Below are 48488 nucleotides of genomic sequence, written 5' to 3' on the forward strand. Positions count from 1 at the left end.
AGCAAGCTCCCAAAGATCCGCTCGACTTGCATGTATTAGGCACGCCGCCAGCGTTCGTCCTGAGCCAGGATCAAACTCTCCAATAAAGAGTAAGATTAGCTCTTAAAGTTAAAACGTTGGCTAGTGTGTTTTTCAACACTAATCATTTTTGTTGACGTATGATTTGTTTAGTTTTCAAAGAACAATCACTGTCGCATCGAGGCGACTTTAATAATATATCATGTTTACCAACTCATTTCAACTACTTTTTAAAAAAATTTAATAACTATTTAAAGTACTTGTTGAGCTGACTTTTCATAGTATAACAAGTCATCATTCTTTATTCAACAACTAATAAATGGAAATATTCAAGAGCCAGATAGTAATAGTCCCTATTTGGCTCTACCATGCTAAGGAATCTTTACTTCATCAATAAAAAGCATTCGGTTTTTCTGCAAATGAATAATTTCATCAGTAGATAATCCTTTTACAAGTGGCCTTGTTGGCGCATTCTCATCGATAAATAGAATTTCGGCTTCTTGTCCATTTGAAAGTTTTACTATACTTCCTATAGAAATATTTAGAATTCCAGATTGAAGCGCACGAATGGAGGCAATATCAAACTGTCCGAATAAATCTTGTAGCATCATCTCCAACACTTTAAAAGGAGACTGTTTTTTTCGATACAATCGTTGTGATGTCATTGCGTGGAATGTGTCAGCTACTCCAATAATTTTTGCATACTGGTGGATTTTCTGTCCCTTTTCTCCTAACGGATACCCACTTCCATCCAAACGCTCATGATGCTGGAAGATAGCGATTTTGCCAGCCTCTCTAATGAAAGGTGTACTTTGAATAAGTCTATAGCTATTCGTCGGGTGGTTCTTCACTTCTTGATACTCCTCTTGAGTAAGAGGTGTTTTTTTATTCAAGATACCTTCAGAAAGCTTTGCCATTCCACAATCGCTTAAAGCTCCAGCCAAAGCAACCTGAACAATTTCACCTTTATTAAAACCTAGCTTCTTAGAGATAAAACTGCTAATTAACCCAACCGCAACCGCATGCTGGTATAAATAGTCTTCCTCAGTTGAAAAGTGGTGAAGTTGAAAAAGGTCTACTTGATTGTGATCTATTTTTTCAATTAACGGAAATATAATGCTACGTACCTTTGTAACATCTACGGGTAAGCCTGCTTGCCAGCTTCGAAACTCTTTTTTAAAGCTTCTTGATGCTTGGAGAAAGAGTTCTGTGAATGTAAGTTCCCTTTGCTCTTCATTTTCCTCACGACTAACTTCTTCATCATCCAAAAGAATCTCATTTGGAATAAAAGGGTGACCGCTAGAAAGAGTCTTTTCAACCTCTAGTTCCGGTACTAAGAAGGCTTTTAATACCCCAAGCAATTCGGAAGTTAACACTGTTTTCTTTTGGACAATTGACCGGCCTGAAGACCCAACAACATCTTCAGAAAGAATGCACCCTTCTTGAACTTCTTTTATAAGAACTCGCACTAATTACACCCTCTAGTAATAATATTCTTAGTCTATTTTACCTAATTCATAAAAAAAGAGGAACATAATAATGTCCCTCTCTTTCAAATTATTCTTCATCCGCTGGTTCAACGTCATTTAACTCTTCATCTTCACCAACGATGATTTCTTCTTTTTCTTCTTCTTTTTCAACCATCGCTACAGTTGCTACGAATTCTTCTTCTGATTCATTCAACCTGATCAATCTCACACCTTGAGTATTTCGTCCCATTGTTGAGATATCACTTACCGCCATACGTATTAAGACTCCACCTGTAGTAATTAACATGACATCTTCTTCACCTGTTACAGCCTTCATCGCAACTAGGCTTCCGTTTTTATCTGTAATGTTACATGTTTTGATTCCTTTACCACCACGGCCCTGGATTCTATACTCTTCGGCAGGTGTACGTTTACCATATCCATTCTTAGTAACAATTAATATCTCTGTGTTTTCTTCAAGTACTTCCATTCCAACAACTTCATCTGTTTCATCAATGTTAATTCCTTTAACACCAGTTGCTGTACGGCCCATAGAACGAACATCCGTTTCAGGGAAACGAATGAGTAACCCATTCTTCGTTCCAATAATGATTTCTTTGCTGCCATCTGTAAGACGAACAGAGATTAATTCATCTTCCTCACGTAGGTTCAAGGCAATTAAACCATTGTTACGAATATTAGCAAAGGAAGTGAGTGGAGAACGTTTCGATATTCCTTCCTTGGTAGTAAAGAACAGGAACCAGTCATCTACAAACTCTGAAACAGGGATAATGGCATTCACCCATTCTCCTTTATCGACTTCAAGAAGATTGATGATAGGAATTCCTTTTGCTGTTCTTGAGAACTCAGGAATTTCATATCCTTTTGAGCGATACACTTTCCCTTTGTTTGTAAAGAAAAGAATGGTATCATGTGTAGACGTTGTAACAAGATGTTCAACGAAATCATCCTCATTCGTTCCCATTCCTTGTATTCCGCGACCTCCACGCTTCTGCGCACGATAGGTTGAAACCGGAAGACGTTTGATATATCCATTATGAGTTAACGAAATAACGATATTCTCAACTGGAATTAAATCCTCATCTTCAATATTTTCCACTCCACCCGTTACAATTTCTGTACGACGGTTATCATTGAAGCGTTCTTTAATTTCTGTTAGCTCTTCTCTAATGATTTCAAGAACCTTTTCTTCATTTGCTAAAATTTCCTTTAGCTCAGCAATTAGCTTCACAAGGTTTTGATACTCTTCCTCGATTTTTTCGCGTTCTAATCCTGTTAAACGCTGTAATCGCATATCTAAGATCGCCTGTGCTTGCTTTTCTGAAAGCTGGAAGGTAGTCATTAAGCCTTCACGAGCAATATCCGTTGTTTGAGAGGAACGAATTAAGCTAATAACCGCATCTAGGTGATCTAACGCAATTCGTAAACCGTCCAAAATATGTGCTCGTGCTTCCGCTTTTCGTAATTCAAATTCTGTTCTTCTACGAATGACTACTTTTTGGTGATCCAAATAATAGACTAAACACTGCTTTAGGTTTAAGACCTTAGGTTGTCCATCAACTAAAGCTAATGTGTTGATTCCAAAACTAGTTTGTAGAGCTGTTTGCTTATAGAGATTATTCAATAACACATTGGCATTTGCATCTTTACGAACCTCAATAACAATACGCATACCTTTTCTATCTGATTCATCACGTAGATCTGTTATACCATCAATTTTTTTCTCACGAGCAAGCTCAGCAATTTTTTCGATAAGTTTTGCCTTGTTTACTTGGTATGGAATTTCATTAACAATAATAACTTCCTTGCCATTTGCTTTTTGTTCAATGACAACCTTTGCTCGTAATGTAATAGAACCTCTGCCTGTTTCGTAAGCCTTTCGGATTCCACTTCGGCCGAGTATTAGTCCTCCAGTTGGAAAATCGGGGCCAGGAATGATCTCCATGAGCTCCGCCGTTGTAATTTCAGGATCTTTACTTACAGCTAATACACCATCAATGACTTCACCTAATTGGTGCGGGGGAATATTAGTTGCCATTCCAACTGCAATTCCTGTGGTTCCATTGACAAGAAGATTCGGGAATCGAGCAGGTAGAACAACTGGCTCCTTTTCTTCTCCATCATAGTTGTCTTGATAATCAATCGTGTCTTTATTTATATCTCGCAACAGTTCCATTGAGATTTTTGACATTCTTGATTCTGTATAACGCATCGCTGCCGCTGAATCTCCATCAACAGATCCAAAGTTTCCATGGCCATCAACAAGCATGTACCGGTAGTTAAAATCCTGAGCCATACGTACCATTGTTTCATAGACCGCTGAGTCTCCGTGTGGATGGTATTTACCTATTACATCCCCAACGATACGAGCAGACTTTTTATATGGCTTGTCAGAATGCATTCCAAGGTCATGCATGGCATATAGAATACGACGGTGAACAGGCTTTAATCCATCTCTAACATCTGGCAAAGCACGGGAGACGATTACGCTCATCGCATAGTCTAGGAATGAAGTCTTCATTTCTTGGCTTATATTAATTTCTTTAATTTGTGAATTTGGTGTTTCAGCCAACGTGTGTACCTCCTTTAAAGCTAATGATGATCCTTTGTAAGCCTTCTATGAAAAGAAAAGGAGGATAGTGGTTACCCTCTACCCTTTTTTAAATATCTAAGTTTTTCACGTATTGTGCGTTTGCTTCGATAAAGTTACGACGTGGCTCTACTTTATCTCCCATTAGCATTTCGAATGTTTCATCGGCTTCAATGGCATCTTGAAGACTAACCTGCAACATGGTTCTAGTGTCAGGGTTCATAGTTGTTTCCCAAAGCTGATCAGGGTTCATTTCACCTAAACCTTTGTAACGTTGAATATTAGGTTTCGGTTGACTCGGAAGCTCTGCGAAAATACGGTCTAATTCCTTATCGTTATAAGCATATTCAATGCGTTTCCCTTGTTGAACCTTGTATAACGGTGGCTGAGCGATATAAATATAGCCTGCCTCTAAGATTTGTCTCATATATCGATAGAAGAATGTTAGAATCAGTGTTCGAATATGCGCACCGTCAACATCTGCATCCGTCATAATGACAACTTTATGGTAGCGAGCTTTCGAAAGATCAAAGTCTTCGCCAATCCCTGTTCCGATGGCTGTAATCATGGCACGAACTTCATTATTTGAAAGGATTTTATCCAATCTTGCTTTTTCTACGTTAAGGATTTTCCCTCTAAGTGGAAGAATCGCTTGGAAATGACGGTCACGTCCTTGTTTTGCTGACCCACCCGCAGAGTCTCCCTCAACGATATATATCTCACTGATTTCAGGATCTTTAGAAGAGCAGTCAGCAAGCTTACCAGGTAAGCTAGATACCTCTAGGGCACTCTTTCGACGTGTTAACTCTCTCGCCTTTTTGGCAGCTAAACGGGCTCTTGCCGCCATTAAGCCTTTTTCTACTATTTTCCTAGCAACTGTAGGGTTTTCAAGAAGAAACTTATCCAGTGCCTCGGCAAAAATCGTATCTGTTGCTGCTCTTACCTCTGAGTTACCAAGTTTCGTTTTGGTTTGGCCTTCAAACTGTGGATCTGGATGTTTGATTGATACGATAGCTGTTAAACCTTCTCGTACATCATCACCAGACAGATTCGAATCGTTTTCTTTTATCTGACCATATTTTCTCGCATAGTCGTTTATGATTCTTGTAAGAGCTGTTTTAAAACCAGATTCATGTGTCCCACCTTCATGGGTATGAATATTGTTCGCAAACGAGTAAATATTACTTGTATAACTATCATTGTACTGAATGGCGACTTCGATGGTAATTCCCTCTTTTTCGCCTTCGATAAAGATTGGTTCTTCATGTAGAACTTCCTTTGATCGATTTAAGTGCTCTACATAAGACTTTATTCCACCTTCATAGTAATACTGGTTAGCTTTATTTTCTTCACGCTTATCTTCAATCGTTATTTTTAACCCTTTGTTTAAAAAGGCAAGCTCACGGATACGATTGGCAAGGGTCTCATAATCATACTCAAGAGTCTCTGTGAAAATTTCTCCATCTGGGACAAAATGAATCGTCGTACCTGTATGGTCTGTTTCTCCGATCACTTCTAAGTCAGCAGCAGGCACTCCACGCTCAAATTTCTGGTAGTGGATTTTCCCTTCACGATGAACATACACTTCTAATAATGTAGATAGCGCATTAACTACAGACGCACCAACTCCGTGAAGTCCTCCAGAAACTTTATAACCTCCGCCACCAAACTTTCCGCCTGCATGAAGGACAGTCATAATGACTTCAACAGCCGGTCTTCCCATCTTTTCATGGATCCCGACAGGTATTCCTCGGCCATTATCAATAACTGTAATACTATTATCCTTTTCAATCACAACATTTATCTCTGTACAGAAGCCAGCTAGAGCTTCGTCAATACTATTGTCAACGATTTCCCAAACTAAATGGTGGAGTCCTTTGACACTTGTGGAACCAATATACATCCCCGGTCTTTTTCTAACGGCTTCAAGACCTTCCAGAACCTGTATCTGATTTTCATCATATGATTGTTCTTGGACTTCTTTTTGTTCCATTGCCATAAACGGTTCACCTACTCTTTCTTTCACAATTAAACGAAAACCAACTGATTTTCGCATACCAAATATATATTTTCACTTAGCAAGAGAACTAAGATTATTCTAATACTGAACTGCTTATTTTTAAGAGCGTTTTTTTAATGTTCCAGATGATAATGGAGAATAATAGATTTTATCCTTCGTGATCACGATAGACTTATATCCACCTTTCGAAAGATCCACAACCACTAAACGATCATTCGTTAATAACTCATTCATCTGTGATGATGAGACGACACTTTCTTTACTTATGATGGCAACGATATCTATTGCTCGTACCAATGTCTCTTCTCCAATATGAACATACATATGACCACCTCATAAGATTTGTTTAATTGTCCCACTATCAACGGTAAAGGTTGACGCTTCTTTAAGCGTTTGATGGTCAATTCCATCCACATTTGTTGTTGTTACAAATGTTTGTACTTTACCCTGAATGGTGTTTAACAAGTGAGATTGGCGATAATCATCAAGCTCAGAAAGAACATCATCTAAGAGTAAAATAGGATATTCCCCAATCTCCGAATGAATAAGTTCAATTTCTGCTAGCTTAACGGATAAGGCAGTTGTCCGTTGCTGACCTTGAGATCCAAACGTTTGTACATCACGTCCATTGACAAAAAAGAGCATATCATCGCGATGAGGGCCAAACAGTGTTGTTCCACGTTCGATCTCTCTTGTTTTTATTTTATCAAATTTATGAGTGAATACTTCTACCATTTTCGACAAATCTTGATCTTCTGATACATCAACAGAAGGTTTATACTCAATCTTTAACGTTTCTAGTCCTCTAGAAATTCCACTATGAATAGGAATGGCCCACTTTTGAAGCATTCGGAGGAATTCATAACGTTTGGCCACGATACGAACAGCCTTATCAATAAATTGCTCCGTTAAAATATCCAACATCGTTTCGTCTGATTGCTTTTTAATCTGCAACATTTTTAAATAATGGTTTCTTTGCTGAAGAATTTTTTGATATTGTCCCATTTCATGAAGATAAATAGGGGATACTTGTCCAATCTCCATATCAATAAATCGCCTTCTAACCTGCGGACTCCCTTTAACGAGTGTAAGATCCTCAGGCGCAAACATAACCACATTCATATTCCCTACATACTGACTTAATTTTTGCTGCTCAAGATGATTGCATTTTGCTTTTTTTCCTTTTTTAGAAATAATCAGCTGCATCGGGAGAGGACCGTGACTTTTTTTTACCCGTCCCTCTATTGTAGCATATTCTTCATCCCAACGAATAAGTTCTTTATCATTAGAGGTTCGATGAGACTTAGCCATGGCTAATACGTAGATAGATTCCATGACATTTGTTTTCCCTTGAGCATTTTCACCTAAGATGACATTAACCTTGTTTTCGAAATTAATAGTCAATTCTTCGTAATTCCGATAATTTTTCAACCCTAAATGCTCAATATACATATTCATAACATCCTTTATCCCTATACAGTAAGCGAGACTTCAACACATTTGTCGAAGCCTGCTTCCTTTTACATGACAATGTATGAACCGATGGTAGGAATTTCAACAACATCTCCAGCTCTAAGCTTTCGACCTCTCCTTTGATCTTGCTCATTATTGACAAATATTTCATGTTCACTTAGGAACCACTTTGCCATTCCTCCGGTATCTATCACACCTGCTAACTTTAAAAATTGACCTAATGTAATATATTCCGTGTCAATTTTCACTTCTTCTCTCAAATAACCTCACTCATTTCTCGTAATTTTTCATGACGAGCGTATTTCGTGTCTACTCTTTATTTTACTAAATATTCGGTTGGTATACAAAGGGTTAAACGAAAAGCCACCAGAAGACTGGCAGCTTATTCTTAATACGTTCTTACAGGTAGAATCAATTGCAGAATAGAATCGTCATTCAAAGGTTGAATAATAAACGGCCTCATTGCCCCTGTAAAGCTAATTTTTATTTCTTGTCCTTCTACAGCTTTTAATGCGTCCATTACATATTTTGCACTAAAAGATATTTTCAACTCTTCACCAGTAATCGCTTGCGCTTGGAGCTCTTCAACTACTTTTCCGATTTCTGGTGTATTTGAGGAAACCTCTATCACTTTTTCTTCAATGGTTGAAAATTTAACTACGTTGTTTCTTCCTTCTCTTGCTAACAAGGAAGCACGATCAATGGATTGTAAGAACTCTTTTGTATTAACGGTTACTTCGGTCTTACTTTCTGAAGGAATCAATCGAGTGGTATCAGGGTAGTTTCCTTCAAGCAATCTTGAGAAAAACAATAGATGCTTAGCTTTAAATAACACTTGATTCTCTGTTATGACAATATCCACTAGGTCATTTGTATCATCTAGTATTTTACTCAATTCATTTAAGCTTTTCCCTGGAATAACGACATTGTAATTGATGTCGTTCTCAATATCGACCTTTGCTTTTCTTAAAGCTAATCTGTGACTATCTGTTGCAATACAGATCAACTCTCCGTTTTCTACCTTCCAGTTTACACCTGTCAACACCGGGCGTGTTTCTGAGGTGGACACGGCAAATACTGTTTGACGAACAAGAACTTTTAAGAGGTCTGTACGAATCTTAAATGCATTTTGTTCTTCAATTTGTGGTAAGTGCGGATACTCTTCAGCATCGAGGCCATTCAAATTAAACTCAGACTTACCTGAACGAATGACGGTTTGAAAGTGATTTTGAACATCTATTTCTACTGTATCTGTAGGTAATTTCTTTACGATTTCACTGAAAAACTTCGCTTGAAGGACGATGGAACCTGTTTGTTTGATTTCGACAAGTTCATCACCAGCTTCTTCTCTAGGTATAAAGGATTCAATGGAAATGTCTGAATCACTACCAGTTAATGTAACACCATCTTCTGTAACGACCATTTTTATACCAGTTAAGATTGGAATAGTTGTTCTGCTAGTTACTGCCTTCATAACATCCTGGACACTTTGAACTAAGCGGTCCCTTTGGATAATAAAACGCATAAAATAAGTCCCCCCGTATGAATGAAATATCAGGTTTATTTATATATTTTTATTATAAAAAAATAGTAGAAGTAATAGTAGGGCCTGTGAGTATGTGGATAACCCTCTTGAACGAAAGGAAACACAGCCTATCCACATGTGGACAGACTGTGAGCAAACGAGTGAAAGTTATACACAGTATTAAATTTTCAAAAGTTCATTAATCTCATTCAATTGTTTTTGGAACTGAGCATCTGCCTGAATAAGCTTTGAAATCTTTTCGTGAGCATGAATAACGGTCGTATGATCTCGACCTCCGAACTCTTCCCCGATTTTCGGAAGGGAGAAGTCGGTTAATTCCCGTGATAAATACATTGCAATTTGCCTAGGAAAAGCAACAGATTTCGTACGCTTCTTTGCTTTAAAATCCTCAAGTTTCACATTAAAATGCTCACCAACGACTCGTTGAATCTCATGAATGGTAATGACTCGTGGTTTCGAACTTGGAATAATATCTTTTAAAGCTTCCGCAGCTAAATCAGCATTAATGTCTTTATTTATTAGAGACGAGTATGCAACGACTCGAATCAATGCACCTTCTAGCTCTCTAATATTGGAATCAATTTGATTGGCTATATATAGCATGACTTCGTTAGGGATATCTAATCCCTCAGCTTTTGCTTTTTTACGAAGGATGGCAATTCTTGTTTCTAAATCTGGTGGTGTGATGTCTGTGATTAACCCCCACTCAAAGCGTGAACGAAGTCGATCTTCAAGAGTCGGAATCTCCTTCGGCGGTCGGTCACTGGATATAACGATTTGCTTACTTTCCTCATGAAGCGTATTAAATGTATGGAAAAACTCCTCTTGAGTTTGTTCTTTTCCAGCAAGAAACTGAATATCATCAATAAGAAGAACATCTACATTGCGATATTTATTTCTAAAATCAACGGCTTTATTGTCTCGAATAGAGTTAATGAACTCATTCGTAAATTTTTCAGAAGATAGGTAAACAACTTTTGCGGATGGGTTATGATCCTGAACATAATGACCAATTGCATGCATTAGGTGAGTTTTTCCTAATCCCACGCCCCCATAAATAAAAAGGGGATTATACGCTTTAGCTGGAGCCTCAGCGACTGCTAGTGAAGCAGCATGTGCAAATCGATTTCCAGAACCAATAACAAATGTATCAAAAGTATATTTCGGATTGAGCATATTTAACGGTAGCTCTTGATGATCGTCATCTTTTATATTGCGTTTTTGTGGAATAGGAATGTCATCTTCCACTTCATTTTGATTTTGAGGAATGATGAATTTAACCCCTAGTTCTTCTCCTGTAATATCGTAGAGAATTCCAGCAATTAATTGCGAATAGCGTTCTTCTAGCCAGTCACGAGCAAATTCATTTGGAGCCGTTACGGTTAATGTATCACCTTGCAAAGAATGGGCTTTAGTAGATTTTAGCCACGTTTCAAAGCTGGGCTTGCTGATTTTTTTCTCTATATTGGCTAACGCGTTATTCCAAAGATCCGAAATATTTTCCAAACTGATCCCTCCTTTATAGGAATATAAATGCCATCTTTGAAGTGGCTAAACCGTCTACTAATTTCTTCTATGTTTCCCGTTAGGATCACAAAAAAACATAGGTTATACAAGCTGTACAACCTATGAATTTATAAATATACAAATCTGTTAATGTGGGTAAGTATATATATAAGAAGTAATAAGGGATTTCGACAATATCCACGACTTGTGGACAACGTTCTACATAGGGTCTGAATAACCTATCCACAAGATATCCACAATCTGTGGATAGGTTATTTATCCACATGAATTTATCCAGAGTGAAAACACAATAATAATATCAAATAAATTAAGTAGACGCAATGGTTTTTTAAGTTTATCCACAACAAGTACAAGCTGTGAGTATAAATTGTCCACAGCGAAAGAATCTGTGAAAAAGCTGTCAATAAGCGTTGTGGATAATGGAGAAACGTGTCGAAAGTTATTAACAGTTGCTGGAAAATATGTTTTTGAGGCAATTGGCCAAATTATTTTTAAATAGTGAAGATCGTTTCTGTTATTCTGTCTGTCAAAAGGAGTCGAAGATAGGCTATTGACTTTTTTTATAGGTCGCCTCTATAATTAGAAGGACTGTCTTTAAAGTTATTCCTCAGGGAGGTGTCATATAATGAAAAGAACGTACCAACCAAATAAGCGTAAACACAGCAAAGTTCACGGTTTCCGTAGTCGTATGAGCTCTGCAAACGGACGTAAAGTATTAGCACGTCGTCGTCGTAAAGGAAGAAAAGTATTATCTGCTTAGGCCACTGAAACGTCAGTGGTCTTTTTTCTCATTCAGGTGAAAGAAGAGTTCGATTTATGTATAGATGTTCACACAGAAGAAAATAATGGGAAGGGCAGTGTGCGCCTCCAGAAGCTAGAGCACTTGCTTTAATCTTGATCGTAGGTGTATTGAATGAAAAAGGAATTTCGTATTAAAAAGAATAAAGAATTTCAAGAAGTATATAAAAAGGGGAATTCTGTAGCCAATCGTCAATTTGTTGTTTATTTACGAAGTGCTCCAGAACAAACCCATTTTCGTGTTGGTTTGTCTGTAAGCAAGAAGATTGGAAATGCTGTAACACGTAATCAAGTAAAAAGATATATTAGACAAGCCCTGCTAGAATTACAAGAACATATGAAAAATGACTATGATTTAATTATTATTGCGAGAAAACCAGCTTCTGATATGTCATTTCATGAAGTAAAAGGAAGTTTAACTCATGTTTTAAAACTTGCAAAGGTTTTAAATGCTAGAGTAGAAAGAAGGAAATAAAATCGAAGTGATTGCATTTTTTTAAAGCATTGTACTTATAAAAAATGATACAATACACTTGGATTATTAATAGACGAACAAGTAGTGTGTTTCTTTTTTCATCTAAAGATTGAAGTGTACATACTTGGAGGATATTAGATATTAAGGAGGAAAAAACGGTTGAAAAAGAAACTTCTTCTTTTAATCGGCCTCATATTTCTGATGGCACTACTTACGGGCTGTACAGAGTATAATAAGCCGATTACAGCAGAAAGCGAAGGTTTTTGGAACGAGTATATTGTATACCCATTATCGTTATTAATTGTCAAAACAGCGGAGTTTGCTGGTGGGAACTTTGGATTAGGTATTATTTTAGTAACACTTTTGATTCGTTTGGTGATTTTACCATTAATGATCAAGCAAACAAAGAGTTCTAAGGCCATGCAAGCTATTCAGCCAGAGATGCAAAAGTTAAGAGAAAAATATAGTTCAAAAGATCAAAAAACACAACAAAAGCTTCAACAGGAAACAATGGCGCTATTTCAGCAGCATGGAGTAAATCCACTTGCAGGTTGTTTTCCATTAATCATTCAAATGCCAATTTTAATTGGATTTTATCATGCGATATCTCGTACGAGAGAGATTGCAGAGCATAACTTCTTATGGTTTGACCTTGGGTCTCCGGATCCATTCTATATTTTACCGATTGTAGCCGGGATCACCACCTTCATCCAACAGAAAATTATGATGGCGGGTGTAGAGAATAATCCTCAAATGCAAATGATGCTTTACATTATGCCGGTTATGATTGTTGTGTTTGCATTTACCTTCCCAGCAGCTTTATCACTGTATTGGGTAGTAGGGAACATCTTTATGATTGTTCAAACATATTTTATTAAAGGTCCAGATTTAAAAAAGGTTGCTGAAACTGGTAAATCAGGAGGAGCGAAAAAGTGAGAGAGGTAACTGCTACGGGTAATTCCGTTGAAGAAGCAGTAGCGTCAGCTTTAGCTCAACTAGAAACAACAAGAGATCGTGCAGAGATAGCGATAGTTGACGAAGGGAAGAAGGGGCTATTTGGTATTTTTGGAACCCGTCCGGCTATTGTTAAAGTATCTAAAAAAATTGATGCGATTGAAGAAGCAAAGAGCTTTTTAACTGATGTAGCGAACAAAATGGGTTCACCAGTTGATATTGAAGTGATAAAAGAAGGTAAACAAGTTCAATTTATCCTTTCAGGAGAAAAGATTGCCCTCCTAATTGGAAAAAGAGGACAAACTTTAAATTCACTACAATATTTAACGCAGCTAGTTATTAATCGATATGCGGAACAATACGTAAATGTATTGCTTGATGCAGAAGATTATCGAAAAAGAAGAAATGATACACTCATGCAATTGGCTGATAGACTTGCCTTTAAAGCCGTTCGGACAGGCCAAAGAGTATCGCTCGAACCAATGCCATCGTATGAAAGAAAAGTCATTCATACAGCTTTAATGGGTAATAAGCGAGTGAAAACATACTCTGATGGAGTCGAGCCAAATCGTTACATCGTGATTACACCGAATAAATAAGAGTTAGATAAGCGATCCCGCTTTGGTGGGGTCGTTTTTTTTGTATAGTTTAATTCAATCTTATGCCTGTCGGAGCTAACCAGGCGCTTCCGCTTTTCTTGTTATTCACATGTGGATAAGTTATGATAAAGCATAATGCACTTTTTTGTTTGTGGATAATTCTTTTTTATTAGAAATGACTGTGCTATTCTAATAATTTGGGAAAAAATGCTTTTAATGAGTAAAGTTTCGTGACATAGATGAAGATAAGGAATATACATGTCCCTTAACGGGAAGAGGTGAAGGCAATGGAATTTGATACAATTGCGGCAATATCGACACCGCTTGGTGAAGGAGCGATTGCGATTGTTCGTCTGAGTGGAGATGAAGCAATCCAAATTGCTGATAAACTATTTAGAGGAAAAAGAAATAAACGTTTGATAGATGTGCAAACACATACCATTCATTACGGTCACTTACTGGATCCAAAAACAGGTGAGGTTGCTGAAGAGGTAATGGTGTCTGTGATGAAAGGACCACATACATTTACGAAAGAAGATGTAGTAGAAATCAATTGCCACGGTGGAATTGTGTCTGTTAATCGTGTCCTACAATTGGTATTACGAGCTGGAGCAAGGTTGGCAGAACCAGGTGAATTCACAAAACGTGCCTTTTTAAACGGTAGGATTGATTTATCACAAGCAGAAGCTGTGATGGATTTGATTCGTGCCAAAACCGATCGTGCCATGAATGTAGCACTAGGCCAAATGGAAGGACGATTATCAAAGCTTATTCAGAGGTTGAGACAGGAAATTCTTGAAACTTTAGCTCATGTGGAAGTGAATATCGACTATCCTGAGTATGATGATGTGGAAGAAATGACGCATAACATGCTGTTAGAAAAGGCCAATCTGGTTCGTGTAGAAATGAAAAAGTTACTCGAAACATCTCAACAAGGAAAAATTTTACGTGAAGGTTTATCAACGGTGATTGTCGGAAGACCTAATGTTGGAAAATCCTCTTTACTAAATAGTTTAGTTCAGGAAAATAAAGCAATTGTTACAGACATTCCTGGAACGACTCGTGACGTCATTGAAGAGTATGTCAATGTTCGAGGGGTACCGCTTCGTTTGCTAGATACAGCAGGTATTCGTGAGACAGAGGATATCGTAGAAAGAATTGGTGTAGAAAAATCAAGACAAGTGTTAAAAGAAGCCGATCTTATTTTATTAGTTCTGAACTATTCGGATGATTTAACAAAGGAAGATGAAAACCTATTTAAGGCTGTTGAAGGAATGGATGTTATCGTCATTATTAATAAAACAGATCTTCCCCAAAAGATTGATATGGAAAAGGTGAAAGAACTGACAGGGAAAAGTCCACTTGTCACGACCTCTTTGCTTGAAGACCAGGGCGTCGATGATTTAGAAGAGGCGATTGCTGCTCTTTTCTTCTCTGGATCGATTGAAACAGGTGATATCACATATGTATCCAATAGTCGACATATCGCCCTACTTCACCAGGCATTACACACTATAGAAGAAGCGATCGCAGGTGTGGAAAGTGGAGTTCCAATTGATATTGTACAGATTGATTTTACAAGAACTTGGGAGCTCTTAGGGGAGATTATTGGAGAGTCTATCCATGAAAGCTTAATTGATCAGTTATTCTCGCAGTTCTGTTTAGGTAAATAATTTTTTTATAGATACAAGGAGGCAGCATGATGCAATATAGTGCTGGAAATTATGACGTGATCGTCATTGGAGCGGGACATGCCGGCTGTGAAGCGGGTTTGGCTGCTGCGCGTCAAGGTGCAAAAACATTAATGATTACCATTAATTTAGATATGGTGGCTTTTATGCCATGTAATCCTTCTGTTGGTGGACCAGCAAAAGGAATTGTTGTGCGTGAAATAGATGCTCTCGGTGGAGAAATGGGGAAAAACATCGACAAAACGCACATCCAAATGAGAATGCTGAATACAGGTAAGGGCCCAGCCGTACGTGCATTACGTGCGCAAGCGGATAAATTTAGTTATCAGCATGAAATGAAGAAAACATTAGAAGATGAAAAAAATCTAACCTTAGTTCAAGGCATGGTAGAGCGTCTTATTGTTGAGGATGGAATATGTAAAGGAGTAATTACAAAGACCGGCGCAACTTATGAAGCAAAAACGGTTGTTATTACTACTGGTACCTTCCTTCGTGGTGAAATCATCCTTGGTGAACTAAAGTACTCAAGTGGACCTAATAATCAGCAGCCATCTATTAAGCTTTCCGAACACCTCGAAGAGCTAGGTTTTGATCTTGTTCGGTTTAAAACGGGAACTCCTCCACGTGTGAACAGTCATACCATTGATTACAGCAAAACGGAGATTCAACCTGGTGATGATGAGCCAAGAGCATTTTCGTATGAAACAACCAAATTTATTACGGACCAACTGCCGTGTTGGTTAACCTACACGAGCGAACAGACTCATCAATTAATTGATAATAATTTGCACCGTTCTCCTATGTATTCAGGCATGATTAAAGGAACTGGTCCAAGATATTGTCCTTCCATAGAGGATAAGGTTGTTCGTTTCAATGATAAGCCACGACACCAAATCTTCTTAGAGCCAGAGGGACGAAACACACAAGAGGTATACGTTCAAGGATTATCAACAAGCTTGCCAGAGGAAGTTCAACATCAAATTTTAAAGACCATTCCGGGTCTTGAAAATGTTCAAATGATGAGACCAGGATATGCCATCGAGTATGATGCTATCGTTCCGACACAGCTATGGCCAACGCTTGAAACGAAAGTCATTCAAAACCTTTACACAGCAGGCCAAATTAATGGGACTTCAGGTTATGAGGAAGCCGCAGGCCAAGGGTTAATGGCTGGTATGAACGCGGGTCGAAAAGCATTAGGTGAAGAAGAAGTCATTCTTAGCCGTTCGGAAGCTTATATAGGGGTATTGATTGATGACCTTGTGACTAAAGGAACGAATGAGCCTTACCGATTGCTTACCTCTCGGGCGGAATATCGATTGTTGTTACGTCACGATAATGCTGATTTACGTTTAACCGAAATTGGTCGTAAAGTGGGACTTATTTCTGAAAAGCGCTATGAACGTTTTTTAACAAAAAAAGCAGCGATTGAAGCGGAGAAGGAACGACTAGAAGGTATTATCATTAAACCTAAGCCAGAAGTTCAAGAACTCATTAAAGCTCAGGGTGGAAGTGAGTTAAAGGATGGTATCCGGGCTTCGGACCTACTAAAACGACCAGAGATGACGTATCGGCATATTGAAGCCATTGTCCCATCTGAGATTGACTTAGATTTTGATATTAAAGAACAAGTAGAAATCCAAGTGAAATACGAAGGGTATATTGAAAAATCTTTACAACAAGTGGATCGTCTGAAGAAAATGGAGAATAAAAAGATTCCTGATAATATCGACTATGATGCCATTTCTGGAATTGCGACAGAAGCAAAACAAAAAATGAAGCAGGTGCGCCCATTATCCATCGCTCAAGCATCAAGAATTTCAGGAGTAAACCCTGCAGATATCTCCATCTTACTTGTTTATTTGGAACAGGGAAAAATAGCACGTGTTTCAAATGATGTATAAAGTAAAATTTTTCCGCTGTGAGGAAGAAGGTACCGCATGAATACAGAGTTATTTATTAAAATGTTAGAGGAGAAGGGGATTGAACTTTCTCCTCAACAGATTAACCAATATGAACAATATTTCCACTTATTAGTGGAGTGGAATGAAAAGATGAATTTGACGGCTATTACAGAGAAAGAGGACGTCTATTTAAAACATTTTTATGATAGTGTATCTGCCGCGTTTTATTATGACTTTTCAAAACCGTTAAGTCTTTGTGATGTGGGAGCGGGAGCAGGATTCCCTAGCATCCCAATTAAAATTGCATTTCCTCATCTACAGGTAACCATTGTTGATTCTTTAAACAAACGAATTACCTTTTTGGAGAATCTTGCAAAGGAACTACAACTTGATGGAGTAACCTTTATTCATGACCGAGCAGAGACATTTGGTCAAAACAAGGAGTACAGAGAACAATACGATCTAGTTACAGCTCGAGCGGTAGCACGATTATCTGTATTAAGTGAGCTTTGCTTGCCGCTTGTCAGGGTAGGGGGAACCTTTGTAGCTATGAAGGCGGCTCATGCAAAAGATGAGTTGGAAGTTGGAAAAAAAGCAATTGCCACACTCGGAGGATCCTTGAAAGAAACATATTCATTCTTACTTCCTATCGAGGAAAGTGAAAGAAATATTATTATTGTAGAAAAGGTAAAGGCGACACCAAAAAAATATCCTAGAAAACCTGGGACCCCGAATAAAACACCAATTGAATAGAGTTACATTTTAGCTCATTTTATGGCATACTTTTAATAAGTATGTAGGATAAAATAATCAATCATTGCATGTTTGGGCAGGAACTTGATTTTTTTTATAGAATACATTATTAGGGAGTTTCGTAAAGGTGGTGCAGGGTGATGAAGCAGACTTTCACACGCTTTTTTGGCCTAGGCGAAAAAGAGGGACAAGCTGGGACGGAAGAACAGGTTGAAGTATTAACCGAAGCAGATCATGAAGAGATAAAAAAAATACCAATTGATTCAATTGTTCCAAATCGCTTCCAGCCAAGGACGGTATTTGATGAGGACAAAATTGAAGAACTCTCACGGACGATTCACATACATGGGATCATCCAGCCAATTGTTGTAAGAGAATTTGAAGAAGGTACGTTTGAAATCATTGCCGGTGAGCGAAGATGGAGAGCGATGAAAAAGCTTGGTTGGGATGAAGCCCCTGCCATTGTGAAAAATATGAATGATACAGAAACGGCTTCTGTCGCATTAATAGAAAACCTTCAAAGAGAAGAACTGTCACCAATTGAAGAGGCAATTGCCTATGGGAAGCTATTGGAATTACACAATTTAACTCAAGAAGCTCTTGCGCAAAGGCTAGGGAAGGGACAATCCACTGTAGCCAATAAGCTTCGCCTATTAAAGCTGCCGCAAGAGGTACAAGAAGCACTACTAAATAAATTAATTACCGAAAGACATGCGCGATCTCTCATTCCTTTGAAAGATGCAGAGAAGCAAATAAAATTACTAGAAGAAATTATTGAGAAAAACTTAAATGTAAAACAAACAGAAGATCGAGTGGCGAAACTTCTAGCTGAAACGTCAGAAAAGCCAAAACCGAAGCGAAAGGCTTTTAGCAAAGATGTTAGAATTGCCGTTAATACCATTCGTCAATCTCTGTCCATGGTTTCTGATAGTGGCATCAACTTAAACTCAGAAGAGGAAGAGTTTGATGATTTCTACCAAATAACAATCAAAATTCCTAAAAAGAAATAATAGATTAAGAGAAGCTTTGTTGAGCTTCTCTATTTTTTGTTATTTTTTTCAATTAACGCCCTTGGGAAATAAAAAATATGATTCTCCTATCTTTTTCATGATAGAATAGAATACGTGATTGTCTTTTTAAAAGTTTTCAAATGTAAATGTTATTATTGAAGATAAAGGTAGGTGACACCATTGGGGAAAGTTATTGCCATTGCGAATCAAAAAGGAGGAGTTGGTAAAACAACAACTTCTGTAAACCTAGGTGCCTGCTTAGCATATATAGGGAAAAAAGTATTGCTAGTTGATGTTGATCCACAAGGAAATGCCACAAGTGGTGTTGGTATTGAAAAAGCTGACGTGGAGCAATGTATATATGATGTATTAGTGGATGACGTGGAGGCAAAGGAAGTCATCATGCCTACATCCGTTGAAAACCTATATGCTATCCCCGCTACGATTCAGTTAGCAGGTGCAGAAATTGAACTTGTTCCAACCATATCAAGAGAAGTGAGATTAAAAAGGGCACTTGAGGAAGTAAAAGGATCTTACGATTATGTTATTATCGACTGTCCACCATCATTAGGTTTATTGACCTTAAATGCGTTAACTGCCTCAGATGCTGTTATTATCCCTGTTCAATGTGAATTTTACGCACTTGAAGGGTTAAGTCAACTTCTAAATACCGTTCGACTCGTCCAGAAGCATTTAAACCAAGATTTAAAAATCGAAGGTGTCCTTCTTACGATGCTAGATGCCAGAACAAATCTTGGACTACAGGTAATTGAAGAAGTAAAGAAGTATTTTCAAGATAAAGTATACAAAACCATTATTCCCCGAAATATCCGCTTAAGTGAAGCACCGAGTCATGGGGAGCCGATTATCATTTACGATCCAAAATCTAGAGGTGCAGAAGTCTATTTAGATTTGGCAAAGGAAGTGGTTTCGCATGGCTAAAGGACTCGGAAAAGGGTTAAATGCGTTCTTTGCAAACATCGAGGAGCCAAACAAACAGGAATCGATTACGGATGTTAGTTTGAAAGAAATACGTCCTAATCCTTATCAGCCGAGAAAGATCTTTACCCAAGAGGCAATTGAAGAGCTAAAGCAGTCAATTATTGAGCATGGTATTTTACAGCCTATAATCGTTAGAAAAAGTATAAAGGGCTATGATATTGTTGTTGGTGAAAGACGCTTTCGAGCAGCAAGAGAAGCGGGGCTTGAAAAAGTTCCTGTTGTCATTCGAGAATTAACTGAACAACAAATGATGGAACTTGCTGTACTAGAGAACTTACAAAGAGAAGATTTGACCCCGATAGAAGAAGCGGCAGCCTATCAGTTACTAATGGAAAAGCTCTCTTTAACACAGGAGCAGTTGGCTAAAAGACTAGGGAAGAGTCGACCACATATTGCAAATTTCGTCCGTTTGTTAACACTGCCAACCAAAATCCAACAGCTGATTTCAGATGGAAAGATTTCAATGGGGCATGGTCGTGCCTTACTTGGCCTTAGAAAGAAGGAAAAGTTACCTCTAATTGCTGAGAAAGTAATGAAAGAAGGCTTAAATGTTCGCCAGTTAGAACAACTTATTCAACAGTTGAATGATAATGTTCCACGTGAAACAAAGAAGCCAAGGCCAGAGAAAAATGTTTTTATTAAAGAACGTGAAGGCTTTTTGCGTGAGAGATTTGGCACAACTGTCAATATTAAAGAGTCTAAAAATAAAGGGAAAATTGAAATAGAGTTTTTCTCAAAAGATGATTTAGAAAGAATTCTCGAATTATTAAATAATAATCAAGAATCCTAATTAAAATAGATATTTTAAAAACCATCAAATGGGATGGTTTTTTTTGTGAATTTCATGCTAAATTGTTAGCATGCTTTTTCGAGAAACGAAATAATTATAATAGGTGGATGGTATGTTTTTATTAGGTACTCTTGTAAATGGATTATTGATAGTGGTAGGGGCATTGTTGGGGAAGCTTCTTCATAGAATTCCAGAATCAATGAAAACAACAGTTATGTTTAGTATTGGTCTTGCAGTGGTTGTGCTAGGACTTCAAATGGGTTTCAAAAGTGAAAATTTTCTCATTGTCATCATTAGTCTTGTAATTGGCTCTGTGCTTGGCGAATGGCTAGATTTAGATGGGAAGTTGAATGCTCTAGGTACATGGTTGGAGAGGAAGGTAGGGAGCTCCCAGCAAGGAAGTATTGCAGAAGGGTTTGTAACGGCAACGCTTATCTTTGTAATAGGTGCGATGGCTATTATTGGTGCACTTGATAGCGGCATTAGGGGTGATCATGATGTGTTATATACAAAATCCATTATTGATGGATTTACTGCACTATTTTTAACAACCACTCTTGGAATCGGTGTTATTTTTTCTGCTATTCCGGTCATGCTCTATCAAGGAGCTATAGCCGCTTTTGCTACCCAGATTGATCGTTTGGTATCAGATGCACTTATGACTAGCTTTATCGCAGAAATGACTGCTACAGGCGGAATTATGATTCTTGCTATTGGATTAAATATTACAGGAATTACGAAAATACGAGTGGCCAATATGCTTCCAGGTATTTTAGTAGTTGCTTTAATTGTGACCATCATGTCACTTGTTGAAACTATACTAAGATAACAAAAAGAGGCCTTCTAATTAAAGGCCTCTTTTTGTTATTCTCTTCCACTAATTGCGTCTTTCGTTATGTGGTTTCCAATATTTTTCCACCTATTAACAGGTGGATAAGTAACACTTGCTTGATAAATTCCATTCGCTATGACTTTAGCCATTTTTAAAACTAAGTTCAATCTAGTGTTTTGTAGGACGAAGTATTCCATAAATCCACTCACATTAACAATTCCAGTGATATGGTAATCACCTACAGATGGAAGTTCTTTATTTACACCAGCTCCTGGTTTAACAGGGCCATCTGCCAGTTGTATGAAACCAACACTTTTGAGACGACCTAAGCAAGCATCAATCGCAATGATAATAGGATTAAAATGTTTCGCTTTGATGTCCTCAAGCTTTTCAGCTAAGTTCACCGCATGAATAGGGTCCTCGAGGGTTCCATAAACGTAAAAGGAGTTCAGTCTTTTCTCTTCAAGAAGTGTGCCGACGAGTGGTCCCAATGAATCACCTGTTGAACGGTCAGTTCCTATACAAACAAATACAATCGGACGTTCAATGGTAGCAACTGGTAGAATAGAAACTAGTTCAATTGCTAGTTTGTGAGAAGCACGTTGATCGTCATAGGAAATCCTTGCACCATTGTCTTCTTTCTTATCAAAAAAGCTAGATTTCAAGTTCACTGGGTCCACTCCTTCGTAAATTGTAGTAACAGTATACGGAAGAAAAACGAATTGTATACGTACTGTTTATGTAATTTGGAAAAAGGGTAGTTGGAAGGAGGAATTCCATTTTACTAAGCAGGTCTTGGGAACTCTTTGGTAGAAGGGGTATAGGTAATTTGAAGGAGGAAACCCTTTATACTACAAAGGGAGTATGGAAATTGATAAAATAAGTAAAATCTCCAACAATATATGATGAGGTGGTTTAATGAAATACTGGGAGAAAATATTAAATGATATAAAAGAAAAAGCAATGAACGAAGATTTATGGCTTTCTTTAGGAGAAGGAGCACTGAAGATTATTGCGATTTTTATCCTTTCAGGCATTTTCATAAAAGTTGGAAAAGTGATGATTGAAAATGTCTTTAAAGTCAGAACTCGTTCTCCATTACGTGTATCGGAGCGAAGAGAGGCAACTCTTTTAAAGTTGCTACAAAATATCCTAACGTATGTAGTGTACTTTATTGCCTTTATGATGATATTATCAACATTAACCATAGATGTAAGTGCGATGCTTGCAGGGGCAGGGATCGTTGGACTTGCCGTTGGTTTTGGAGCACAAAACCTTGTTCGTGATATTATTACAGGATTCTTTATTATTTTCGAAGATCAATTTTCAGTTGGTGACTTTGTTCGAATTGGACAGTTTGAGGGAACAGTTGAAGAGATTGGATTACGAACAACAAAAATTAAGACATGGACAGGGGAACTTCATATTTTACCAAATGGTAATATTACGGAAGTAACAAACTTCTCTCTGTATAATAGTATGGCAGTTGTTGATTTAAGCATTTCGTATGAGAGTGATATTAAAAAGGCAGAAACCGTGATTTCTGAACTCTTACAAGAAATGCCTGCTAAATATGAGGATATCATTAAAACACCTGAGATTTTAGGAGTGCAAAATTTAGCTGCCTCCGATGTTGTCTTGCGTATAGCTGCAGAAACATTACCGATGAAACACTTTGTTGTAGCACGCTTGTTACGCAAAGAACTAAAAGAATGGTTGGATCAAAATGGAATAGAAATCCCTTATCCTCGTATGGTTATGTACTCACGTCAAGATGAGGTTACTTCTAAGAAGGCATGGGGAAATGAATTGGAGTGAGAGCATTGGAGCAAAAGGAATTTAACTTGAATGACGTGGTTGAAATGAAAAAGCCACACCCATGTGGAGCCAATCGTTGGAAAATCATTCGTTTAGGCATGGATATCCGTATCAAATGTATCGGCTGTGACCATAGTGTGTTAATTCCTCGAAAGGAATTTTCACGGAAGATGAAAAAAGTGTTAGAAAGAGCGGAGAGCTAGAGAAGTAGGGGGATGAGTATGGCGAACACGTATACTTCTGCATGCCCGTTAAATTGCTGGGACAGCTGTGGATTTAAAGTAACAGTCGAGGATGGAAGGGTAACTCGGGTGGAAGGCGATGAAACCCACCCGATTACAAAAGGGAAAATCTGTGGAAGGGGTCGAATGCTTGAAGCACGAACCAATTCTGCTGAACGAATTCTTTACCCTTTAAAAAAGATAAATGGTGAGTTTCATAGAATACCATGGGCCCAAGCACTAGATGAATTGGCTGAAAAGATGTCTTGGCTAAAGAAAAATAAGGGGACCACTTCTATTTTGCATAGCCATGATTATGCCAATGGAGGTTTGTTGAAAAATCTCGATCAACGGTTTTTTAATGGTTATGGTGGTGTAACAGAGTTAACGGGCTCACTATGCTGGGGGGCTGGAATTGAAGCACAAAACCGGGATTTTGGTGATGCATACAGTCATGCCCCAGGAGATGTACTGAATAGTAAAAATATCGTGATATGGGGTAGAAATGTAGCTAGAACGAATATGCATTTTTATTCTGCTCTACAAGAAGCAAAACGTAACGGAACCAAACTTTATGTAATTGACCCGTTATACAATGCAACTGCGAAACTAGCCCATAAACATATTACGGTTAAGCCAGGCACAGATGGAATTCTAGCAGTAGGTATCATGAAAGAGCTCCTACGTTTAGAACGGGCTGACATAGATTTTATTGAAAAATATACGGTTGGATTTACTCATGTGAAGGAATTAATTCAAACCGTTTCTCTTGAAGAGATTAGTAGAATAACGGAAGTATCGATAGATGTTATGACAGAGCTTGCTCATTTATACGGTGATAGACCCACATCCACTTATTTTGGCCTAGGAATGCAACGTTACGGGAATGGGGGAAATACCATTCGTCTCATTGATGCATTGGTTGCTATAAGTGGAAACATTGGGATTCGCGGTGGTGGAGCAAATTATGCGAATAAGCAGGTAGGACAGAGCTTTCAGTTTGGGGAATTAACATTACCGGAGCGACGGAAAGAAGCCCGCCACTTTACTATGATGAAGCAGGCAAAAGGGATTTTAGAAGCAGTGAACCCAACAATTGAAATGATTATTGTTACTTGCGGAAATCCGATTGCACAAGTTCCTAATACAAATGAGTTGATAAAGGCATTTTCCTCTGTTGATACGGTGGTTGTAATTGATTCGTTCATGACAGATACAGCAGAAATGGCTGATTATATTCTTCCGACGACAACGGCATTTGAAGAGGAAGACATCTATTATTCTTCCATGTATCATCATTATGCTAACTATGGTCCAAAGCTTGTGGAATCACCTGGGGAAGCAAAATCAGATTTGTGGATATGGACAGAATTAGCTAACCGACTTGGTTTTGGGGAGGATTTTAACTACTCTAGAGATGAATGGATGACAATGGCCATTCACCATTTAGAGGGTAAAGGAATTACGCTCCAAACATTTAAAGAAAATTATCATGTAGAACTTCCAGTAGATGAAGTTCCATGGAATGATTTTCATTTTAAAACCCCAAGCGGCAAATATGAGTTTGTCTCTAATCGAGCGATCCAACAGGGGGAGGATGGACGTTTATCTTTGTCCCTACCTAATGAATCGATCATTACTAGCCCTGAGTTAGCTCAGAAATATCCTTATCAGCTCTTAACTATTCATCCCATGCGTTCAAACCATTCTCAGCACTATCATTTATTTGCTCAACAACCAAAGCTTCGAGTTGAATTAGCAGCAAATATTGCAGAGGATCTTCATTTAGCAGAAAATGATTTTGTAGAAGTATGGAATGAGCGTGGAGCGGTAAAAGGCTATGTTCAAATCCTTACTAATGCACATCCAAATACCATTAACATAGATGAGGGCATTTGGAAGAAGTATGGAGGATCGGTCAACCTTCTTACCCCAAGTGAGGAATCGGATAACGGACTGGGAAGTACTTTGTATGATTGCTTAGTAAATATTAGAAAAGTAGAACAAGATGAAACTGCCGTTTAGGCGGATTCTTCTTGTTCTTGTTTTTTTGCTATCATATCTCTATAATTGTTTAAGGCTAAAGGCTTTTATAAACTAGAAAAAATTGAAATAAATAGATATAGTTGTATCGACGAATTTTGGTGCGAATATATAAATGAGGAGTGACTTTGATGGCACTAACAGCAGGAATTGTAGGTTTGCCGAACGTAGGGAAATCTACATTATTTAATGCGATTACCCAAGCAGGAGCTGAATCAGCGAACTATCCTTTCTGTACAATCGATCCGAACGTAGGAATTGTAGAAGTTCCAGATGAAAGACTACAAAAATTAACAGAGCTTGTTCAACCGAAAAAAACGGTACCTACAACGTTTGAGTTTACTGATATTGCTGGGATTGTAAAGGGTGCGAGTAAAGGGGAAGGTTTAGGAAACAAGTTTCTTTCCCATATCCGTGAAGTGGACGCCATTTGTCAGGTTGTACGCTGCTTTGCTGATGATAATATTACTCACGTTTCTGGTAAGGTAGATCCAATTGACGATATTGAAACAATTAATCTTGAGTTAATTTTAGCTGATCTTGAATCAGTAGAAAAAAGACTTGCGCGTGTTGGGAAAATGGCGAAACAAAAAGATAAGGATGCTGTTTTTGAAGCAGAAATCCTTGAAAAGTTGAAGGAAGCGTTTGAAGCGGACAAGCCTGCTCGTACAGTCGAGTTTACTGAAGAACAAATGAAGGTAGTAAAACAACTTCATTTGTTAACGATTAAACCGGTTCTTTATGTGGCTAATGTAGGGGAAGAAGATGTTGCGGACCCGTCTTCAAATGAATACGTACAAAAAGTGAGAGAGTTTGCTGAAAAGGACAATGCACAAGTCATTGTCGTTTGTGCAAAGATTGAAGAAGAAATTGCTGAGCTTGAAGGGGAAGAAAAGGAAATGTTCCTTTCTGAGCTGGGTATCGAGGAATCGGGTCTTGATCAGCTAATTCGTGCGGCTTATCATTTACTAGGATTAGCAACGTACTTTACGGCTGGAGTACAGGAAGTTCGTGCATGGACATTCCGTAAAGGGATGAAGGCCCCTCAATGTGCAGGAGTTATCCACTCTGACTTTGAGCGTGGGTTCATTCGTGCAGAAACCGTTGCTTATGAAGATTTACTAGCTGGCGGTACCATGGCTGCTGCTAAAGAAGCTGGTAAAGTTCGATTAGAAGGAAAAGAATACGAAGTAAAAGACGGAGACATCATTCATTTCCGTTTTAATGTATAAGAAAAGCGCAAGCGCCCTGTTCAGCGCACGACAGGCCTGGAGCGCTCCAACTGAGATAAAGGAAACACGAAGAGCGAGAGGCGCATTCGTGATTGACTTATCGTAGGGCGGAGAGCGAAGGACACTAGGCGCTAGGGCGCTGGAGCTGGACAAAATGAGAACCACCTTGAGAAATCAAGGTGGTTTTTTACGTTTTCTTAACAGTAAATCAATCTGGTTTCAATGTTTACCACTTAAACTGAAAGCATTAGAAAGGAGGGGGTATAAGTGAAGCGAACAATGGATTGGATTGTGAAATCAGATGAAATCATATTCTACTTATTAAACAAGCAACCGTTATTCCTTATTCAAATCTTTAGATGGGTTACTCATTTAGGAGGGGCTCTTTGCTCTATTGGAATACCTTTATTCGTTTGGTTGTTTGGTCCGTTAGAGCTTAGAGAGGTAGTTATCGTTGTTTACTTTTCTTTGACCTTAAGCCATTTGTTTGTCTTTTTAGCAAAGAGACAATTCCGACGACTTAGGCCCCATTTATCTACAATGCAAGCGACCATACATGGTCCGGAACTAAAGGATCCTTCCTTTCCATCTGGCCATTCTACAGCCATATTCTCAGTTGTTACACCTTTTATCTTATTTGATCCATTTTTAGCTCCTTTTTTGTTTCCTCTTGCAATTATGGTCGCACTTTCTCGTGTTATACTTGGCGTCCACTATCCAACTGATGTGCTAGCAGGTTCGTTACTAGGTACACTTACCGCATTGGGATTTTCTCATTTATATTTTTAGGAGGGGATCAGTTTGAGAATAGCTATTTTTACTGACACATTTTTTCCGCAAGTAAACGGTGTAGCTAAATCATTGAAAAGATACTCTGATTACCTACTACAAAAAGGGCATGACGTAGAAGTATTCGCACCTGAACTCGAGGGAAGTAATCCTTATCCCTATGTTCACCAATTTATGAGCATTCCTTTTTTTATCTACCCAGAATGTCGAACAGCATTGGCTCTGCCGAATACCATCCTTGAACGAGTACAAGCTTTTTCTCCAGATTTTATCCACGTGGCTACGCCATTAACGATGGGAGTACTAGGCTCCCATGCAGCTAAAAAGTTACATATTCCAATCATTTCTTCTTATCACACACACTTTGACCAGTACCTGGATTATTACAAGCTCAGTTGGATATCTCCGATTCTGTGGAGATATTTAAAATGGTTTTATTCTTCCTCAGAACGAATTTTTGTTCCCTCCCAGGAGACATTAGCGCATCTCCAAACAAAAGGCTTCACGAACCTATCTATATGGACGAGAGGGGTCGACTGCTCTCTTTTTCAACCTTCTAACCAAACGGTCAACATTCGAGAGAAATATAATATAAAATCCCCCATAATTCTCCTTTACGTAGGGAGACTTGCACCAGAAAAAGACCTATTTACATTACAAAAAATGATTGAACATTTCTCGGAAAAGTGGAAAGAAAGCGTCCATTGGTTAATTGTAGGGGATGGTCCTAGTTTTGGGGAGATATCTAGTCTATCAAATGAGAACAAAAATATAACAATGACGGGATACTTAAGTGGAAATGAGCTAGCTTCTTGTTATGCAGCCAGTGATTTATTCGTTTTTCCATCACAAACAGAAACATTTGGGAACGTAGTATTAGAGGCGCTGGCAAGCGGAACTCCTGCCATTGTTTCTAATCGTGGAGGAGTAAGTGGAATTGTAGAGCATAACAAAACAGGAAAGATATGTGAGGCTGGAGTTTACCAGGATTTTATTAAGGAAACGGAACAATTAATCAATCATAAAGTAAGCAGGCTCATTATGGGGAAAAATGCAAGAGAATATGCACTAAAGCAAACATGGGAAGGCATCTTCGACGAATTAATCAGTGAGTGTAAACGAACGATTAAGCAGAAAATAGTCACTTTAAAAAAGAATGCTTAACTGTAAACCAAGAGTGCCTTTAATCAAACCTTGTGTTTCGTTTCTTGCTGTGGTATAATTTCTTCTTGTGAGTAATGAATATTGCTCCTTGCCCAATTGGGCCGTTTAGACCAAAAGGAGGTGAACGTGATGAGAGCGTACGAAATTATGTACATCATCCGCCCAAACATTGAAGATGAGGCTAAAAAAGCCTTAGTTGAGCGTTTTAACACAATCTTAACTGATAATGGTGCGGAACTTACTGAATCAAAAGAGTGGGGAAAGCGTCGTCTTGCATACGAAATCAATGATTTCCGTGATGGCTACTACCAACTTCTTAAAGTTAATTCTAATGCAGCTGCAGTGGAAGAATTCTCTCGCTTAGCAAAAATTAGCGAAGATATTATCCGCCACATGGTTACTAAAGACGAGAAATAAGAATAGATAATTACTTCTAAATGTGATGTTTCACATGAAACATTAGACGTAGAAGAAAGGGGGTTGATTCTGATGATGAATCGTGTTGTTCTAGTCGGTCGATTAACAAAAGATCCTGAATTACGCTATACACCAAATGGTGTTCCTGTTGCTACTTTTACGCTTGCTGTCAATCGTACGTTTACGAATCAGCAAGGAGAAAGAGAAGCGGATTTCATCAACTGTGTGATTTGGCGTAAACCTGCAGAAAACGTAGCAAACTTCTTGAAAAAGGGAAGTCTTGCTGGTGTAGACGGTCGTGTTCAAACACGCAGCTATGATGGACAAGATGGTAAGCGAGTATATGTCACTGAAGTATTAGCTGAAAGTGTCCAATTCTTGGAGCCAAGAGGTGCTTCTGGTGGTTCTGCTCCTGGCGGGAACGCAGGAGGCTTCGGTGGTCAAAGAGAAGCTTCACCATACGGGAATAACAATCAGAATCAACCATATAGAAACAACAACAATAATAACCAAGGTTATACTAGAATGGATGAAGACCCATTCGCAAATGACGGTGGTCAAATCGATATTTCCGATGATGATTTACCATTCTAAAAAATCCTTGAAAATACGATTTTTATTATAAAAAGGAGGGAAATACTCATGGCAATGGGCGGAGGACGTAGAGGTGGACGCGCTAAGCGTCGTAAAGTTTGCTTCTTCACAGCAAACGGAATCACTCATATCGATTACAAAGATGTAGATCTTCTTAAGAAATTCATCTCTGAGCGTGGTAAAATTTTACCTCGTCGTGTAACAGGTACAAACGCTAAATACCAACGTAAATTAACAGTTGCTATCAAGCGTTCACGTACTATGGCATTACTACCATACGTTACTGGTGAATAATGAGCGGAGAAAGACACCCTTAGTGGTGTCTTTTTTTATATTTAGCTATAACGACGAATCTGTATGAGTTGAATCCATCTCCAGAACTAGATAAAATAGAAGTGATGCAATTAAATGAGGTGAGGGATTGAAAAATGTTCGACAGTTAACAACAGGAGCTTTATTACTAGCTATTTATGCAGCTCTTCTCTTGTTAACAACATATATGCCCATATTAGGGATGGTTACCAATTTGTTCTTGGTATTACCTTTTATTCTTTTTGCGTATAAAAATGACCGCAAAAGTATGCTAGTGTTTTTTGTAGCCTCTATTTTATTATCACTAATAGTGGGAACAATATTTGCCATCCCATTAGCCATTACCTTTGGTCTAACAGGCTTAGTGATGGGAGACTTTATTAGAGAGAAGAAAAGCAGGGAAGCGATTTATTTTGGTGGTTCTATAGCGTTTCTATTCACCGTCGTGTTGACTTATGCTATTTCAGTCGCTTTTTTTCAAATCGACTTTATTGATGAAACGATAGCTGCAACCAAAGCTTCCATAGAATCTTCCCTATCAATCATGGAATCATTAGGACAAACTCCAAATGAGAAGGAGATGGAAGAATTACTTGCTGGAATAGAGGCGGGAAGGTATTTGAAGCCAACTTTGTTTGTGATGGCTGCCTTTCTTGCTGTGTTCTTTATTCAATTAGTTTGTTTTCCTATAGCAAAACGTTTTCAAGTTGAAATTTCTAACTGGAAACCATTTCGCTATCTTCAGTTGCCAAAAAGTATTTTATGGATCTACTTATTTTCCATCATTGCTTCAATGATTTTTAACCCTGAAGAGGGAAGTTTTGCTTTTATGGCCATTGTAAATATCGCCTTTTTGCTTCAATGGTTAATGGTTTTACAAGGTTTGGCCTTTATTTATTACTTTAGTCATGCAAAGAAGTTTCCTAGGGCAGTACCGATAATGTTCACAATTGGAGTCTTGTTATTTCCACAATTACTTTATATTGTCCGGATATTAGGTATAATTGATTTAGGCTTTGATTTAAGAAAAAGGATCAAAAATCAATAAAATACACTACTGTGTGGGAGCTGAAATTATGCCTTCTTATCTAGAAAAGCGATCGATTCGCTACCCCATCTACGCATTAATTGCCATAACAGTGGTGCTTCTCGGATTAATTGCTATGTACAATTGGTTACTAGGCTTAATCGGATTAATAGTAGCATTTCTTCCCTTTTTCTATATCTTTCAGCTTGAAAGAAAACAAAGAAAAGAAATGGAAGAATACATAACTACATTGTCCTATCGAGTAAAAAAAGTGGGCGAGGAAGCGCTCATGGAAATGCCAATCGGTATTATGTTAATTAATGATGACTACTATATCGAGTGGACGAACCCGTTCTTAGCTTCATGCTTTGAAGAGGATACACTGGTTGGTAGGTCGCTCTATGATGTGGGTGAATCACTTATTCCTTTAATCAAGCAAGATGTTGAAACCGAAATCATCACGATTCATGAGCGTAAATTTAGAGTCATTCACCGTCCTGAGGAAAGACTGTTGTACTTCTTTGATGTAACGGAACAAACAGAAATTGAAAAGTTATATGAAGATGAACGAACCGTCATTGCAATTATTTTCTTAGATAATTATGATGAATTAACGCAAGGGATGGAAGATCAGACAAGAAGTAGTTTGAATAGCCTTGTTACATCTATTTTAAATAAGTGGGCACAGGAAAATGGAGTGTTCCTTAAAAGAATAACATCTGAACGCTTTATTGCTGTATTCAATGAAAATATCATGCAATTGCTCGAGAAAGGAAAGTTTTCTGTCCTTGATGATGTGAGAGAAACGACTTCAAAGCAAAATGTTCCATTAACCTTGAGTATAGGAGTAGGTTCTGGTGTCTCCTCCCTGCCAGAGTTAGGCTCGTTAGCACAATCAAGTCTTGATTTAGCGCTAGGTCGTGGTGGCGACCAGGTGGCGATTAAGTTAACCAATGGTAAGGTAAAGTTTTATGGTGGAAAAACGAATCCTGTTGAAAAACGGACAAGAGTACGTGCTAGGGTCATTTCGCATGCTCTTAAGGAGCTTGTTACAGAAAGCGACAAGGTCATCATTATGGGGCATAAAAGTCCGGATATGGACGCTATTGGAGCTTCAATAGGTATACAAAAGGTTGCCCAAATGAATGAGCGTGATGCTTATATCGTCCTAAATCCAAACGATATTGATACCGGTGTTCAAAGATTGTTAGAGGAAATCAAAAAGCATGAATCATTGTTTGAACGTTTTGTGACACCAGAACAGGCTCTAGAGCTTGCCACGGAGGATACGCTTTTAGTGGTCGTTGATACACATAAACCATCATTAGTTATTGAAGAGCGTTTATTATCAAAAATTGATCATGTTGTGGTAATTGATCATCATAGAAGAGGAGAAGATTTCATCCAAAGTCCGCTTCTTGTTTATATGGAGCCATATGCGTCCTCTACAGCAGAGCTCGTTACCGAGTTATTAGAATATCAGCCAAAACGGGGAAAGATTGATATGCTGGAAGCAACAGCTCTTTTAGCTGGTATTATCGTTGATACCAAAAGCTTTACTCTTCGAACGGGAGCTAGAACCTTTGATGCAGCGTCTTATTTAAGAGGACAAGGGGCCGATACGGTTCTTGTACAAAAGTTTTTAAAAGAAGATGTGGATTCTTATTTGAAACGTGCTAAATTGATTGAAACGGTTTATTTTTATAAAAAAGGGGTCGCCATTGCAAAGGGAAGTAACACGCAGATGATCGACCAAATATTAATTGCACAAACGGCAGATACCCTGCTGACAATGGACGGAATTCAAGCGTCATTTGTTATTTCGAAGCGATCAGATCAAACGGTTGGAATTAGTGCCAGGTCGTTAGGTGACGTAAACGTCCAAATTATTATGGAGAATCTAGGCGGTGGAGGCCATTTAACAAATGCAGCAACACAGCTGACTGATGTAACGATTGAGGAAGCAGAAGAAAGACTGCAAACGGCCATTCACGAGTATACGGAAGGGAGAAAGAAAGAATGAAAGTAATCTTTTTGAAGGACGTAAAAGGAAAAGGAAAAAAAGGTGAAGTGAAAAATGTTGCCGATGGGTATGCACAAAATTTCTTGATTAAACAGGGACTTGCAGTAGAAGCAAATTCAACAAATGTTAGCACCCTTGAGGGACAGAAAAAGAAGCAAGAAAAGGTAGCTGCTGAAGAGCTTGCTGAAGCAAAAAAACTAAAAGAAACGATTGAAAAAATCACAGTCGAATTAAGTGCAAAAGCTGGTGAAGGTGGACGACTTTTTGGTTCAATTACTAGTAAGCAAATCGCAGAAGAGTTGCAGAAAAAGCATAATATTAAAATTGACAAACGTAAAATTGAACTAGAAGATGCGATCCGTGCTTTAGGCTATACAAAGGTACCAGTAAAGCTTCACACCGAAGTTCAAGCTACTTTAAACGTACACGTAAAAGAAGTAAACTAAATTTGGAAGTTCCATTTCGGTATATTCATGATAAAATAGAGTAGCTAACAAAATGTGACCCGTTTTACTGGTCACATTTTTTCTAGTTTTCATCATTTCCTCTAAGAAAGCAAAGGGAGGTTACTATAAATGAATGATTTATATGCTGACCGTCTCCCTCCTCAAAATATAGAGGCTGAGCAGGCGGTTTTAGGTGCGATATTTTTGGAACCATCTTCTCTTACAATGGCATCAGAAATATTAATACCTGATGATTTTTACCGAGCGGCACATCAGAAAATTTTTCAAATGATGTTACAGCTGAGCGACAAAGGAAAAGCCGTCGATCTAATAACTGTGACAGAAGAGCTTTCAGCTGCAAAGCTTCTTGAAGATACTGGTGGAGTTAGTTATTTAAGTGAATTAGCTGGTTCGGTCCCGACAGCTGCCAATATAGAGTACTATGCTAAGATCGTTGAAGAAAAATCTTTGCTTCGACGATTGATCCGTACTGCAACAACGATTGCAACGGATGGATACACACGAGAAGACGAAGTTGAAGTGTTATTAGGGGAAGCAGAGAAAAGTATTTTAGAAGTATCCGGTCGAAAAAATGCTGGTGCTTTTCATAATATAAAGGACGTTCTTGTCCGAACATATGACAATATTGAAGTCATGAATAACCGCGTGGGTGAAGTAACGGGTTTAGCAACAGGGTTCTCAGAGCTCGACCGTATGACAGCAGGGTTTCAACGGAATGATTTAATCATTGTAGGAGCACGTCCATCCGTTGGTAAAACAGCCTTTGCCTTAAATATTGCGCAAAACGTTGCATCGAAAACCGGTGAGAATATTGCTATTTTTAGTCTCGAGATGGGCGCTGAACAGCTTGTTATGCGTTTGCTTTGTGCAGAAGGAAATATTGATGCACAAAGGCTTAGAACGGGTTCATTAACAGATGAGGACTGGGGTAAGCTAACGATGGCTATGGGAAGCTTATCGAATGCTGGTATCTTTATTGATGACACCCCAGGGGTAAGAATTACAGATATTCGTTCAAAATGTCGCCGTTTAAAGCAGGAACACGGTCTAGGTATGATTTTGATTGATTACTTGCAGCTAATCCTAGGAAGTGGGCGATCCGGCGAGAACCGTCAACAAGAGGTATCAGAAATTTCCCGTTCCTTAAAGGCTCTTGCTCGTGAGTTAAAAGTACCTGTGATTGCCTTATCACAGCTTTCCCGTGGAGTAGAACAGCGTCAAGATAAGCGTCCAATGATGTCAGATATCCGTGAATCAGGAAGTATTGAGCAGGATGCCGACGTAATTGCCTTTTTATATCGTGATGATTATTATGATCGTGAATCGGAAAGTAAGAACATTATCGAAATCATTATTGCGAAGCAACGTAATGGTCCGACTGGAACTGTATCATTAGCTTTTGTGAAAGAATATAATAAGTTTGTTAACTTGGAGCGGCGTTTTGATGATAATGGAGTTCCACCTGGAGCTTAATAGATTAGAATAATAACAGACTAGCTGAACTGGCTAGTCTTTTTTCTATGAAAAAGAATCAATTACGAACAAAAAATATTAATCTTACAAAAATCGTTCGGGTTTTATTGACTTTTAGCTGTTCAAATTGGTAAACTAATCTTGTTTGATTTGCACGAAAAAAAGTTAGTTACCTTTGGAGGTGCTGTTATATGTCATCAGTAGTTGTAGTTGGAACACAGTGGGGAGACGAGGGAAAAGGTAAGATCACAGACTTTTTATCAGAAAATGCAGAAGTGATCGCTCGTTACCAAGGAGGAAATAATGCCGGTCATACGATTAAGTTTGGTGGAGAAACGTATAAGCTTCATTTAATTCCATCTGGAATCTTCTATAGCGATAAGGCTTGTGTGATTGGAAATGGGATGGTAGTAGATCCAAAAGCTTTAGTAAAAGAGCTTGCTTATTTACATGACAAGAATGTTACAACAGATAATCTTCGCGTGAGCAACCGTGCACATGTTATTTTGCCTTACCATTTGCGCCTTGATGAAGTAGAGGAAGAAAGCAAGGGAGCCAATAAGATTGGTACGACGAAAAAGGGAATTGGCCCAGCTTATATGGACAAGGCAGCGCGTATCGGAATTCGTATTGCTGACCTACTTGACCGTGAAGTGTTCGAGGAAAAGCTAGCACGTAACTTAGAAGAGAAAAATCGCTTGCTTGAGCGTATATATGAGACTGAAGGCTTTAAGATTGAAGATATTCTTGATGAGTATTACGAGTATGGTCAACAAATTAAGCAATATGTGTGTGACACTTCAGTTGTGTTAAACGATGCACTTGATGAAGGACGTCGTGTTCTTTTTGAAGGTGCTCAAGGAGTTATGCTAGATATTGACCAAGGTACATACCCATTTGTTACATCTTCCAATCCTGTTGCAGGTGGAGTAACAATCGGATCGGGTGTAGGTCCTACGAAAATTAAGCATGTAGTTGGGGTATCTAAGGCTTATACGACTCGTGTAGGGGACGGTCCTTTCCCAACGGAGTTAGATAACGAAATTGGTCACCAAATCCGTGAGGTTGGCCGTGAGTACGGTACAACAACAGGACGTCCGCGTCGTGTCGGTTGGTTTGACAGCGTAGTCGTTAGACATGCTAGAAGAGTCAGTGGAATTACAGATCTTTCTTTAAATTCTATCGACGTGTTAACAGGGATTGAAACGTTAAAGATCTGTGTGGCATATCGATACAAAGGGGAAGTAATTGAGGAATTCCCAGCAAGCTTAAAAACATTAGCTGACTGTGAGCCAGTCTTTGAAGAGCTGCCAGGTTGGACGGAAGACATCACAGGCTGCAAATCACTTGCTGAGCTACCAGCAAATGCTCGTCACTACCTAGAGAGAATTGCACAGTTAACAGGTATTCCATTGTCTATTTTCTCTGTAGGTCCAGATCGTACACAAACAAATGTTGTGTTAAATCCATGGAGACAAAGCTAATCCATTTCATTTCAATATTCGCCACTAAAAGTAGTGGCGAATATTTTATTTAGGAAAAAATAAATTTTTTATAAAATACATATTGCAATCTATAAAGCTATTATGCTAATATAAAAAACGTCGTCATAATATGTCGAATTAACACATGGCCCCTTGGTCAAGCGGTTAAGACACCGCCCTTTCACGGCGGTAACACGGGTTCGAATCCCGTAGGGGTCATCACACTATTCCAATCTCTTCAAAGGCAAGAGGTTGGAATTTTTATAAATACATAAATACGGCTCAGTAGCTCAGTCATTTGAAGAATCAGGACGAAGGACGAAGCAGTACTTATCTAGGGAATATTATTATATATATGGCTCAGTAGCTCAGTCGGTAGAGCAAAGGACTGAAAATCCTTGTGTCGGCGGTTCGATTCCGTCCTGAGCCATCTATGAAAGAGGAGTTTGTCCTATGACAAATTCCTCTTTTTTGTTACAGAGATGTAATATTCAAGTAAAATTCTTCCAAGAAATTTGTCGAATTAAATTTCGGTGATTTATAGTAAAATGAAAGCGTTTCTATTAATAAACGCTGTTATATCAATGTTTTGCTAGGAATTCTTCAGAAATTACCAATCTATTCATTCGACGAGCCTTTGTAATATAATGTCATTAATTATACAATTATGTTACATATCAAGTGCTAGTAAACTCTTGATGGCTTATTTATGGTAAAGTAAAGAAGGCTTATTATGCAACTAAGTAAAAATAAAAAGAGTTAAAAGCACTAAAAGTGTTTTGTTGCGCTAGTCTAGGAGGATTAGAGAATGGTTTTTTTCAATAAGAGACTTTCCGAACTAACGATCAATACATCTAATAGTCTAAAACCTACAATAAAAAAGGTAGCTATATCAGCAATGGCATTAGGAGCACTTACATTTGGTGTAGGTTCTGCATCTGCTAATGGCTCAAAATTAAGCACGGTATACTATGTATATATGAATAAAGAATACGTTGGTACTGTTTCTGACAAAGAAGTGGTTCAAGAGATTCTAGATGAAAAAGTAGAAGAGTTTAAGCAATCGTATACAAATTTAGATTTAGCCGTTGATTCACAACTTACATATGTTTCAGAGCAAGTGTTTGGTTCTACTGCTAAAACAAGTGACGAAGAAGTTGCAGAAATCATTCAAAGTAAACTGGCCGTTCAAGCTAATGCTTCAGCCTTAGTTATTGATGGAAAAGCAGTAGCTTACTTAAAAAGTGAAGCTGAGGCGGACCAGGTGTTAAATGCTTTAAAGCTAAAGTATGTTACACAGGAGCAACTAACAGAGTTGGAAACTCGTAAGGCAACTCCTGAAGTGGTATTACCTACGCTAAAGGAAAATGAAGTTCGTCTATTAGACGTTTCATTCACAAAAGAAGTTTCACAAAATGTAGAGAAAGTTACACCAGATAAAATATTAACTGTTGAGGAAGCAGTTACCTTTTTATCTAAGGGTACTTTAGAAGAAAAGAAATACTCTGTGAAAGAGGGAGATGTGTTAGGTGGAATTGCCTCAGCACATGGAATGGACATGGCACAGTTATTATCCATTAACCCTGGTATGACAGAAGATAGTGTAATAAAGATTGGGCAAGAATTAAATGTAACCTTCCTCCAACCCCTTCTACAAGTAGTAGTTGTAAAAGAAGAGGCAAAAAAGGAAACCATCGCATTTGCTAATGAAGTAATAGAAGATGGAGCTATGTATAAAGGCGATACAAAAGTAGAGCAAGAGGGGAAAGAAGGAGCTCGCGAGGTAACATATAAAGTCTCCGAGCAAAATGGAATACGTGTAGCTCAAGAGGTTACGAGCGAAAAGATCCTTCAAGAACCTGTTAATTATATTGTTAGAAAAGGGACAAAAGTTGTTCCATCTCGTGGAGATGGATCCCTTGCGTGGCCGGCAAATGGCGGTTATGTTTCCAGCCAAATGGGCTTTAGATGGGGCAAACAACATAAAGGTATAGATATTGCACGTCCTAGTAGTGGAACTATTAAAGCTGCTGACAATGGAACAATCGTATCTGCTGGGTATGATGGCGGGTATGGAAATAAAATTGTCATTGATCATAATAACGGGATGCGTACCGTTTATGCACATTTAGCTTCTATCAGTGTAAGTGTTGGTCAAACGGTTGTTAAGGGCTCAGCTATCGGTGTTATGGGTTCAACTGGAGATTCAACAGGTGTTCATCTTCACTTTGAAGTTTATAAGAATGGTAGTTTAGTAAACCCACTAAATTATGTAAATAGATAATATATTAATACCTCTAGTGAAAACTAGAGGTTTTCTATTTCTTAATGAAGTGATTTGCCTTCTAAAAACGTGAATTCATAGGCATATCATGATAAAGTAAGGACTATGAACAGTAAAAATAGCGGAAGATAAAATAAATAGACAGCCAAAAAAAGGAGCTATGAAATGGAAAAACGTATACTTGTTGTCGACGATGAAAAACCGATTGCTGATATCCTTCAATTTAACTTAAAAAAGGAAGGGTATGATGTATATTGTGCCTATGATGGTAACGAGGCATTAAAGATGGTAGAAGAAATTATGCCAGACTTAATCTTACTAGATATCATGCTTCCTCAACGAGATGGCATGGAAGTATGTCGTGAAGTACGTAAAAAATATGAAATGCCTATTATTATGCTAACGGCTAAGGATTCTGAAATTGATAAGGTACTTGGTCTTGAGCTTGGCGCAGATGACTATGTAACAAAGCCATTTAGTACAAGAGAATTAATTGCTCGTGTGAAAGCAAATTTAAGAAGACATCAAACGAATATAAGTCAGCAAGAACAAGATGAGACAAATGAGATTGAACTAGGCTCATTGACGATTCATCCAGATGCTTATATTGTATCGAAGCGGGGGGAGATGATCGAGCTTACTCATAGAGAGTTTGAACTACTTCACTACTTAGCTCAGCATATCGGACAAGTGATGACGAGAGAACATTTACTGCAAACCGTTTGGGGCTATGATTACTTTGGCGATGTTCGTACAGTCGATGTAACAGTTAGAAGACTACGTGAAAAAATTGAAGATAACCCAAGTCACCCTACATGGATTGTGACAAGAAGAGGGGTTGGATACTATTTGCGAAATCCTGAACAGGAGTAATCAGTAAATGAAAAAGGTTGGTTTCTTTCGATCTATTCATCTTAAGTTTGTAATGATTTATGTATTGTTAATTTTAATTGCAATGCAAATTATCGGTGTCTATTTTGTCAGACAGCTTGAAAGTACCTTATTAAGAAATTTTGAAACCTCTATTGAAGAGAGAGTTAATCTTTTAGCCTATTACTTAGGGGAAGAATTGGGCAAGGAACGTAACACCGATGATGAGGGGCCCACTCTGGAAGAGGCTGTAAAGAAGATACTGTCTGATTTGAAAACGACAGATATTTCAGAGGTTCGTTTAATTGAGGCAAGTACTCAAAGAATTATTGGCACATCAGATCCTTATAATCAAGGAATCGTAGGTCAAAGATCTACGGATACATTAATTAGACGAGTCATTGCTACTTCTGCCGATGAAGGGGAAGATGTTACTCAAATAGATCCACAGACTGGAAACCGGATTTGGATTTTAGTTACACCCGTTCGTTCTGATGATGATGTGACTGGTGCTATTTACTTGGTAGCGAAAAAAGAAAATGTGTATTCACAAATGAAGACCATTAATAATATTCTTGCCACAGGAACGGGTATTGCATTATTGATTACAGCAGTACTTGGAATTCTACTTGCACAAACGATTACAAGGCCTATTTCTGATATGCGAAAGCAAGCACAGGCAATGGCAAAAGGGAACTTTTCTCGAAAGGTGAAAGTTTTCGGATATGATGAGATTGGACAATTGGCCATTACTTTTAATAATCTCACAAAAAAGTTGCAAGAGGCACAAGCAACCACTGAGGGAGAACGTCGAAAGTTAACATCTGTTCTTTCCTATATGACAGATGGTGTGGTAGCTACCGATCGAAAAGGACGTGTAATCCTCATTAATGAACCTGCAGCAAAGCTCTTGAGCGTTTCACGTGAAACAATACTATCTAGCTCCATTGTGTCTTTACTAGGCTTAGAAGAAGACTATACGTTTGAAGATTTACTGGTAGAGAAAGAGTCACTTATTTTGGACTATAGCACGGCTACAAAGCCTCTGATTCTACGGGCGAATTTTTCGGTCATTCAAAAGGAAACTGGATTTGTGAACGGTCTAATAACGGTTCTTCATGATATTACGGAACAAGAGAAAATTGACTTAGAGAGACGAGAATTTGTTGCCAATGTGTCACATGAGTTACGGACACCTTTAACGACGATGAGAAGTTACTTAGAAGCATTATCAGATGGTGCCTGGAAGGACGAGGAAATCGCTCCAAACTTTTTAAGTGTTACGCAAACAGAAACAGAACGTATGATACGTTTAGTAAATGATTTGCTTCAACTTTCCAAGATGGATAGTAAGGATTATCGACTAAAGAAGGAATGGCTTAATTTTGTTGATTTCTTTAATCGAATTATTGATCGTTTTGAGATTATAAAGGACGAAAATACTGTTTTTGAACGAAAACTATTAGAGCAAGGTGCCTTTGTTGAGGGAGATCAGGATAAGCTTACACAAGTTCTTGATAATATTATTTCGAATGCCATGAAGTATTCCCCACAGGGTGGAAAAATCACCTTTAAAATGGAGGAAAGGGAAGATCATATTATAGTTAGTGTTAGTGATCAAGGAATGGGCATTCCAAGTGAAAATCTTCAGCAGATTTTTGAACGATTTTACCGAGTGGATAAAGCAAGAACTAGAAAGCTTGGTGGGACAGGTCTGGGACTAGCCATCGCAAAAGAAATGGTAGAAGCCCATGGAGGAGAGATTTGGGCCGAAAGTGTGGAAGGGAGAGGGACGACGGTCTCATTCACCCTCCCTTATGATCGAAATGAGGAGGATGACTGGACATGAAGTATGAAACGATAAAGTCTATCGTCCTATTAATTCTTGTCGTTTTTAGCATTCTTCTTACGTGGATGTTGTGGACATATCAGCCCAATTATGACACTTTGAAGGAAAGTGGAAACACCGTTGAAGAGGTATCGCTTGGTGAAACAAAGGAATTGAGCAAAATTGTCCGCCCTGAAAGACTGTTTTTCCATCAAGGGGAGAAACACTATGGTACATTTGATTCCTTTGAAATTGATCAAACAATGAAAGAATTAAGCTTATGGGGATTTAGTGAATTTGAAGATATTTCGGATTTAGTGAAAAATATCCCGTCGTTTATTTATGATAAAAATGCTTTAGAACTTATTTTTCCTGATATTGTTCCTTTAAAGGAGTATCGTAGCGCGTTACAATTACCTAGTAATGATATTCCTAAAAGTAACTTTGACCGAATTGTTATTGATTTAGAGCCGGAAACAAGAGAGGGAGGAGTCGTATATTTTATTTCCTCGAAAGAACAAGAAGTGCTTCGGGCCTATGTTTCAGCCTCTTATATTAATGACTTTAAAGAACGTTATTTAATGGACATAAGTGCGAATGAAAAGTTTGCTCTTTATGAACCAATTAACCGGGAAAGTTTTACGATGCTTAGAAAAGATCCAGTAAAAATTGCCTTATATAAATATCTATATTTGAAGATACAAACGGAAAAACTTCGGGATGCTCTGTTTAGTGACCCCAATTTAGTGTCCAAAAATTATAGTTCCTTCGGTGAAGAATATACCGATACTACTACATTGATGAGTGTCAATTATGAAACCAATACGGTTTCCTATCTAAAAACAGAAAATGTAGAGAGTGGAACAACCACGAAGTCGGAAAATCTCCTGGAAAAGAGCATTGATTTTATTAACAGCCATGGGGGTTGGACGGATAATTATCGATATGTAGGAATGGACCAGTCGGAACAGGTGATTTTATTCCGTTTATATGATTTAAGTGGTTACCCAATCTTTGGCGATAATGGAGTATCAGAAATTTTACAAATCTGGAATGCTAGTGAGATTAATAAGTATTATCGAAGTAACTTTATGTTAGGAAGTAGAGTGGAAGCCACTGAAATCACTCTGCCCTCTGGTACAAACGTGCTAGAGCAACTGACAAATATTGAGGGTTTTGACCTTGATTTTCTTCAGGATCTTACGATAGGCTATCACATGTCTAAGGATAGCCAGGATGTAATTTTTTTAGAACCTGCTTGGTATTATAAGTATAATGATGAGTGGAAAATGGTGCCCAGCAGTGAAGATGGAGGGATAAAGCATGGATTGGAGTAGAATAAAAACCATCTTTATCCTTTCCTTTTTCGTGTTAAATATCTATCTTATGAATGAATTCTTAAAGATACGTACCGCAACCAAGTATGAATATGCGACCAATCCTTCTTTAGAAAACCGATTAAAGGCGGATGAAATCTCATACAATGATCTTCCAAAAAACTTTGAAAAGGACAAGTACTTAAGTACGGTACCGAGGGTGTTTTCAGAGGAAGAGGTTGAAATGCTTATTGATACTACACTCAGCGGTCAAACCATTACGATAAGGAACAATCAAAACATTGAATCCAAATTAGATACACCCCTAAAAGTGAGTAGCAAAGGTCAACCACCTGAATTAGATGCGTTTTTAAAAGGCTCAGTCATTAATGGTGACCAGTATCGTTACTGGGGAAGAGATGAAAACGAAAAAAGCATTACTTACTATCAGCAGTACCAAGAAAAGCTACTATATAAAAATCCAAGCGGCCAAATCACGTTCTATTTAAATAGCGATAATGAAGTAGTTTCCTATAAACAAACACTCCTTGATAAAATCGAGGAGCTGTCGGAAGATGAAAGAATTATTCAGCCCATCAAAGCGATAGAAACACTTTATGAAAATGGCTATTTACCGTATGGAACAAAGATAGAAAGAGTCGAGTTTGGTTATTACACACTTGTTCGTTTAACTTCTTCACAGGTATTAACACCTGCGTGGCGCTTTGTGTTAAACGGAGGGGAGAATTTATTTGTGAATGCCTTTGAAGGACAAGTCATTCAACTAAAGGACGAAGAAAATAATTGGAGTGAATAGTATGTCATTGCATTTTAGTATCCTAGCGAGTGGGAGTACAGGGAATGCGATTTATGTAGAATCGGAAGGTCAATCCTTCCTAGTAGACGCAGGACTAAGTGGGAAGCAAATGGAAGCACTTTTTCAAAAAATTGATCGTGATATTAGTAAGTTGTCTGGACTTTTTGTTACCCATGAGCATAGTGATCATATTAAAGGGGTCGGAATATTAGCGAGAAAGTATAATCTTCCTGTTTATGCTAACGCTAAAACATGGGCGGCTATGAACCATTTAGTTGGGGAAATTCCTGTCGAGCAGAAATTTACTTTTGATATGGAAACGGTAAAAAGCTTCGGTGGAGTGGATATTGAATCATTTGGGGTGTCTCATGATGCGGCTGAACCCATGTTTTATGTATTTCATCAGGATGGAAAAAAGCTCGTCTTAATTACAGATACAGGTTATGTTAGCGATCGTATGAAGGGAATCATTCATAACGCAGATGTGTTTGTTTTTGAGAGCAACCATGACGTTCAAATGCTTCGCATGGGAAAGTATCCATGGAGTATTAAGCGCCGAATTTTAAGTGATGTTGGACATGTATCGAATGAGGATGCAGCTATTGCGATGAGTGAAGTAGCTGGTGATCAAACAAAGCGTATTTATCTAGCTCATTTAAGTCAGGATAACAATATGAAGGATCTAGCAAAGATGGCTGTTGAGCAAACACTTCAAAGTAAGGGCATCATCATTGGAGAGCAATTTGATTTATACGATACCGATCCGAAAGTTCCAACTGTGTTAACGGCGGTATAAAAGGTGATTCCGACTTTGTACTGCACCCCAAAAGTTAGAGTAGAAATTTAACTTTTGGGGGTCACTTCACTTTCGGGTCACCTTTTTGGTTTATTCTCAAGCAAGAAGGGATTATATTATATATATAGATACAAACTACATAGATCATGATTGTTTGAAAGGATTGGTGAATCGTGGGTTATTATGATCAAGACTACGAAACACGGTACAGAAAACAAAAAGGAAATCGAGGAGGATACTTTTTAGCAAGTCTAGTTGGAGCCATTTTAGGTGTTTTTCTTATTGTGGTTGCTTTGCCTCGAATTGGCTTTGGTGTTCTTCCATATTCAACAGACTCGGATGTAGAAGAAGGCACAACAAACAACGACGCGGTTAGGACAGAAAATGTTAGCCTAAACGTAGTGACAGATATAACAAAGGCAGTAGAAAAAGCTGGAGATGCGGTTGTTGGAATTACAAACCTTCAAACGACAAGTTTTTGGTCAGAATCGAGTAGACAGGAAGCAGGATCAGGATCAGGTGTTATTTATAAAAAATTGGATGGCAAAGCGTACGTTGTAACAAATCATCATGTAATAGAAGGGGCAAACTCGCTTGAGGTCACATTGTCTGATGGAACAAAGCTTGAAGCCAAGCTAAGAGGTAGTGATGTTTGGACCGATTTGGCTGTACTTGAAGTGGATGGAAGCAAAATTGAAACCATTGCTGAGTTTGGGGATTCTGATGCCTTAAAAATTGGTGAACCAGTGATCGCCATTGGAAATCCACTTGGAGCAACGTTTTCAGGCTCTGTTACACAAGGAATTGTATCAGGTTTAGAGCGTGCGATTCCTGTTGATATTAACCAAGACGGAGCGATTGATTGGCAGGCTGAAGTACTCCAAACCGATGCAGCGATTAACCCAGGTAATAGTGGGGGAGCACTAATTAATATTAGTGGGCAAGTGATTGGTATTAACTCGATGAAGATTGCACAAAGTTCTGTTGAGGGAATTGGTCTCTCCATTCCAATAAAGTCTGCTGAGCCAATCATTAGTGACCTAGAGGAGTTTGGTGAAGTAAAGCGACCTTACATGGGAATTCAACTTCAATCAGTAAATGAAGTATCAGCGTATCATCAGAAAGAAACACTGAAACTTCCGGAAGATGTAACATCTGGAGTGGTAATAATGACAGTGGATCCAAATTCACCTGCAGAACAAGCAGGGTTAGAAGATTTGGATGTGATTGTTGAAATGGACGGTGATCCAATTAAGGATGTTATTGATTTAAGAAAGCATCTATATAATAAAAAGAAAGTCGGAGATCAGCTGAAAATTAAATTCTACCGTGCTGGAAAGCTTCAAGAAACAACGATAAAGCTGGGTGGAAATACGTTATAGTTGTGAGAGAAATGCAGGCTTACGGTCTGCATTTCTTTTTTGTGGATAGAAATTTCATGATAGTTTTGGTAGGATGGGAAAGGAATGTGGATAAGTTTTGGATAAACTATATATAAGATATCCACATAGGATTTTGTTGAAGTTTGGAGAATCTTGAAGGAGGGAAATAACATGATTTATTGCTGTGAGGAACACGTAGATCTTGCCATAGATACGGTCGTAGATGAGTTTGAGACATTTCCAACCTTAATGAAAGTTGAGGGAAATGAGTTATCAACAACCTGTGAATATTGTCGAAATGATGCTATATATATGGTAGGGAACAAATGATCCTATACAAGATGTGGATGAAAATTGTGGACATGTGGATAACTTCTGTGGATATCTTGTTCGTAAAGTGAGGATGAAGTGTGAATATCTCATTATTAACAATTGGCAAACTTAAAGAGAAATACTTAAAGCAAGGTATCGATGAGTATTTGAAAAGACTAACGGCATATGCCAAAGTCGAAGTGATTGAGCTTCCAGATGAAAAAGCTCCAGAGCAATTAAGTGACATTGAAATGGAGCAGGTGAAGAATAAAGAGGGAGAACGGCTGTTAGCAAAAATTTCTCCAGACACATACGTCATTGCGCTGGCGATTGAAGGAAAGCAACGATCGTCAGAAGAGCTGGCGGATATGATTGATAAGTTAGCTACATATGGAAAAAGTAAAATTGCCTTTGTAATTGGAGGTTCGCTCGGCTTAAGTAAGGATGTACTGAACCGTGCGGATGAAAAGTTATCATTTTCTAAAATGACATTCCCGCATCAACTAATGAGGTTGATCTTGCTCGAACAGGTGTATCGGGCTTACCGGATTAATAGAAATGAACCTTATCATAAGTAAATGAGGTTTTTAACCAAATGCCTCTCCTAAGGATGGGGAGGCTACAACAGCAGAAGTTCAGGTTAAATATCCAGTCTGATTAATAGACGGAAGAATTCCGCTTAATTTATAAATTGGCTGGAATATTGGTTAAATAGACGGAGAAATTCCGCCTATTGACTCAAAAAACGTGAAAATGAGGGATTTTGGTCAGCTTAATCGGAAAATCTCCGCTTATACACCATAAAAATAGCTCCGTTCTGTATTTAACCGGAAAAACTCCGGTTATTTGGTTGTCGGAGGTTACGTGAGTAAGGACGAGACAACTTATTTAAGCAAAATGAAGTTTTTAAGTCAAATGCCTTCTAAGGATGGGGAGGCTAAAACATACAATTTTCATCAGTAGAAATAGAAGTGATGCAAATTTTATTGAAATTTTTAGAGAAATTGGTTGAAAAATTTTAGAATACTTTTAAACTAAAAATAACTCTATCCCCAAATTCCTCTGCAACACGTTCTTCTCACCTTTCTTTTTTATTTTTTATGTCCTATTTTACCTTCACGAGTCAAAACCGCATTTAACCTCTTTTTTACTTCACATTAATACCCGCTAATTCTAAAAATTTATTCGAAGTTAAAAAATTATATATAGGAGATGATTCATCGTGGCATCGAATATGTACGCTATTAAATGCCCATGTTGTGGACGTTCTGCATTTGAAGATTATTATTACAAAACTCATGAGCAGCACACCTTTTGTATGAGATGTGGTTATTATTACAACAAAGTAATTGAGAAATATACGAAAGAAAATATTGAATATAAGGAAGAGACGAGTGAAGGGCACGGTATGTGTATATTGGTAAATAAAGACGGAAGTAGAGAAAACGTGATTTTGAATTGTAGTCTAACAGACGCACAATTAGAAGAATTAAAATCAAAAATCATGGACAAGAATGTTAACCAAGATAAAAGCTACTTAGTTTCTCATGAAAACGGGGAATTTTCGATCCTATTTGGAAACCCGCCTGAAAATTTTTATTTGTCATTTGAAGAGTATCGAGAAAAGATGTTTGCGAAGTATGGAGTTCCAGATTATGATTTTATGGTTCCGATTGAGGAATAGTTATAATCTTCTTCTTTAGAGGATATTGAGGATAGAGGGGATCTCAAATTTAGCTAAATCATTTGTGGTTTGTCAGCGAATTTTGATTAATTGATAGATTATGAGGAGAAATGCTATGGGATTTGAGGAAGAATACCAAGCCTTTATAAAAGTCATTTGCAGGTAAGAACTGGTGAAAGGTTGCGACGCTTACAAGAAGGTCACACCCATGGTGAGAGGATGTTTTTAAAGCAAGTGTGGTAGCCGTTACTATTGAAGTCGAGCAGCATTTGAAGTTAAGTGACAAGACGGTTAAAAAAATACTTTCCCAACTAGTCGATAAAAACATGCTGATTCCCGCATAAGGGACATGAGGATCCGTTCTTACCGCTTGGGAGAACAAGTTAAATATCCAGTCTGATTAATAGACGGAAGAATTCCACTTAATTTATAAATTGGCTGGAATATTGGTTAAATAGACGGAGAAATTCCACTAGCATTGCATATGTATCCACAGGCAAAAAAATATATTTAAATAGCCCCCTATCAATTGATAAGGGGCTATTTTTATGGACGAAAGCAAAAAAATCTCCTAAAGTAGAAGCTGAACCCACGTTATCCGTGACTGCGACTAAAGGAGACTTTCATGGATAACATCATATCAAATCAAACTGTATTTAGTAA

Annotated in this window: 44 protein-coding genes, 2 tRNA genes and 1 rRNA gene; 37 read left to right on the forward strand and 10 right to left on the reverse strand. The window is 38.1% G+C overall.

All coding sequences use genetic code 11. The annotated features are described in order from the left end of the window. The 9 genes from ACFFHF_RS15530 to dnaA all read right to left on the reverse strand — a co-directional run. Positions 1-86: ribosomal RNA gene (locus ACFFHF_RS15530) — 16S ribosomal RNA — on the reverse strand; the annotation flags it as partial. Between the two features lie 303 nt (positions 87-389). Then, entirely contained in the window at positions 390-1487 is a 1098-nt protein-coding gene (locus tag ACFFHF_RS15535) for an HD-GYP domain-containing protein (RefSeq protein ID WP_377058553.1), read from the reverse strand. An 88-nt stretch (positions 1488-1575) separates the two neighbouring features. Beyond that, positions 1576-4080, reverse strand: coding sequence for a DNA gyrase subunit A (gene gyrA, locus ACFFHF_RS15540; protein ID WP_377058554.1), 2505 nt, complete (start codon positions 4078-4080; stop codon positions 1576-1578). 88 nt (positions 4081-4168) lie between these two features. Then, complete coding sequence (gene gyrB / locus ACFFHF_RS15545) at positions 4169-6091, reverse strand: DNA topoisomerase (ATP-hydrolyzing) subunit B (protein WP_160547742.1); 1923 nt, start codon at positions 6089-6091, stop codon at positions 4169-4171. A gap of 126 nt (positions 6092-6217) precedes the next feature. Beyond that, positions 6218-6442 carry an extracellular matrix regulator RemB gene (remB, locus tag ACFFHF_RS15550; protein ID WP_340901698.1) on the reverse strand — a complete coding sequence of 75 codons (225 nt, stop codon included), beginning with the start codon at positions 6440-6442 and terminating at the stop codon, positions 6218-6220. Positions 6443-6451: 9 nt separating this feature from the next. Further along, a complete protein-coding gene (recF, locus tag ACFFHF_RS15555; RefSeq protein ID WP_340901697.1) occupies positions 6452-7570 on the reverse strand; it encodes a DNA replication/repair protein RecF in 1119 nt (372 codons plus the stop codon). A gap of 68 nt (positions 7571-7638) precedes the next feature. Continuing rightward, on the reverse strand, positions 7639-7851 hold the full coding sequence (gene yaaA, locus ACFFHF_RS15560) for a S4 domain-containing protein YaaA (RefSeq protein WP_160547692.1): 213 nt from the start codon (positions 7849-7851) through the stop codon (positions 7639-7641). A gap of 128 nt (positions 7852-7979) precedes the next feature. Beyond that, positions 7980-9116 (reverse strand): DNA polymerase III subunit beta, encoded by a 1137-nt coding sequence (gene dnaN, locus ACFFHF_RS15565; RefSeq protein WP_340901695.1) that lies wholly within the window; start codon positions 9114-9116, stop codon positions 7980-7982. A gap of 180 nt (positions 9117-9296) precedes the next feature. Then, the gene (gene dnaA, locus ACFFHF_RS15570; RefSeq protein WP_340901693.1) at positions 9297-10643 is read right to left on the reverse strand and encodes a chromosomal replication initiator protein DnaA; all 1347 of its coding nucleotides are present in this window, start codon (positions 10641-10643) and stop codon (positions 9297-9299) included. Between the two features lie 646 nt (positions 10644-11289). Between dnaA and rpmH the strand changes: the two genes are divergently transcribed. The 11 genes from rpmH to ACFFHF_RS15625 all read left to right on the forward strand — a co-directional run bounded on the left by rpmH (position 11290) and on the right by ACFFHF_RS15625 (position 21469). Further along, positions 11290-11424: a 50S ribosomal protein L34 gene (gene rpmH, locus ACFFHF_RS15575; RefSeq protein WP_066059809.1), complete on the forward strand. Its 135-nt coding sequence runs from the start codon at positions 11290-11292 to the stop codon at positions 11422-11424. A gap of 153 nt (positions 11425-11577) precedes the next feature. Beyond that, positions 11578-11937 carry a ribonuclease P protein component gene (gene rnpA, locus ACFFHF_RS15580; protein WP_160547695.1) on the forward strand — a complete coding sequence of 120 codons (360 nt, stop codon included), beginning with the start codon at positions 11578-11580 and terminating at the stop codon, positions 11935-11937. A gap of 159 nt (positions 11938-12096) precedes the next feature. After that, positions 12097-12873, forward strand: a complete 777-nt coding sequence (spoIIIJ, locus tag ACFFHF_RS15585; RefSeq protein ID WP_160547696.1) for a YidC family membrane integrase SpoIIIJ — start codon at positions 12097-12099, stop codon at positions 12871-12873. After that, positions 12870-13490 carry an RNA-binding cell elongation regulator Jag/EloR gene (gene jag / locus ACFFHF_RS15590; RefSeq protein WP_340906110.1) on the forward strand — a complete coding sequence of 207 codons (621 nt, stop codon included), beginning with the start codon at positions 12870-12872 and terminating at the stop codon, positions 13488-13490. Before spoIIIJ ends, jag begins: the two co-directional genes overlap by 4 nt. A gap of 287 nt (positions 13491-13777) precedes the next feature. Continuing rightward, the gene (gene mnmE / locus ACFFHF_RS15595) at positions 13778-15163 is read left to right on the forward strand and encodes a tRNA uridine-5-carboxymethylaminomethyl(34) synthesis GTPase MnmE (RefSeq protein WP_340906109.1); all 1386 of its coding nucleotides are present in this window, start codon (positions 13778-13780) and stop codon (positions 15161-15163) included. Between the two features lie 29 nt (positions 15164-15192). Then, entirely contained in the window at positions 15193-17085 is a 1893-nt protein-coding gene (gene mnmG / locus ACFFHF_RS15600) for a tRNA uridine-5-carboxymethylaminomethyl(34) synthesis enzyme MnmG (protein WP_340906108.1), read from the forward strand. Between the two features lie 36 nt (positions 17086-17121). After that, positions 17122-17838, forward strand: coding sequence for a 16S rRNA (guanine(527)-N(7))-methyltransferase RsmG (rsmG, locus tag ACFFHF_RS15605; RefSeq protein ID WP_340906107.1), 717 nt, complete (start codon positions 17122-17124; stop codon positions 17836-17838). 140 nt (positions 17839-17978) lie between these two features. Then, positions 17979-18848, forward strand: a complete 870-nt coding sequence (noc, locus tag ACFFHF_RS15610) for a nucleoid occlusion protein (RefSeq protein ID WP_160547699.1) — start codon at positions 17979-17981, stop codon at positions 18846-18848. A 180-nt stretch (positions 18849-19028) separates the two neighbouring features. Next, a complete protein-coding gene (locus tag ACFFHF_RS15615) occupies positions 19029-19790 on the forward strand; it encodes a ParA family protein (RefSeq protein ID WP_066059793.1) in 762 nt (253 codons plus the stop codon). Beyond that, complete coding sequence (locus tag ACFFHF_RS15620; RefSeq protein ID WP_160547700.1) at positions 19783-20640, forward strand: ParB/RepB/Spo0J family partition protein; 858 nt, start codon at positions 19783-19785, stop codon at positions 20638-20640. The genes ACFFHF_RS15615 and ACFFHF_RS15620 overlap by 8 nt, the downstream gene beginning before the upstream one ends. 112 nt (positions 20641-20752) lie before the next feature. Further along, entirely contained in the window at positions 20753-21469 is a 717-nt protein-coding gene (locus ACFFHF_RS15625; RefSeq protein WP_160547701.1) for a DUF554 family protein, read from the forward strand. A 35-nt stretch (positions 21470-21504) separates the two neighbouring features. Here ACFFHF_RS15625 and yyaC read toward each other — a convergent pair whose 3' ends face one another. Next, complete coding sequence (gene yyaC, locus ACFFHF_RS15630; RefSeq protein WP_377058555.1) at positions 21505-22143, reverse strand: spore protease YyaC; 639 nt, start codon at positions 22141-22143, stop codon at positions 21505-21507. A 247-nt stretch (positions 22144-22390) separates the two neighbouring features. Between yyaC and ACFFHF_RS15635 the strand changes: the two genes are divergently transcribed. The 26 genes from ACFFHF_RS15635 to ACFFHF_RS15760 all read left to right on the forward strand — a co-directional run bounded on the left by ACFFHF_RS15635 (position 22391) and on the right by ACFFHF_RS15760 (position 47825). Beyond that, complete coding sequence (locus ACFFHF_RS15635; RefSeq protein WP_160547702.1) at positions 22391-23290, forward strand: mechanosensitive ion channel family protein; 900 nt, start codon at positions 22391-22393, stop codon at positions 23288-23290. 5 nt (positions 23291-23295) lie between these two features. After that, positions 23296-23493 (forward strand): DUF951 domain-containing protein, encoded by a 198-nt coding sequence (locus ACFFHF_RS15640; protein WP_160547703.1) that lies wholly within the window; start codon positions 23296-23298, stop codon positions 23491-23493. A gap of 18 nt (positions 23494-23511) precedes the next feature. Next, positions 23512-25536, forward strand: a complete 2025-nt coding sequence (locus ACFFHF_RS15645; RefSeq protein WP_377058556.1) for a molybdopterin-dependent oxidoreductase — start codon at positions 23512-23514, stop codon at positions 25534-25536. Positions 25537-25685: 149 nt separating this feature from the next. Then, positions 25686-26786 (forward strand): redox-regulated ATPase YchF, encoded by a 1101-nt coding sequence (gene ychF / locus ACFFHF_RS15650; RefSeq protein WP_160547705.1) that lies wholly within the window; start codon positions 25686-25688, stop codon positions 26784-26786. Between the two features lie 267 nt (positions 26787-27053). Continuing rightward, positions 27054-27575, forward strand: a complete 522-nt coding sequence (locus tag ACFFHF_RS15655; protein WP_377058557.1) for a phosphatase PAP2 family protein — start codon at positions 27054-27056, stop codon at positions 27573-27575. Positions 27576-27587: 12 nt separating this feature from the next. Next, positions 27588-28739 (forward strand): glycosyltransferase family 4 protein, encoded by a 1152-nt coding sequence (locus tag ACFFHF_RS15660; protein WP_160547706.1) that lies wholly within the window; start codon positions 27588-27590, stop codon positions 28737-28739. A 129-nt stretch (positions 28740-28868) separates the two neighbouring features. Next, a complete protein-coding gene (gene rpsF / locus ACFFHF_RS15665) occupies positions 28869-29156 on the forward strand; it encodes a 30S ribosomal protein S6 (RefSeq protein ID WP_377058561.1) in 288 nt (95 codons plus the stop codon). Positions 29157-29228: 72 nt separating this feature from the next. After that, positions 29229-29750 (forward strand): single-stranded DNA-binding protein, encoded by a 522-nt coding sequence (gene ssb, locus ACFFHF_RS15670; RefSeq protein ID WP_066059769.1) that lies wholly within the window; start codon positions 29229-29231, stop codon positions 29748-29750. Between the two features lie 54 nt (positions 29751-29804). Then, entirely contained in the window at positions 29805-30044 is a 240-nt protein-coding gene (rpsR, locus tag ACFFHF_RS15675) for a 30S ribosomal protein S18 (protein ID WP_066059822.1), read from the forward strand. A gap of 127 nt (positions 30045-30171) precedes the next feature. Next, the gene (locus ACFFHF_RS15680) at positions 30172-31110 is read left to right on the forward strand and encodes a YybS family protein (protein WP_377058558.1); all 939 of its coding nucleotides are present in this window, start codon (positions 30172-30174) and stop codon (positions 31108-31110) included. A gap of 28 nt (positions 31111-31138) precedes the next feature. Next, the gene (locus tag ACFFHF_RS15685) at positions 31139-33112 is read left to right on the forward strand and encodes a DHH family phosphoesterase (RefSeq protein ID WP_377058559.1); all 1974 of its coding nucleotides are present in this window, start codon (positions 31139-31141) and stop codon (positions 33110-33112) included. Next, a complete protein-coding gene (gene rplI / locus ACFFHF_RS15690) occupies positions 33109-33558 on the forward strand; it encodes a 50S ribosomal protein L9 (protein ID WP_160547710.1) in 450 nt (149 codons plus the stop codon). Before ACFFHF_RS15685 ends, rplI begins: the two co-directional genes overlap by 4 nt. 129 nt (positions 33559-33687) lie before the next feature. Further along, complete coding sequence (gene dnaB, locus ACFFHF_RS15695) at positions 33688-35052, forward strand: replicative DNA helicase (RefSeq protein ID WP_066059761.1); 1365 nt, start codon at positions 33688-33690, stop codon at positions 35050-35052. A gap of 191 nt (positions 35053-35243) precedes the next feature. After that, a complete protein-coding gene (locus ACFFHF_RS15700; protein WP_160547712.1) occupies positions 35244-36536 on the forward strand; it encodes an adenylosuccinate synthase in 1293 nt (430 codons plus the stop codon). A gap of 147 nt (positions 36537-36683) precedes the next feature. Next, positions 36684-36755 (forward strand) — tRNA-Glu (locus tag ACFFHF_RS15705). A gap of 138 nt (positions 36756-36893) precedes the next feature. Next, positions 36894-36966, forward strand: a tRNA-Phe gene (locus ACFFHF_RS15710). Between the two features lie 378 nt (positions 36967-37344). Then, complete coding sequence (locus ACFFHF_RS15715; protein ID WP_160547713.1) at positions 37345-38820, forward strand: peptidoglycan DD-metalloendopeptidase family protein; 1476 nt, start codon at positions 37345-37347, stop codon at positions 38818-38820. A gap of 165 nt (positions 38821-38985) precedes the next feature. Next, positions 38986-39693: a response regulator YycF gene (gene yycF / locus ACFFHF_RS15720; RefSeq protein ID WP_160547714.1), complete on the forward strand. Its 708-nt coding sequence runs from the start codon at positions 38986-38988 to the stop codon at positions 39691-39693. Between the two features lie 7 nt (positions 39694-39700). Next, positions 39701-41539 carry a cell wall metabolism sensor histidine kinase WalK gene (gene walK / locus ACFFHF_RS15725; protein WP_160547715.1) on the forward strand — a complete coding sequence of 613 codons (1839 nt, stop codon included), beginning with the start codon at positions 39701-39703 and terminating at the stop codon, positions 41537-41539. Beyond that, positions 41536-42855 carry a YycH family regulatory protein gene (locus ACFFHF_RS15730; RefSeq protein WP_160547716.1) on the forward strand — a complete coding sequence of 440 codons (1320 nt, stop codon included), beginning with the start codon at positions 41536-41538 and terminating at the stop codon, positions 42853-42855. The genes walK and ACFFHF_RS15730 overlap by 4 nt, the downstream gene beginning before the upstream one ends. Next, positions 42842-43651, forward strand: a complete 810-nt coding sequence (locus ACFFHF_RS15735) for a two-component system regulatory protein YycI (RefSeq protein WP_340906095.1) — start codon at positions 42842-42844, stop codon at positions 43649-43651. The genes ACFFHF_RS15730 and ACFFHF_RS15735 overlap by 14 nt, the downstream gene beginning before the upstream one ends. A 1-nt stretch (position 43652) precedes the next feature. Next, positions 43653-44447 (forward strand): MBL fold metallo-hydrolase, encoded by a 795-nt coding sequence (locus tag ACFFHF_RS15740; RefSeq protein WP_340906093.1) that lies wholly within the window; start codon positions 43653-43655, stop codon positions 44445-44447. 173 nt (positions 44448-44620) lie between these two features. Further along, positions 44621-45829 (forward strand): S1C family serine protease, encoded by a 1209-nt coding sequence (locus ACFFHF_RS15745; protein ID WP_377058560.1) that lies wholly within the window; start codon positions 44621-44623, stop codon positions 45827-45829. Positions 45830-46000: 171 nt separating this feature from the next. Then, entirely contained in the window at positions 46001-46159 is a 159-nt protein-coding gene (locus ACFFHF_RS15750) for a CxxH/CxxC protein (RefSeq protein ID WP_340906089.1), read from the forward strand. 80 nt (positions 46160-46239) lie between these two features. Next, entirely contained in the window at positions 46240-46719 is a 480-nt protein-coding gene (gene rlmH / locus ACFFHF_RS15755) for a 23S rRNA (pseudouridine(1915)-N(3))-methyltransferase RlmH (RefSeq protein ID WP_340906087.1), read from the forward strand. Positions 46720-47363: 644 nt separating this feature from the next. Further along, positions 47364-47825, forward strand: a complete 462-nt coding sequence (locus tag ACFFHF_RS15760; RefSeq protein ID WP_160547720.1) for a hypothetical protein — start codon at positions 47364-47366, stop codon at positions 47823-47825. Positions 47826-48488 lie beyond the last annotated feature (663 nt).

Source organism: Robertmurraya beringensis (assembly GCF_042433785.1).
In the GTDB taxonomy this organism is placed as follows: Bacteria; Bacillota; Bacilli; order Bacillales; family Cytobacillaceae; genus Robertmurraya_A; species Robertmurraya_A beringensis.

Bases quoted from the DNA above. Each gene is read 5' to 3' on its own strand.
- gyrB (WP_160547742.1), bottom strand. From the start codon at position 6,091: ATGGAACAAAAAGAAGTCCAAGAACAATCATATGATGAAAATCAGATA.
- remB (WP_340901698.1), bottom strand. From the start codon at position 6,442: ATGTATGTTCATATTGGAGAAGAGACATTGGTACGAGCAATAGATATC.
- recF (WP_340901697.1), bottom strand. From the start codon at position 7,570: ATGTATATTGAGCATTTAGGGTTGAAAAATTATCGGAATTACGAAGAA.
- dnaN (WP_340901695.1), bottom strand. From the start codon at position 9,116: ATGCGTTTTATTATCCAAAGGGACCGCTTAGTTCAAAGTGTCCAGGAT.
- rpmH (WP_066059809.1), top strand. From the start codon at position 11,290: ATGAAAAGAACGTACCAACCAAATAAGCGTAAACACAGCAAAGTTCAC.
- rnpA (WP_160547695.1), top strand. From the start codon at position 11,578: ATGAAAAAGGAATTTCGTATTAAAAAGAATAAAGAATTTCAAGAAGTA.
- mnmE (WP_340906109.1), top strand. From the start codon at position 13,778: ATGGAATTTGATACAATTGCGGCAATATCGACACCGCTTGGTGAAGGA.
- mnmG (WP_340906108.1), top strand. From the start codon at position 15,193: ATGCAATATAGTGCTGGAAATTATGACGTGATCGTCATTGGAGCGGGA.
- rsmG (WP_340906107.1), top strand. From the start codon at position 17,122: ATGAATACAGAGTTATTTATTAAAATGTTAGAGGAGAAGGGGATTGAA.
- noc (WP_160547699.1), top strand. From the start codon at position 17,979: ATGAAGCAGACTTTCACACGCTTTTTTGGCCTAGGCGAAAAAGAGGGA.
- ACFFHF_RS15620 (WP_160547700.1), top strand. From the start codon at position 19,783: ATGGCTAAAGGACTCGGAAAAGGGTTAAATGCGTTCTTTGCAAACATC.
- ACFFHF_RS15625 (WP_160547701.1), top strand. From the start codon at position 20,753: ATGTTTTTATTAGGTACTCTTGTAAATGGATTATTGATAGTGGTAGGG.
- ACFFHF_RS15635 (WP_160547702.1), top strand. From the start codon at position 22,391: ATGAAATACTGGGAGAAAATATTAAATGATATAAAAGAAAAAGCAATG.
- ACFFHF_RS15645 (WP_377058556.1), top strand. From the start codon at position 23,512: ATGGCGAACACGTATACTTCTGCATGCCCGTTAAATTGCTGGGACAGC.
- ychF (WP_160547705.1), top strand. From the start codon at position 25,686: ATGGCACTAACAGCAGGAATTGTAGGTTTGCCGAACGTAGGGAAATCT.
- rpsF (WP_377058561.1), top strand. From the start codon at position 28,869: ATGAGAGCGTACGAAATTATGTACATCATCCGCCCAAACATTGAAGAT.
- ssb (WP_066059769.1), top strand. From the start codon at position 29,229: ATGATGAATCGTGTTGTTCTAGTCGGTCGATTAACAAAAGATCCTGAA.
- rpsR (WP_066059822.1), top strand. From the start codon at position 29,805: ATGGGCGGAGGACGTAGAGGTGGACGCGCTAAGCGTCGTAAAGTTTGC.
- ACFFHF_RS15685 (WP_377058559.1), top strand. From the start codon at position 31,139: ATGCCTTCTTATCTAGAAAAGCGATCGATTCGCTACCCCATCTACGCA.
- rplI (WP_160547710.1), top strand. From the start codon at position 33,109: ATGAAAGTAATCTTTTTGAAGGACGTAAAAGGAAAAGGAAAAAAAGGT.
- dnaB (WP_066059761.1), top strand. From the start codon at position 33,688: ATGAATGATTTATATGCTGACCGTCTCCCTCCTCAAAATATAGAGGCT.
- ACFFHF_RS15700 (WP_160547712.1), top strand. From the start codon at position 35,244: ATGTCATCAGTAGTTGTAGTTGGAACACAGTGGGGAGACGAGGGAAAA.
- ACFFHF_RS15715 (WP_160547713.1), top strand. From the start codon at position 37,345: ATGGTTTTTTTCAATAAGAGACTTTCCGAACTAACGATCAATACATCT.
- yycF (WP_160547714.1), top strand. From the start codon at position 38,986: ATGGAAAAACGTATACTTGTTGTCGACGATGAAAAACCGATTGCTGAT.
- walK (WP_160547715.1), top strand. From the start codon at position 39,701: ATGAAAAAGGTTGGTTTCTTTCGATCTATTCATCTTAAGTTTGTAATG.
- ACFFHF_RS15730 (WP_160547716.1), top strand. From the start codon at position 41,536: ATGAAGTATGAAACGATAAAGTCTATCGTCCTATTAATTCTTGTCGTT.
- ACFFHF_RS15735 (WP_340906095.1), top strand. From the start codon at position 42,842: ATGGATTGGAGTAGAATAAAAACCATCTTTATCCTTTCCTTTTTCGTG.
- ACFFHF_RS15740 (WP_340906093.1), top strand. From the start codon at position 43,653: ATGTCATTGCATTTTAGTATCCTAGCGAGTGGGAGTACAGGGAATGCG.
- ACFFHF_RS15750 (WP_340906089.1), top strand. From the start codon at position 46,001: ATGATTTATTGCTGTGAGGAACACGTAGATCTTGCCATAGATACGGTC.